Annotated in this window: 60 protein-coding genes and 1 tRNA gene (2 of these 61 only partly in view); 37 read left to right on the forward strand and 24 right to left on the reverse strand. The window is 63.7% G+C overall.

Annotated elements, in window-relative coordinates; genetic code table 11:
* From ABXS05_RS01470 to ABXS05_RS01490, 5 genes are all read left to right on the forward strand, one after another.
* On the forward strand, positions 1–244 hold the 3' portion of the coding sequence (locus ABXS05_RS01470) for an amidohydrolase family protein (RefSeq protein ID WP_367622665.1). 701 nt of this gene lie to the left of the window's left edge; the window shows 244 of its 945 coding nt (coding positions 702–945); its start codon lies off the left edge, out of view; the stop codon is at positions 242–244.
* Positions 245–247: 3 nt separating this feature from the next.
* Entirely contained in the window at positions 248–1,549 is a 1,302-nt protein-coding gene (locus ABXS05_RS01475) for an alanine racemase (RefSeq protein WP_367622666.1), read from the forward strand.
* Between the two features lie 49 nt (positions 1,550–1,598).
* Positions 1,599–1,943 (forward strand): RidA family protein, encoded by a 345-nt coding sequence (locus ABXS05_RS01480; RefSeq protein WP_367622667.1) that lies wholly within the window; start codon positions 1,599–1,601, stop codon positions 1,941–1,943.
* Positions 1,944–1,956: 13 nt separating this feature from the next.
* A complete protein-coding gene (locus tag ABXS05_RS01485) occupies positions 1,957–2,967 on the forward strand; it encodes a succinylglutamate desuccinylase/aspartoacylase family protein (protein WP_367622668.1) in 1,011 nt (336 codons plus the stop codon).
* A gap of 113 nt (positions 2,968–3,080) precedes the next feature.
* Complete coding sequence (locus ABXS05_RS01490; RefSeq protein WP_367622669.1) at positions 3,081–4,670, forward strand: N-acyl-D-amino-acid deacylase family protein; 1,590 nt, start codon at positions 3,081–3,083, stop codon at positions 4,668–4,670.
* Here the strand turns inward: ABXS05_RS01490 and ABXS05_RS01495 are convergent.
* Positions 4,667–5,869, reverse strand: coding sequence for a glycoside hydrolase family protein (locus ABXS05_RS01495; RefSeq protein ID WP_367622670.1), 1,203 nt, complete (start codon positions 5,867–5,869; stop codon positions 4,667–4,669). The two genes, ABXS05_RS01490 and ABXS05_RS01495, sit on opposite strands and share 4 nt — an antisense overlap.
* Before the next feature lie 248 nt (positions 5,870–6,117).
* On the reverse strand, positions 6,118–7,299 hold the full coding sequence (gene tet / locus ABXS05_RS01500; RefSeq protein WP_367622671.1) for a Tet(A)/Tet(B)/Tet(C) family tetracycline efflux MFS transporter: 1,182 nt from the start codon (positions 7,297–7,299) through the stop codon (positions 6,118–6,120).
* 187 nt (positions 7,300–7,486) lie between these two features.
* Between tet and tetR the strand changes: the two genes are divergently transcribed.
* From tetR to ABXS05_RS01515, 3 genes are all read left to right on the forward strand, one after another.
* Positions 7,487–8,101 (forward strand): tetracycline resistance transcriptional repressor TetR, encoded by a 615-nt coding sequence (gene tetR, locus ABXS05_RS01505; protein ID WP_367622672.1) that lies wholly within the window; start codon positions 7,487–7,489, stop codon positions 8,099–8,101.
* Positions 8,098–8,640 (forward strand): helix-turn-helix domain-containing protein, encoded by a 543-nt coding sequence (locus ABXS05_RS01510; RefSeq protein ID WP_311938322.1) that lies wholly within the window; start codon positions 8,098–8,100, stop codon positions 8,638–8,640. The genes tetR and ABXS05_RS01510 overlap by 4 nt, the downstream gene beginning before the upstream one ends.
* A gap of 84 nt (positions 8,641–8,724) precedes the next feature.
* Positions 8,725–9,711, forward strand: a complete 987-nt coding sequence (locus tag ABXS05_RS01515) for an NAD-dependent epimerase/dehydratase family protein (RefSeq protein WP_367622673.1) — start codon at positions 8,725–8,727, stop codon at positions 9,709–9,711.
* Between the two features lie 72 nt (positions 9,712–9,783).
* On the opposite strand, the gene ABXS05_RS01520 is transcribed toward ABXS05_RS01515, so the two are convergent.
* The gene (locus ABXS05_RS01520; RefSeq protein ID WP_367622674.1) at positions 9,784–10,404 is read right to left on the reverse strand and encodes an alpha/beta hydrolase; all 621 of its coding nucleotides are present in this window, start codon (positions 10,402–10,404) and stop codon (positions 9,784–9,786) included.
* Positions 10,405–10,486: 82 nt separating this feature from the next.
* Positions 10,487–11,431, reverse strand: coding sequence for a ring-cleaving dioxygenase (locus ABXS05_RS01525; protein ID WP_367622675.1), 945 nt, complete (start codon positions 11,429–11,431; stop codon positions 10,487–10,489).
* Between the two features lie 177 nt (positions 11,432–11,608).
* Here ABXS05_RS01525 and ABXS05_RS01530 point away from each other — a divergent pair, with 177 nt between their 5' ends.
* Positions 11,609–12,517 carry a LysR family transcriptional regulator gene (locus ABXS05_RS01530; protein ID WP_367622676.1) on the forward strand — a complete coding sequence of 303 codons (909 nt, stop codon included), beginning with the start codon at positions 11,609–11,611 and terminating at the stop codon, positions 12,515–12,517.
* 190 nt (positions 12,518–12,707) lie between these two features.
* Here the strand turns inward: ABXS05_RS01530 and ABXS05_RS01535 are convergent, their stop codons facing one another.
* The gene (locus tag ABXS05_RS01535) at positions 12,708–13,475 is read right to left on the reverse strand and encodes an SDR family oxidoreductase (RefSeq protein WP_367622677.1); all 768 of its coding nucleotides are present in this window, start codon (positions 13,473–13,475) and stop codon (positions 12,708–12,710) included.
* Positions 13,476–13,679: 204 nt separating this feature from the next.
* Here ABXS05_RS01535 and ABXS05_RS01540 point away from each other — a divergent pair, with 204 nt between their 5' ends.
* Positions 13,680–14,150, forward strand: a complete 471-nt coding sequence (locus ABXS05_RS01540; RefSeq protein WP_367622678.1) for a hypothetical protein — start codon at positions 13,680–13,682, stop codon at positions 14,148–14,150.
* Positions 14,151–14,202: 52 nt separating this feature from the next.
* Here ABXS05_RS01540 and ABXS05_RS01545 read toward each other — a convergent pair whose 3' ends face one another.
* Together ABXS05_RS01545 and ABXS05_RS01550 are read right to left on the reverse strand one after the other, a co-directional pair.
* On the reverse strand, positions 14,203–14,631 hold the full coding sequence (locus ABXS05_RS01545; RefSeq protein ID WP_311938330.1) for a response regulator transcription factor: 429 nt from the start codon (positions 14,629–14,631) through the stop codon (positions 14,203–14,205).
* Positions 14,632–14,838: 207 nt separating this feature from the next.
* Entirely contained in the window at positions 14,839–15,123 is a 285-nt protein-coding gene (locus tag ABXS05_RS01550) for a transcriptional regulator (protein ID WP_311938331.1), read from the reverse strand.
* Positions 15,124–15,318: 195 nt separating this feature from the next.
* Between ABXS05_RS01550 and ABXS05_RS01555 the strand changes: the two genes are divergently transcribed.
* On the forward strand, positions 15,319–15,663 hold the full coding sequence (locus tag ABXS05_RS01555; protein ID WP_311938332.1) for a RidA family protein: 345 nt from the start codon (positions 15,319–15,321) through the stop codon (positions 15,661–15,663).
* A 93-nt stretch (positions 15,664–15,756) separates the two neighbouring features.
* Here the strand turns inward: ABXS05_RS01555 and ABXS05_RS01560 are convergent, their stop codons facing one another.
* On the reverse strand, positions 15,757–16,362 hold the full coding sequence (locus ABXS05_RS01560; RefSeq protein WP_367622679.1) for a histidine phosphatase family protein: 606 nt from the start codon (positions 16,360–16,362) through the stop codon (positions 15,757–15,759).
* A 45-nt stretch (positions 16,363–16,407) separates the two neighbouring features.
* Entirely contained in the window at positions 16,408–16,713 is a 306-nt protein-coding gene (locus ABXS05_RS01565) for a hypothetical protein (RefSeq protein ID WP_311938334.1), read from the reverse strand.
* A 184-nt stretch (positions 16,714–16,897) separates the two neighbouring features.
* Here ABXS05_RS01565 and ABXS05_RS01570 point away from each other — a divergent pair, with 184 nt between their 5' ends.
* Together ABXS05_RS01570 and ABXS05_RS01575 are read left to right on the forward strand one after the other, a co-directional pair.
* The gene (locus ABXS05_RS01570) at positions 16,898–17,527 is read left to right on the forward strand and encodes a LysE family translocator (protein WP_367622680.1); all 630 of its coding nucleotides are present in this window, start codon (positions 16,898–16,900) and stop codon (positions 17,525–17,527) included.
* A 347-nt stretch (positions 17,528–17,874) separates the two neighbouring features.
* Positions 17,875–18,852 (forward strand): glutathione S-transferase family protein, encoded by a 978-nt coding sequence (locus ABXS05_RS01575; protein ID WP_367622681.1) that lies wholly within the window; start codon positions 17,875–17,877, stop codon positions 18,850–18,852.
* Between the two features lie 13 nt (positions 18,853–18,865).
* On the opposite strand, the gene ABXS05_RS01580 is transcribed toward ABXS05_RS01575, so the two are convergent.
* Positions 18,866–19,744 (reverse strand): LysR family transcriptional regulator, encoded by an 879-nt coding sequence (locus ABXS05_RS01580; protein WP_367622682.1) that lies wholly within the window; start codon positions 19,742–19,744, stop codon positions 18,866–18,868.
* Positions 19,745–20,037: 293 nt separating this feature from the next.
* Between ABXS05_RS01580 and ABXS05_RS01585 the strand changes: the two genes are divergently transcribed.
* Both ABXS05_RS01585 and ABXS05_RS01590 read left to right on the forward strand, forming a co-directional pair.
* On the forward strand, positions 20,038–20,469 hold the full coding sequence (locus tag ABXS05_RS01585) for a hypothetical protein (protein ID WP_311938339.1): 432 nt from the start codon (positions 20,038–20,040) through the stop codon (positions 20,467–20,469).
* Positions 20,470–20,649: 180 nt separating this feature from the next.
* The gene (locus ABXS05_RS01590; RefSeq protein ID WP_367622683.1) at positions 20,650–21,576 is read left to right on the forward strand and encodes a DMT family transporter; all 927 of its coding nucleotides are present in this window, start codon (positions 20,650–20,652) and stop codon (positions 21,574–21,576) included.
* On the opposite strand, the gene ABXS05_RS01595 is transcribed toward ABXS05_RS01590, so the two are convergent.
* From ABXS05_RS01595 to ABXS05_RS01615, 5 genes are all read right to left on the reverse strand, one after another.
* Positions 21,530–21,847, reverse strand: coding sequence for a hypothetical protein (locus ABXS05_RS01595; protein WP_367622684.1), 318 nt, complete (start codon positions 21,845–21,847; stop codon positions 21,530–21,532). The two genes, ABXS05_RS01590 and ABXS05_RS01595, sit on opposite strands and share 47 nt — an antisense overlap.
* 140 nt (positions 21,848–21,987) lie before the next feature.
* The gene (locus ABXS05_RS01600; RefSeq protein WP_367622685.1) at positions 21,988–22,704 is read right to left on the reverse strand and encodes a class I SAM-dependent methyltransferase; all 717 of its coding nucleotides are present in this window, start codon (positions 22,702–22,704) and stop codon (positions 21,988–21,990) included.
* A 392-nt stretch (positions 22,705–23,096) separates the two neighbouring features.
* Positions 23,097–23,888 carry a dienelactone hydrolase family protein gene (locus tag ABXS05_RS01605; RefSeq protein ID WP_367622686.1) on the reverse strand — a complete coding sequence of 264 codons (792 nt, stop codon included), beginning with the start codon at positions 23,886–23,888 and terminating at the stop codon, positions 23,097–23,099.
* Between the two features lie 65 nt (positions 23,889–23,953).
* Positions 23,954–24,865, reverse strand: a complete 912-nt coding sequence (locus ABXS05_RS01610) for an agmatinase (RefSeq protein ID WP_367622687.1) — start codon at positions 24,863–24,865, stop codon at positions 23,954–23,956.
* Positions 24,866–24,891: 26 nt separating this feature from the next.
* Complete coding sequence (locus tag ABXS05_RS01615; RefSeq protein ID WP_367623418.1) at positions 24,892–25,371, reverse strand: Lrp/AsnC family transcriptional regulator; 480 nt, start codon at positions 25,369–25,371, stop codon at positions 24,892–24,894.
* A 64-nt stretch (positions 25,372–25,435) separates the two neighbouring features.
* On the opposite strand from ABXS05_RS01615, the gene ehuR reads away from it, so the two are divergent.
* From ehuR to ABXS05_RS01670, 11 genes are all read left to right on the forward strand, one after another.
* Positions 25,436–26,896, forward strand: coding sequence for a MocR-like ectoine utilization transcription factor EhuR (gene ehuR, locus ABXS05_RS01620; protein ID WP_311938345.1), 1,461 nt, complete (start codon positions 25,436–25,438; stop codon positions 26,894–26,896).
* A gap of 86 nt (positions 26,897–26,982) precedes the next feature.
* The gene (gene eutB / locus ABXS05_RS01625) at positions 26,983–27,963 is read left to right on the forward strand and encodes a hydroxyectoine utilization dehydratase EutB (RefSeq protein ID WP_311938346.1); all 981 of its coding nucleotides are present in this window, start codon (positions 26,983–26,985) and stop codon (positions 27,961–27,963) included.
* The gene (gene eutC / locus ABXS05_RS01630; RefSeq protein WP_367622688.1) at positions 27,960–28,952 is read left to right on the forward strand and encodes an ectoine utilization protein EutC; all 993 of its coding nucleotides are present in this window, start codon (positions 27,960–27,962) and stop codon (positions 28,950–28,952) included. The genes eutB and eutC overlap by 4 nt, the downstream gene beginning before the upstream one ends.
* A 7-nt stretch (positions 28,953–28,959) precedes the next feature.
* A complete protein-coding gene (gene doeA, locus ABXS05_RS01635) occupies positions 28,960–30,138 on the forward strand; it encodes an ectoine hydrolase DoeA (protein ID WP_367623419.1) in 1,179 nt (392 codons plus the stop codon).
* Positions 30,135–31,151 carry a N(2)-acetyl-L-2,4-diaminobutanoate deacetylase DoeB gene (gene doeB / locus ABXS05_RS01640; RefSeq protein ID WP_311938348.1) on the forward strand — a complete coding sequence of 339 codons (1,017 nt, stop codon included), beginning with the start codon at positions 30,135–30,137 and terminating at the stop codon, positions 31,149–31,151. The genes doeA and doeB overlap by 4 nt, the downstream gene beginning before the upstream one ends.
* A gap of 64 nt (positions 31,152–31,215) precedes the next feature.
* Complete coding sequence (gene ehuB / locus ABXS05_RS01645; RefSeq protein WP_367623420.1) at positions 31,216–32,067, forward strand: ectoine/hydroxyectoine ABC transporter substrate-binding protein EhuB; 852 nt, start codon at positions 31,216–31,218, stop codon at positions 32,065–32,067.
* Positions 32,068–32,393: 326 nt separating this feature from the next.
* Positions 32,394–33,059, forward strand: coding sequence for an ectoine/hydroxyectoine ABC transporter permease subunit EhuC (gene ehuC / locus ABXS05_RS01650; RefSeq protein WP_311938349.1), 666 nt, complete (start codon positions 32,394–32,396; stop codon positions 33,057–33,059).
* Complete coding sequence (ehuD, locus tag ABXS05_RS01655; protein WP_311938350.1) at positions 33,056–33,748, forward strand: ectoine/hydroxyectoine ABC transporter permease subunit EhuD; 693 nt, start codon at positions 33,056–33,058, stop codon at positions 33,746–33,748. Before ehuC ends, ehuD begins: the two co-directional genes overlap by 4 nt.
* The gene (gene ehuA / locus ABXS05_RS01660) at positions 33,745–34,521 is read left to right on the forward strand and encodes an ectoine/hydroxyectoine ABC transporter ATP-binding protein EhuA (RefSeq protein WP_149255168.1); all 777 of its coding nucleotides are present in this window, start codon (positions 33,745–33,747) and stop codon (positions 34,519–34,521) included. Before ehuD ends, ehuA begins: the two co-directional genes overlap by 4 nt.
* Before the next feature lie 277 nt (positions 34,522–34,798).
* Positions 34,799–36,289, forward strand: a complete 1,491-nt coding sequence (locus ABXS05_RS01665; RefSeq protein WP_367622689.1) for an NAD-dependent succinate-semialdehyde dehydrogenase — start codon at positions 34,799–34,801, stop codon at positions 36,287–36,289.
* Between the two features lie 30 nt (positions 36,290–36,319).
* Entirely contained in the window at positions 36,320–37,702 is a 1,383-nt protein-coding gene (locus ABXS05_RS01670) for an aspartate aminotransferase family protein (RefSeq protein ID WP_311938353.1), read from the forward strand.
* A 114-nt stretch (positions 37,703–37,816) separates the two neighbouring features.
* Here ABXS05_RS01670 and ABXS05_RS01675 read toward each other — a convergent pair whose 3' ends face one another.
* The 3 genes from ABXS05_RS01675 to pdxR form a co-directional block, all read right to left on the reverse strand.
* Positions 37,817–38,902, reverse strand: coding sequence for a PLP-dependent cysteine synthase family protein (locus ABXS05_RS01675; protein ID WP_367622690.1), 1,086 nt, complete (start codon positions 38,900–38,902; stop codon positions 37,817–37,819).
* Positions 38,903–39,027: 125 nt separating this feature from the next.
* Entirely contained in the window at positions 39,028–39,756 is a 729-nt protein-coding gene (locus tag ABXS05_RS01680; RefSeq protein WP_367622691.1) for a class I SAM-dependent methyltransferase, read from the reverse strand.
* 80 nt (positions 39,757–39,836) lie between these two features.
* Positions 39,837–41,294, reverse strand: coding sequence for a MocR-like pyridoxine biosynthesis transcription factor PdxR (pdxR, locus tag ABXS05_RS01685; RefSeq protein ID WP_367622692.1), 1,458 nt, complete (start codon positions 41,292–41,294; stop codon positions 39,837–39,839).
* A 117-nt stretch (positions 41,295–41,411) separates the two neighbouring features.
* On the opposite strand from pdxR, the gene ABXS05_RS01690 reads away from it, so the two are divergent.
* The 3 genes from ABXS05_RS01690 (at position 41,412) to ABXS05_RS01700 (ending at position 43,340) form a co-directional block, all read left to right on the forward strand.
* On the forward strand, positions 41,412–42,047 hold the full coding sequence (locus ABXS05_RS01690; protein WP_367622693.1) for an FMN-binding negative transcriptional regulator: 636 nt from the start codon (positions 41,412–41,414) through the stop codon (positions 42,045–42,047).
* A gap of 44 nt (positions 42,048–42,091) precedes the next feature.
* On the forward strand, positions 42,092–42,907 hold the full coding sequence (locus ABXS05_RS01695) for a YggS family pyridoxal phosphate-dependent enzyme (RefSeq protein WP_367623421.1): 816 nt from the start codon (positions 42,092–42,094) through the stop codon (positions 42,905–42,907).
* Between the two features lie 106 nt (positions 42,908–43,013).
* Positions 43,014–43,340: a hypothetical protein gene (locus ABXS05_RS01700; RefSeq protein ID WP_367622694.1), complete on the forward strand. Its 327-nt coding sequence runs from the start codon at positions 43,014–43,016 to the stop codon at positions 43,338–43,340.
* Positions 43,341–43,525: 185 nt separating this feature from the next.
* Here ABXS05_RS01700 and ABXS05_RS01705 read toward each other — a convergent pair whose 3' ends face one another.
* The 3 genes from ABXS05_RS01705 to ABXS05_RS01715 all read right to left on the reverse strand — a co-directional run bounded on the left by ABXS05_RS01705 (position 43,526) and on the right by ABXS05_RS01715 (position 46,462).
* Positions 43,526–43,807: a hypothetical protein gene (locus ABXS05_RS01705; RefSeq protein ID WP_311938362.1), complete on the reverse strand. Its 282-nt coding sequence runs from the start codon at positions 43,805–43,807 to the stop codon at positions 43,526–43,528.
* A gap of 103 nt (positions 43,808–43,910) precedes the next feature.
* Positions 43,911–45,383: an FAD-dependent monooxygenase gene (locus ABXS05_RS01710; RefSeq protein ID WP_367622695.1), complete on the reverse strand. Its 1,473-nt coding sequence runs from the start codon at positions 45,381–45,383 to the stop codon at positions 43,911–43,913.
* Between the two features lie 239 nt (positions 45,384–45,622).
* On the reverse strand, positions 45,623–46,462 hold the full coding sequence (locus ABXS05_RS01715; protein ID WP_311938364.1) for an oxidoreductase: 840 nt from the start codon (positions 46,460–46,462) through the stop codon (positions 45,623–45,625).
* A gap of 112 nt (positions 46,463–46,574) precedes the next feature.
* On the opposite strand from ABXS05_RS01715, the gene ABXS05_RS01720 reads away from it, so the two are divergent.
* The 5 genes from ABXS05_RS01720 (at position 46,575) to ABXS05_RS01740 (ending at position 49,787) form a co-directional block, all read left to right on the forward strand.
* Complete coding sequence (locus tag ABXS05_RS01720) at positions 46,575–47,216, forward strand: TetR/AcrR family transcriptional regulator (RefSeq protein WP_367622696.1); 642 nt, start codon at positions 46,575–46,577, stop codon at positions 47,214–47,216.
* 231 nt (positions 47,217–47,447) lie between these two features.
* The gene (locus ABXS05_RS01725) at positions 47,448–47,933 is read left to right on the forward strand and encodes a hypothetical protein (RefSeq protein ID WP_068282915.1); all 486 of its coding nucleotides are present in this window, start codon (positions 47,448–47,450) and stop codon (positions 47,931–47,933) included.
* A gap of 194 nt (positions 47,934–48,127) precedes the next feature.
* Complete coding sequence (locus ABXS05_RS01730) at positions 48,128–48,328, forward strand: hypothetical protein (protein ID WP_367622697.1); 201 nt, start codon at positions 48,128–48,130, stop codon at positions 48,326–48,328.
* 270 nt (positions 48,329–48,598) lie between these two features.
* Positions 48,599–49,129 carry a dihydrofolate reductase family protein gene (locus tag ABXS05_RS01735; protein WP_367622698.1) on the forward strand — a complete coding sequence of 177 codons (531 nt, stop codon included), beginning with the start codon at positions 48,599–48,601 and terminating at the stop codon, positions 49,127–49,129.
* A 217-nt stretch (positions 49,130–49,346) separates the two neighbouring features.
* Complete coding sequence (locus ABXS05_RS01740) at positions 49,347–49,787, forward strand: lipid-binding SYLF domain-containing protein (RefSeq protein WP_311938369.1); 441 nt, start codon at positions 49,347–49,349, stop codon at positions 49,785–49,787.
* Between the two features lie 188 nt (positions 49,788–49,975).
* On the opposite strand, the gene ABXS05_RS01745 is transcribed toward ABXS05_RS01740, so the two are convergent.
* The 3 genes from ABXS05_RS01745 to ABXS05_RS01755 form a co-directional block, all read right to left on the reverse strand.
* Positions 49,976–50,428, reverse strand: a complete 453-nt coding sequence (locus ABXS05_RS01745; protein ID WP_367622699.1) for a hypothetical protein — start codon at positions 50,426–50,428, stop codon at positions 49,976–49,978.
* A 51-nt stretch (positions 50,429–50,479) separates the two neighbouring features.
* Positions 50,480–50,788: a hypothetical protein gene (locus tag ABXS05_RS01750; protein WP_367622700.1), complete on the reverse strand. Its 309-nt coding sequence runs from the start codon at positions 50,786–50,788 to the stop codon at positions 50,480–50,482.
* Positions 50,789–51,201: 413 nt separating this feature from the next.
* A tRNA-Ser gene (locus ABXS05_RS01755) sits at positions 51,202–51,291 on the reverse strand.
* Positions 51,292–51,753: 462 nt separating this feature from the next.
* On the opposite strand from ABXS05_RS01755, the gene ABXS05_RS01760 reads away from it, so the two are divergent.
* The 3 genes from ABXS05_RS01760 to ABXS05_RS01770 form a co-directional block, all read left to right on the forward strand.
* Positions 51,754–52,845, forward strand: coding sequence for a sugar ABC transporter substrate-binding protein (locus ABXS05_RS01760; RefSeq protein WP_367622701.1), 1,092 nt, complete (start codon positions 51,754–51,756; stop codon positions 52,843–52,845).
* A 123-nt stretch (positions 52,846–52,968) separates the two neighbouring features.
* Complete coding sequence (locus ABXS05_RS01765; protein ID WP_367622702.1) at positions 52,969–53,928, forward strand: ABC transporter permease; 960 nt, start codon at positions 52,969–52,971, stop codon at positions 53,926–53,928.
* A 12-nt stretch (positions 53,929–53,940) separates the two neighbouring features.
* Positions 53,941–53,983, forward strand: partial view of a sugar ABC transporter ATP-binding protein gene (locus ABXS05_RS01770; protein ID WP_367622703.1) — the start only. It continues 1,460 nt past the right edge of the window; the window shows 43 of its 1,503 coding nt (coding positions 1–43); it begins with the start codon at positions 53,941–53,943; its stop codon lies off the right edge, out of view.

Consider the following 53,983-nt stretch of genomic DNA (forward strand, 5'->3'; position numbering starts at 1 on the left):
CTGGAGCCTCGACAGCCTGAGGCCGGTGATCGAACACTGCATCGCCTGTTTCGGTCCGGGGCGTGCCATGTTCGCCAGCGATTTCCCGGTTGCCGGGCTGCATGCCAGCTTCGCGGAGGTCTACGAGGCCTTTCGAACCGTTGCCTCCGAATTCAGCGCGGATGAACAGCGGGATCTCTTCTTTGCCACCGCCGACCGGGTCTACCGCCTCGGCCTCGATAAAGCTGCTACCAGCGAAACCTGATCCATGTCCGACCTTCATCTTTCCCTCGATGCCATCGATGACCGCATGCGCGGCTTTCCCGCCGGCCATGCTCCCTTGCCGCTCGCCGAAATCGGCCGGCAGGGCTGGAAGCCTTATGACGGCACCATGTCGCTGCCGCTGATGTCGCTCGACCGCCCGGCCTTCGATGGCAATGTCGCTTTGATGATGCGCTATGTCCGCGACCATGGCGTCGCCATCGCCCCTCATGCCAAGACGCCGATGTCGACTGATATCGCCAAGGAACTGGTCGAGGCCGGAGCCTGGGGTATGACGGTCGCCGATATCCGCCAGGCTTCGGTCCTGCTCAAGGCCGGTTTCGATCGGCTGATCCTGGCCAATGAGATTGGGGGCAAGGCCGCTGCTCGGCGGCTTGCGGCCTTGCTCGCCGGGCATCCGCAGGCGCAGATGCATGTTTTCGTCGACTCGGCCGAATTGGCTGACAGCCTGCTGGAGATCTGGCAGGCGCGGGATGACCTGCCACCCCTCGGCCTGCTGCTGGAGGTCGGTGCCGGACGGGCCGGAGCAAGGACGATCGAGGCCGCACAGGCCATTCTCGATGCGATCCTCGCCGGTGAGAATGCAGGCATCAGACTGGGCGGCATCGGTGCCTATGAGGGCGCCGCGGCGACGGCGGATCCGAAGGAAAGCATCCGCCGCATCGACGAATTGATGGCCCTGACGGTCGAGACCCACCACCTCGTCCGGAATCGTGTCGGAACGGAACGGCCGCTGATCCTGACGGCCGGCGGCTCGGTGTTCTTCGACCGGGTCATCGCGGGCCTCGGGCCGGCCTATAAGGGAGATGCCGCCACGACGCTGGTCTTGCGCAGCGGCGCGATCTTCTTTCACGATCACGGCGTCTATGAGCGCGGGCTCGCCGCCCTGGATGGCCGATCCGGTTTTGAACTCTCGGGAGAAACCATCAGCGCTTCCAGGGGCTTCAAGCCGGTTCTGCGCGTATGGGCTGAGGTTCTGTCACGCCCCGAGCCTGACCTGGCGATCTGCGGCATGGGCCTGCGCGACGTCGCCATCGACCAGGGGCTGCCTCGTCCATTGGCGCTCTATCGCGAGGGACGCCGTATCGGCACCCTCGATGCGGCGGCGGTTGCCCGGCTCAACGACCAGCACGCCTTCGTCACGACCGGCGGTGGGGATCTGCGCATCGGCGATGTCATCGAGTTCGGCCTGTCGCATCCCTGCACCTGCCTCGACCGGCATGCCTTGGTCTACGGGCTCGATGTCGATGGCACGGTGATCGGCGCTTTCGCCACCTCCTTCGGCTAGAGCCTCGAAGGGTTCGTATTTTTACGATCTTACAAAGGATTATGATAAAATGATCATGCGATATCAGAAGGGCTCGCGCATGAGCCAGGCCGTCAGCTATGCCGGTCTCGTCCATATTGCCGGCCAGGTCGCAGATGACCGCAAGGCCGGCATCGAAGCCCAGACGCTGGACGTGCTTTCCAAGATCGACGCCCTGCTCAAGGAAGCCGGCACGGACCGCTCGCGCCTTCTGGCCGTCAATGTCTTCCTGCCGGCCATCGTCGACTTCGACGCCATGAACGGCGTCTATGATGCCTGGATCGACCCGGCCAATCCGCCGGCGCGCGCCTGCGTCGAGGCCCGGCTCGCCGATCCGGACCTGCGGGTCGAGATGACGGCCATCGCGGCCCTGTAGAAAGCACTCCGCCATGCATAGCGGCCTCGCCCATCCCCTCGATTTCGACGCCGATGGCCGCCAGAGCGGCTATCTGAGCATTCCCTATTCCGTCGATCGTTCGCCCTATTACCAGATCAGGATACCGATCCTGCGGGTTCGGAACGGGCCGGGGCCGAGCCTCCTCCTGATGGCCGGCAATCATGGCGATGAATATGAGGGCGAACTGCAGTTGGCGCGCCTCATGCGCCGTCTCGATCCGGCAGCGATGCGCGGCAGCGTCACCGTCCTGCCGGCGGCCAACCTGCCGGCGGTGATGGCGGCCAGGCGGTGCTCGCCCTTCGATGGCGGCAATCTCAACCGGGCCTTTCCCGGCGATCCCGTGGGAACGCCGACCGCCCGGCTCGCCCATTTCCTCGAGCATGAACTGTTCCCGCGCCACGAGGTGCTGCTCGACATTCATTCCGGCGGCACCTCCATGGCGCATCTCCACTGCGCCCTGATCGAGCGCCAGCCGGACGAGGAGCGCTCCACCCGCGCCAAGGCCCTGCTCAGGGCGATGGCGCCCAGCCATGCCTTCATCGCGGACAATGGTTCGCGCTCGCCGACATCCATGGGCGCCGCCATGCGGGCGGGCATCATCGGCCTCAGCGGCGAATTCGGCGGCGGCGGCACGGTGACGCCGGCCAGCATGGCGTTCACGGCACGAGCGATCGACAATCTGATGCTGGCGCTCGGCATCATCGACCGTCCCTTGCTGGGTGGCGATGTCACCGCCAAGCCTGGCTTGCAGCTGCTGTCGCTTTCGCGCCATAGCCAGGGCATCTATGCCACGCACCGCGGCTGGTTCGAGCCGGCCGTCGAGCTCGGGGCTCGGGTTGCGACCGGCGACCTTGCCGGCTGGTATCACGATCTCGAACGCCTGGAACAGCCCGAGGAAGCCCTCCGCTTCGCCGAGGGCGGCATCGTGATTTCACATCGGCTGCATTGCGACAGCCAGGCCGGTGACTGCCTGATGCAGGTGGCCGAACCGATCGAGGATTGAAGCGTTTTGCGATTTGGCGGAATCGCCAAGAGGCGTAAACACGTCGAGGCAAAGGGCATAGGCAAGGTAGCGTTTCTTCCCAACGCTCCTTGCTCCAGAAAGGACCAGGCGTCATGGCCGATACACTCATCCGGGGCGCGCGCATCATCGACGGCACGGGAGCTCCCTGGTATCGCGGCGACGTGCTGGTTTCCGGCGGCGCCATTACCCGCATCGGCCAGGACCTCAAGGCTGATGACGACGCCACGATCGTCGATGCGGCCGAGCGCTATCTCGCACCCGGTTTCATCGACGCCCATTGCCATGACGACCTCATCTTCCTGCGCGAGCGGAACCGGCCCGAAAAGGCGCTGCAGGGCGTCACCAGCATCGTGGTCGGCAATTGTTCCTTCTCGCTCTACCCGGCCGTGCCGGCTTCGCGCGAGAACCTGCGGCTGCATTTCTCCGGCCTGCTCGGCGAGACCCTGGACAGCGAGATCTTCGCCGACCTCGACGGCTATCGCCGGGCGCTGACCGGGGAGGGCATCGCGCTCAACCTGGTATCGCTCGTCGGCCACGCCGCGCTGCGCCTTGCGGTGATGGGGCATGAGCGCCGCCCGGCAAGCCCGGCTGAGATCGAGGCGATGTGTGCCCTGCTCGCCACCCAGCTCGACCAGGGCGCCGCAGGCCTGTCGCTCGGTCTCGTCTATCCGCCGAGCGCCTTTGCCGAAGAGGACGAACTCTTCGCGCTGGGGGACACCGTGCGCAGCCGCGGCAAGGTGCTCGCAGCCCATGTCCGTTCCTACGAGGCTGGCCTGATGGACGCCATCCGCGAGTTCGGCGGCATTCTCAGGCATTCCGGTTCGGCGGGCCTGCTGTCGCATCTGCAATCGGCCGGACGGCCGAACTGGGGCCAGATTCCCGCGGCGATCGAACTTCTCGAAGGCATGCGCTGCGAGGGCATCGACATCAGCTTCGACATGTATCCCTATCCGGCCGGCAGCACCTGGCTCCTGCAATTGCTGCCGCCCGCTGCCATGGATGGCGGGCTCGACGGCCTCAAGGCCCGGCTCGCCGATCCCGAAAAGCTCGCCACCCTCCGCGAATGGGTCGAACATGGCGGCCCGGCTTTTCATGGCCAGAGCAAGGTATCGCTGATCGGCTGGGGCAATGTCCGCCTATCCGCCGTCGGCAGCGCCGAGCTCAAGCATCTGGAAGGCCTCGACATGGAGAAAGCGGCGGGTGAGCTCGGCGTCACGCCTTTCGACCTGATGCTGCGCTTCATCGAGGAGGACGACGGCCAGACCGGCATCATCCTGTTCCAGCTCGACGAAGACGATCTGCATGCCGCCTGCTGCCATCGCCTCTACATGGCGGGCTCCGATGGCCTGCCGCGCCCGGGTTCCAAGCCGCATCCGCGCGCCTTCGGCACCTTCCCGCGCATTGCCGGGCCGCTCCGGCGCGACAAGGACTGGTTCAGCCTGGAGGATGCCGTGCGCCGCATGACCTCGGTGGCCGCGCAGCGCTTCCAGCTCGCCGATCGCGGCCTGGTCCGCCCGGGGCTCGCCGCCGATCTCGTGCTGTTCGAGGACGCCATCACCGACCGGGCGACCTTCGAGAACTCGACGCAATTGCCGACCGGCATTTCCCATGTCTGGGTGAATGGGGGGACCGTGGTTGCCGAGGGCCGCCAGACGGGCGAGCGGCCGGGCAGGGTGCTCTAAGTCGTGCCGTCTTTCGACGCGATGGCAGTGACGGCAGTGCGAACCCAATCGAGCCTTTTCGCCGGTATCAGGCCGTAATTGTAGAAATTGATGCCTTCGGCACCGGCGGCTACGGCTGCCTCAACCCGCGCGACCAGGTCGGCGGCACCGCGGTTTTCCGGATAGAACACCCGGAAACCGGCCCCCAGGAACTTGCCGGGAGGCAGGGCCCTGCGGCCTGCGGCGAGCACCTCGCCGATCTCGGCGGGCGTCATGTCGTAGCAGCACAGGATGAGGCCGTCGCATATCTCGCCCACGGCGGCATGGTCGACGCCGCCGAGCCAGCCATCCTTGAGGTCGATCAGCACGATCTTGGTGGCGGGATCGGCCGTCTGCCGGATCTCGCGGATCAGGCTGGTCACCGGTTCGCTGCGCCAGGCCAGGAAGGCACGCAGATCTGGCCAGGGTTTGAAGGCATCGATGCCGGCAGCCGGAAAATCGGGAAATTGCCGCTCCGGGATTTCGCGTTCACAGAGGTCGGCGATGAAGCGCCGCACGGTCTCGCGCGCCGCTCGCCCGTCGACGCCGGCGCGAGAGGCCCTTGCCAGGCAATGCTCGCAAAAGCACAGCGACAGCAGGAAGTCATCCTCTGCATTCAGGCCGACGCCGTCCTTCTCATGGTGGTATTCATGCGCAAACCCCATGAAGTTCGGGCTTTCGAGCTCCAGCATGTCCGGCTTGTAGTTGCGCGTGACGTCCTCGACCAAGGTCACCACATAGTCGCGCGCAGCCGGACTCGACGGGCAGAGATTGTAATAATTGGGGTTGCCGAAGGCATTGCGCGTGACATGGCCGGGATGGAGCATGCCGAGCCTGGTATTGTGCAGGCACACCGTCCAGCAGGAGACGCGTGGACCGCCAAGGGCGCGCTGCTCGACCAGGGCTGCCAGCATGTCGCCGCGCTCGGCGAGGTTTTTCGCCACCAGTGGGTGGATTTCCTTGTCCTGCCAGAGCCGTTCATCCGGCCTGAAATAGACCGCGCCGTCCTCGGGGAAGTAGGCTTTTCCAACAGGGCTGCGTGGCTGCAGGAAGCGGCCGGCGTGATAGGATGTCGCCAGCGAGATCGTATTGAGCCCGGCGCGCTCCCTCAGATCCGCGATGGTGCCAGCCAGCCCCTGGTCCTGGATGTCCCAGGGATAGGTCCACATGGATAGATGCATGGTCGCTCCGCCATAACGCTCTGCGATTTGACGAAACTATCGGAAATCGCAAAGACGTTTAAAAACAAACGGTTATGGCGTGATGCTCTTACCTTGATGCACGCCTTGTCTTGGATCGAATCGGTTCGTCTGACAATAGAATTCAGGCCTCGCGGGAACCAAGCGGAATATGCCGCCGGCAGCGAAACGCCGCAGGATTCCGAGAGCGCGGCAAGGCCGCATCGCGCCGCCCGCACGAACTCGATTGCTCAAGCCTTGGCCTGAGTCGATCGTTTCAGGAACGGGGGACACAGCAGATAGAGCAGGGCACCCACCAGCCAGGCCCAGCCGCTCCAGGACGCCAGGGAGGCGACATAGATCGCGGTGAAGAGCAAGGGGCCGATGATGGACGTCAGGCTGGTAAGGGCAGACAGCGATCCCTGCAACTGGCCTTGATGGTTCTCGCCAACCTCCCGCGACAACATCGCCTGCAGGGCGGGGGCGCCGATGCCCCCTGCCGCCAGGGGGATCATGATGGCGAAAGCCATCCAGCTTTGCGAGGCGAAGGCCAGCAGCACATAGCCGAGCGCGTCGGCGGACATGCCGAGGATGACGGCGCGATTTTCGCCGAGCCGCTGGGCCAATGGGCCGGTCACGAACCCCTGGGCGATGGCGTGGAGAATGCCGAAGGCGGCCAGGGACAGCCCCACCGTGCTCGTATCCCAATGGAAGCGGCTTTCACCGAACAGGACCCAGATCGACCCAGGCACCTGGCCGACCAGTTGCATGACGAAGAACACCGCCATCAGGGCCATCACCACCGGCAAGCCATGCACCCAACGGAAGGAGGCGATCGGATTGAAGGCAGTCCGGGAGAGGGGCCGACGCTCGCCTCGATGGGTTTCAGGCAGAAACAACAGAGCAAGCAGGCCATTCAGGCCGTTCAGGATGGCCGCGATCAGGAAGGGGGCATGCGGGGAAAAGCCCCCGAGCAGGCCGCCGAGAGCCGGGCCGCCCACCAGGCCGAGGCCGAAGAACGCGCTCATCAGGCCGAAGCGCCGTGCACGCCGATCTTCCGGCGTGATGTCGGTGATCGCAGCGCCAGCCACGGCCGCCGTCGCGCCGGTGATGCCCGCAACGGCGCGGCCGACATAGAGCACCCACAGGACGGGTGCCGTCGCCATGATGGCGTAGTCGATGGTCGCGCCCGCCAGCGAAGCAAGCAGCACCGGGCGGCGGCCGAAACGGTCCGACAGGGCCCCGAGGGCGGGCGAGCACAGGAACTGCATCAGGGCATAGATCGCCAGCAGCACACCATAATGTCCGGCTACCGCATCGGTATGGACGAGAGTGCGCAAGAGCTCGGGCAAGACCGGCATGACCAGGCCGATGCCGATGGCATCCAGGGCCACGACGCCCAGTATGAGGGGCAAGGCGAATTTGCTTGTCATGGAAACAGACAATCGGTCCGGGTTAAAATTTATCAGTGATAAGTGATGCCATCAAACTTATCACTGATAAATAGTCAAGGCCGAATTTGCGCGCCGGCTTACTGAATCGGGACCGATGGGGTAGGTATCAAGACTGCATCGCCGTGCGGGAGATGGAATCTCCCGAGATGGTGCATGGAAGGACGCCATGGCGAAACTACAGCGCGAGAAAGTCATCCGAGCTGCCCTCGATCTCCTGAACGAGGTCGGTGTCGACGGCCTGACCACCCGCAGGCTGGCCGACCATCTCGGCGTGCAGCAGCCGGCGCTCTATTGGCATTTCAAGAACAAGCGGGCGCTGCTCGATGCCCTGGCTCATGCCATGCTCGCCGAACGGCATACGCATGCGGTGCCGAGGCCCGAAGATGATTGGTGTTCCTTCATCACCGGTAACGCCCGCAGTTTCAGGCAAGCCTTGCTTTCCTATCGCGACGGTGCGCGCATCCATGCGGGTACCAGGCCCAACGGAGCGGAAACCGCAAACGCAGAGGTGCAGTTGCGTTGCCTGACCGAGGCCGGGTTCACCCCGGCCGACACCACCTATGCGCTGATGACCATCAGCTATTTCGTGGTCGGCTCGGTGATGGAGCAGCAGGCGGCGCAGGCGGACAGGACCGAGCGCGCTAACCTGCCTCCTCCGGCAGCGACGTCGCCTTTGCTGGCCGAGGCCATGGAAACGTTCGATCGGGAGGGTCCCGACACGGCCTTCGAACGGGGATTGGGCTTCATCATTGCCGGGCTGAAGGAGAAATTGCAGCGATGAATGCGATCGAGCAGGGGCGTGCCCTGCGCCGGCTTCGCCTGCTCAAGGGTATCAAGCAGAGCCACCTCGCCGAATTGCTGGGTGTCGACCAGGCCAGCATTTCGCGTTGGGAAAGAGGGAGCGCGCCATTGGGGCAGGAGCGCTGGCTGGCCGCCCTGGATCTGCTGGCGGTATCCCCGACGCCGGCCGAAGATGCCGCTTTGAAACGCCTGGTGGCCTCCTCCGGCGCCAAGGTTCACCTGATCTGCGACCGCAGTCATCGCCTGCTGGCGGCTTCCCTGCCGCGGCAGGCTGAGTGGCACGCCGATTTGACCGAACTGCTCGGCAGGTCGCTGCTCCGCTATGCCTCCGATGACATCCTGGCGGCGGAGGAGGGGCTCGCGGCCCGCGGCTGGCATGAAGGCTGCCTTTCTTCGCTGACGCTGGAGACCGGAGCCAATCACGACCCCGTCCTGCCGATCGAGCCGAGCCTGGTTCTATGGGAGCGGGTGACGCTGGCCGATGGCAGGGCCGGACGGCTGGTCACCACCATCGGCTGATATGCCCCTGCATATTTTATGCATGGCCGGGACAGCCTGCGATCACTAGTCGTAAGGCCGAATTGTTAAGGGCGGGTGGCCACGATGACGATCCTGGTAACGGGCAGTGCCGGACATCTGGGCGAGGCCCTGATGCGTACCTTGCGCATAGCGGGCCGGCCCGCCATCGGGCTCGACATCAAGGCCTCACCCTTCACCGATGCCGTGGGTTCGATCGGCGATCGCGATTTTGTTCAGCGCCTCCTGCCGGGTGTGCGCTCGGTTCTCCACGCGGCCACGCTGCACAAGCCGCATGTGGCGACCCATGCCTATCAGGATTTTCTCGGCGTCAATGTCCAGGGAACGCTCGCGCTGCTCGAGGCTGCCTCAGCCGCCAGCGTCGAATCCTTCGTCTTCACCAGCACGACCAGCACCTTCGGCTCGGCCCTGACGCCGGCAGCGGGCGAACCGGCGGCCTGGATCACCGAGGACGTTATCCCGATCCCCAAGAACATCTATGGCGCCAGCAAGGTCGCGGCGGAGACGCTGTGCGAGCTCTTTGCCCGACGTCATCGCCTGCCCGTCATCGTGCTGCGCACCTCGCGCTTCTTCCCGGAAGCCGATGACGATGCTCAGATGAGGCAGCGTTACGGCACCGACAACGCCCAGGCCAACGAATTGCTCAACCGGCGCTGCGACATCCAGGATGTGGTCGATGCCCATCTGGTGGCGGCGGAGAGGGCGTCCTCGCTGGGCTTCGGCCGCTACATCGTCTCGGCGACGACGCCTTTCGGGCCGGAGGATTGTGCGGCGCTGCGGGCGGATGCGCCGGGGCTCGTGCATCGCCTGTTTCCCGATTGCGCCGAGCTCTATGCTGCCAGGGGGTGGACACTGTTTCCGCAGGTGGATCGCATCTATGTCAATGCCCGGGCACGGGCGGAGCTCGGCTGGCATCCGCGCTACGATTTCCGGCACATGCTCGACTGCCTGCGCGAGGGCCGGGACTTCCGCAGCCCGCTCGCCAGCGAGGTCGGCAGTAAGGGCTATCACGACAGGGATTTTTCGGAAGGGCCGTATCCGGTCCATGATTGAGCGGCCGGACAGACGAGGCTCTTCCGGAGGCGCGAATGACCACGCCTCCGGAAAACGGTCTCTACCAAGCCACTACAAGCCGGCGAGCCAGGCCTTGGCCTGCTGGACATCGGCCTGCGTCAGGCCATGGCCGGCCGGAAGGACCTCGTGGCGCACGGCCGCGCCGCGCGCCTTGAGAAGTTCGGCCAACGTGCCGGCATTGGCAGACGGGACGATCGGATCGGCCGCACCGGAAAGCATCAGCACAGGCTTGCCCGCCAAATTCGCCGGCGGAGCCGACCGCAAGGGCGTCATCGGTCGGAGCAGCGCCGCCCCGGCCAGGGCCTGCGGGTGCAGCAGCAAGAGCGCCGCGGCGATATTGGCACCATTGGAAAAGCCCAATGCGACCGGCGCCCCGAGGCCGTAAGCCTCACGCGCCTCCGCAATGAAGCCAGCCAGCTCGGCTGCCCGCCGGCGCAGATCCTCTTCATCGAACACGCCTTCGCTCAGGCGCCGGAAAAACCGGGGCATGCCGGCTTCCAATACCTTGCCGCGCGGGGAGATGAGGGCGCTGCCGGGCGCGACCAGTTCGCCCAGGCCGATGAGATCGTTCTCGTCGCCGCCGGTGCCGTGCAGCAGCAGGAGAGGCGGGCGCTTCGTGTCCAGTCCCGGAACGAAGCGGTGGATATGCGACAATTGGGTTGTCGTGGTCATGGCGATTGCCTCCTCGATCGAGGGTGATGGGGACGTGCGACGCTCCTGCCCTACCGAGACAGGGCGTCGCGGGAAAAGTGCTTTAGGTCGCGCTTGGCTCGAGGCGTGGCAGGGTGGCTTCCAGGGCCGAACGACGGGCTTCGAGGAAGGAAGGCAGTTTCAGGGCTTCGCCGAGCGTCGACGCCGGCTCGTCCACGGCAAAGCCGGGGACATCGGTCGCGATCTCGAACAGGACATGGCCGGGTTCCCGGAAATAGACCGAGCGGAAATAGTTCCGGTCCTTCTGCTCCGTGGTGCGGATGCGGTGGTTCTGGGCAAGCTTGCGCACCATTGCAGCCTCCTCGGCATCATCGGCTGCACGAAAGGCGATGTGATGCACCGAGCCGCCACCGAGGCGGGCCGGCAGGTAACCGCCTGCCTCATTGATATCGACGATGCTGCCGGCTCCACCGTCTGGCACGCGATATCGCACCAGGCTGCCCTCGCGCCCGACCTCGCTGAAACCGAAGACATCGGTGAGGATGGCGCCGGTCGGAGCTGCCTGCGCCAGCAGGAGGTTGACACCATGGAATCCGCGGATGGCGGCATCGGCAGGTATGCCGGCACCGTTCCATCCAGCTTCGTTCTCGATGCCGGGCAAGGCGGCGAGCGCAAGGCGCATGCCGTCCGGGTCCTGGAAGGACAGCAGAGGTTCGCCAAAGCGACGGGTCAGCGGCTGATGGGCAACGCCGTTCTCGACGAAGCGCCGCGTCCAATAGTCGATCGAGCCTTCCGGCACCCGAAACACGGTTTCCTGCGTCTCGCCGAGGCCGATACGGCCTGGCGCGACATGTTCCCAGGGAAAGAAGGTCAGGATGCTGCCCGGCTGGCCGGCTTCGTCGCCATAATAGAGATGATAGGTGCCGAGATCATCGAAATTCACGGTCTTCTTGACCAGGCGAAGGCCAAGTATGCGGGTGTAGAAATCGAGATTGCGCTGGGCGGGGCCTGCAATGGCCGTGACGTGATGGATGCCTTTACCGCTCATGGCGAAACTCCTTTCGGTTGGGAACGCCGGTTCCCTCGCCAATGAGATAGGTCCGATAGGGCAAGAATTGCCATTGCGCTGGCGCAATGAAATGGTTGGGCGCAGCGCTATTGAATTGTCGAAGCGAAACGTAATATAGCTGGGAAATGGGTTGAAGGTGTCGCCAGGGAATTTGTGGTGGGGGACGGTTTTCCGAATTTGGCCTGGGACGATTTGCGTCTGGTGAAGGCGATCGCCGATACGAGGAATCTGCCGGCAGCAGCCGCGCGCATCGGCATCGACCATTCGACGGCCTTCCGGCGATTGCGCCAGATCGAACAGACGCTGGGCGTCACCCTGTTCGAGAAACACCGTACGGGCTACACGCTGACTTCGGCGGGCGAGGAAGTGGCGGGGCTGGCCGACCGCGTCGACGAGGACATCGTCTCGGTCCTGCGCAGGCTTGCCGGCAGCGAACTCGACCTTGCCGGCGAACTGCGCATAACCACCAACGACACCTTGCTCGTCGAATTGCTGACGCCGCTGCTCGCCCGGTTCACACAGGCCTATCCGGGCATGCGGCTCGATATGATCCTGTCGAATGCCGCGTTGAATTTGTCCAAGCGGGACGCCGATATCGCCATCCGTGCCTCCGACGCACCGCCGGACACACTGGTCGGCCGACGCGTCGCCCGCATCGGCTGGGCGCTCTATGGCAAGGTGGAGGATTTCCCCGAGCCCGGCCTGCCGGATCTGGAGACACTGCATCGCCGGCGCTGGGTGGCGCTCGGCGACAATCTCGCCACGCTCAAGGCGGTGCGCTACGTCAAGTCTCACATCGCGCCGGAGCGTATCGTCTATCGCGTCAACTCCGTGCTCGGCCTCGCGGAAGCCGTCGAGGCGGGCATCGGCATCGGTCATCTGCCCTGTTTCATCGCCGGAACCCGGCCGGGGCTGCGGCGTATTGGACTGGTCAATCCGGAGTTCGGGGCGGACCTCTGGCTGCTTACCCATCCCGATCTGCGCGATGCCCCGCGCATCCGGGCGTTCCTCGATTTCCTCGCGGCCGAGATCGTGCGGCGGCGTGCTTTCATTGAAGGCGGCTGACACCGCGGCAGTGATTTGGCCAAGACATCGGGCTGGCGTCATTGCAGCGTTAAAACGTCCTCTCGAAGGATGGGAGTGTCAGCCTCCGACTGACATCTCGAAAGCCAGGCACTTGCAGTCCGATAAGATGTCGGCCAGAGGCTGATACGCCGCATATCCTGCGCTCCCTCCTGCAACCGCAACCGTCGTGCTACGTCCTGGTAATCGAGACACCGCCGTCGGCCAGCAGGGCCGTTCCCGTCACGAAACTCGACAGGTCCGAGACCAGATAGAGCGCGGAACGGGCGATCTCCTCGGGGGTGGCCAGGCGCTTGAGGGCGTGCAATCCTTCGACGAAGGCGCGCGCTTCCGGCGTGTTGGAGACGCTCCGTCCCATTGGCGTATCGGTGCCGCCAGGCAACAGCGCATTGGCCCGAATGCCCTTGGCGCTATATTCGGCGGCGATCACCTGGGTGAGGCCGACCAGGCCGGCCTTGCTGGCGGCATAGGCGGCCATGCCGGGAAAGCCGACGGTATGGCCGACAAAGGTCGAGGTGAACACCAGGGCACCGCCACCGCGCCCCAGCATGGCGGGAATCTGATGCCGGGCTGCGAGGAAGGCGCTGGTCAGGTTGACCTCGAGCGTATCGCGCCAGCTTTCCAGGGAGATTTCAGTCAGCGGTGCCATATCGCCGGTGGTGCCGGCGTTGTTGAAAGCGATGTCGAGCCCGCCGAAACGCTGCTGGGCGGCCTCGACCAGGGCGATCTGGTGGTCCTCGTCCTGGATGTTGCCGGGCACCGCAACAGCTTTTCCGCCGGCAGCCGCGATTTCGGCCGCGACCTTGTCGAGAGCATCACGACGGCGACCCGACAGGATGACGGCGGAACCTTCGGCGGCAAACAGGCGTGCCGCCGCTTCGCCGATACCCGAGCTGGCACCAGTGATGATCGCAACCTTGTTTTCGAGTGTAGACCTCATGTCTTGAACCTCCAATTCGTTTGGGAGGTTCTTGTTGTCCGCACATGGTCCGATCGCGACCCGTTTTCTCTGGTCTGGCGGAGTTCGGCCAGTTCCTTGTTTCCTGGGAAATCGCCAAGCGAAAGAACGAGCGGCAAGAGTGGTTGCTTCCATCCACCCATCGGCATACTCCCGCCGATGCGATCAAAGCCCGAGAATGAACCCATGGCTTCTCTTCACTGCCAACTCAGACGGATCGGTGCCATCCTGCTTGCAGGTCTTGCAGGCGGATTGTCGGCCACTTCCGTCCTTGCGAGCGGACAATTGCCGCCGCGTCCGGTTCCGGCCCAACATTTCGCTGACTTCGAGACCTGCCTCGAGCATTTGAAGGCCGTTCAGAGGGCCGATATGGCGGGAGTGGCCGAGGGAGCGGTTGCCGATGGCGAAAACCGTACGCGCCAGAAACTGGTCGACGGCGACGGCATTGTGCGTGTCGGGGAGCAAAACGCACGCTACCAGGCTCGTGTCGGCAACCAGTTCCGCGTCACCGACCGCCAAAAGGGCGTCATCGAGACGACTTTCAGCTATGAAGACACCACCCTCGAATGCCGGGGCGGCGAACTCACGGGAAGTGTGATCTCGGGCTATATGTTGCCGGGCATGGAACCATTGCCCGAAGCCTCCAAGCCGCAGTGATAGGGCCCCAGGGCAAATAGCGCATCGACCGAGGCGCTATTTGCTCCTGCGGTCACTGGCGCAAGGCCGTACCTTCGGCGGCCTTGCTCGCAGCCTCCTCTCGCGAGGCAACATTGAGGACGCGCAGTAGCAGCGAGACATGGTTACGCACCGTGAAGGGGGAGATGGCCAGCGCCCGGGCGATCTCCTTGTTCGACTTGCCCTGGACGATCAGGTCCAGGATGTCCTGCTGGCGTGGGGTGAGCACCGGGTTCAGGTGCAGGGTCTGGTCCGGGCCAGCCCAGGTCTCGAGTGCCGAGACCACCTGCTCGGCCGAAACCAGCTTGCCGTCCACACCGCCCGGCTGGGCCGTCAGCAGGAAGATCGTGGCATTGGGGAAGTGTCGGCGCAATTGCGCCAGCGCATCCTCGCCATCCATTTCAATGATCGCCATGACGGCGCGGCGGATATCGACGGGCGGGGCGGAGGAGGAAGACGTCAAAGCAATGTGTCTCAATCGAAATGTCCCAGTCATCGGGGTGCGGCGATTTCGGTGAAGCGATTTCCTGACGGCTGCCGAACCTGCGACCTTGCTTGCTCTCCTTCTGTCATGCCTCCACATGGCCGTCTGTTCCGCACGTGACTCGGGAACAGACCTATCGCCCTGCCGTCTCAGCCCGGCCTTTGCGCCGAGTTGGCGATCAATGGCTCAATCGTCGTTTTCGGAAGTGAGCTCCTCCGGCCGAAGGCCGGATTGGCGCGCCCCGCGGCGCAGGCGCAGGCCCGGCCCGCTGCCATCGTCGTCGAGGAACTGGATGCCTGCTTCTTCAAAGGCAAGGCGCATGGCCGCCAGGTCCTGCCTCTGCGGTACCCGTCCGCCCTTTTCAAACTCGGCGATGATGACTTTCGGCACACCGGACCGTTTCACCAGATCGGCAATTTCGAAATCCAGGAGAGCGCGGGCGGCGCGGCTGAGGGAAGGGGTGAGGGACATCTTGAACGCCTCATGCGGATGAACAGGCCAATATTTGGCAACAAGCGGCCTTAACAGGAGATGTAGGAAACAGCGAGGCGTTCGGCCAGTTCATCCCTCAAGATCGCAGGGAAGTGTTTCCGCGGCGGATGCGATTCCTGAATCGGATTCGATGCTGTAGAGGAGGGCCCCGACTTTTCAAGGAAGGACACTCCCATGGTCAAGCGTCTCCATCCCGGCGCGCGTTTCTGCAAGGCGGTCGTCGCCAACGGCATCGTCACCACTGCCGGCATCACTGCTGCCGACACCAGCGGCGACACCAGGGCACAGACCGCCGACATCCTGGCGCAGATCGATGCCCTGCTGGCCGAGGCCGGCAGTTCCAAGGCAAACCTGCTCACGGCCAGCATCTGGCTGCGCGACATCGCTCATTTCGGCCAGATGAATGCTGTCTGGGACAAGTGGGTCGACATGAACAACCTGCCTGTCCGCGCCACTGTGGAAGCCCGCCTGGCCACGCCGGAACTGCTGGTCGAGATCCAGGTCACCGCGACGGCCTGATCGTCCTGTCCAAGGCGCGCCGTGCAATGACGAGCGCGCCTTGGCAATTTCAGGCATATCCAGTCGATAAAGCAACCGAACCGGATCGAGCTTCTAGCTCCGTGCCACGCGGGCATAGGCGTCCGCGGACATCCATTCGCCATTCTCGATGGGCAGGCCCAGGAAGGCCCTGAAATAGCGTTTCATGTCCGTCCTGTCACTCGCGTCGGGATGTTCGGCCAGCAGGCGCCAGGCCTGCATGATGTGGCCATGCGTGAAAATGGCGATGCGATCGAGCCCGAGCGCTTCAATATGGCGGGCCGTGGCCCTGACGCGCTCCAGCATCCGGGCGAAGGATTCGGCGCCCGGACCGTCGACCAGCTCGGGATCGGCGAGGCGCCAATAGGCGTCCACCAGCGGGCGGCGCTGCTCCATCGTGGTGTTCGCGCAGCGAACGGGCGACAGATAGGTGAACTCCTGCACAGGCCAGGTTTCGATCGGCACCGCCGCGAAACGTTCCGCCGTCGGCGCGGCCGTCTGGCGCGCGCGCAGATAGGGTGACACCACGATCAATTCCGGGGCACGTTCGAACCTGGCCGCCACTTCACGGGCCTGCAGCCAGCCGGTTTCGGTAAGCGGAGCCGATGAGGCGTCCTTGCTCGCAGCGCCGGCATTGGCCGTGCTTTCGCCATGGCGGATCAGCCAGAGCTCACGCGCCATGCCGCCTCCGGCCAACCGGCAAGGGGCCTCTCACTGGAATACCTCTCACTCGAACGTCTCAAACGGACGTCGAAGCCGATCTTCCCGAGTGACTTGGCGCGCGTTGAGCTTGAGCTCGCAGCCATCGCAAATATCCGGGCGAGCCGTGAAGGCCTTGGATGCCTTGTCCTGGGCATCCGGAGCCCATTGTGAGGCGGGATTTCCCAAAGCGGGCGCCTTGGCGGCCACAGGCGCCGGTTTCTTGTGTCGGGGTTGCTCCACCGTCAGATCCGGCAGTGCGAATTCCTCTGCCAGGACGGAGGTGCCCAGCAGCGGCAGGAGGAGGAGAGCGGTGCAGGCGGACAGCTTCATCGGGGAGCCCCAGCGTCAGGCATTGCCGGTACGACAAGGTCGTGCGAGTCGGTGGCAATATTCCAGCATAACACGCCTTCGACAAGGAGGAGAGAGCTCGCCGAGAGAGCAACTTCGATACGGTTCTTGCCTTGGCCCCGGCCTTGTGGCTTGCTCCGCGGCGAAAAATGACGAGGAGCGATCCATGCCTGATCCGACACTCTGGGGACTGTTCGTTCTCGCATCGGTCACGCTGCTGCTGACGCCTGGACCGGCGGTGCTGTTCATCGTGGCGCGCTCGGTCGAACGCGGCAAGGTCGCAGGCCTGGTTTCCGTCCTCGGCATTCATCTGGGCACCATCGTCCATATCGTCGCTGCCGCGGTTGGGCTTTCGGCCTTGATCGTCTCCTCGACCCTGGCCTTTTCCGTGGTCAAATATCTGGGCGCGGCCTATCTGGTCTGGATCGGCGTCCGCACGCTGATGGCGCCGGACCTGCCGCCGGAGATCTCGGCCAAGTCGAGCAAGCCGCTGCACCGACTCTTTCAGGAAGGCTTCATCGTCAACCTGTTCAACCCGAAGACGGCGATCTTCTTCCTGGCGTTCCTGCCGCAATTCGTCGATCCGGCGCGCGGCGCCCTGCACTGGCAGATCCTGGTGCTCGGCTTCACCTTTATGGGGCTCGGCATGCTGAGCGATGCCATGTTCGCGGTGGCGGCGGGCACCGCCGGGGATTTCCTGCGCCGCAGCCGCCGCTTCCTGCGCTTCCAGCGCTGGTTCGCCGGCCTGTCCTTCATCGGCCTTGGCGTGACGGCCGCACTGGTTTCACGCAAATAGGAACGCCTTGGCGATACCGTGCCTGAGAGGCGCCCCGGCGGCGCTTCTCGGATCGAATAACAAGCTGCGCCGGTCGTTGGGAAGCGAGGTCGAGGATCGCCTCCTGCAACCCGAACGGAACTGGCGAAGGCCGACGATATTGGCGTGCCGGCAATGCGAGATCGCCCGCGATCATGTTTGCCAGATGCCGCTTCAGGCCAGCTTGCGGGATCCCTCTTATCGATTTCATCGATAGATAGGTTCTACGGAACTCGACTATTCAGCTGGGTCGCCCCGTGCCAGCATTGTCTCCACCGGCGCCGCCTGCTCATTGCCAGGGGCGGATTGGACAAGCGCGAGGCTGTATCATGGGCGAGTTGATCGACGGGCAATGGCATCGTACCACCTCGGCAAAGCTGACGGCCGACGGCCGGCTGAGGCGCCCGCCCTCCGTCTATCGCAACTGGATCTCCTCCCAGGCGGACACGCCTTTCAAGCCCGAGGCCGGACGCTATCACCTCTATGTCTCGCTGGCCTGTCCCTGGGCGCATCGCACCCTGATCATGCGCAGCTTGAAGGGGCTGGAGACATTGATCGACATCTCCATCGTCAACTGGCTGATGGGAGAAGAGGGCTGGACCTTCGAGCCCGGACCGGGCGTGGTGCCGGACAGCGTGAACGGCGCAACCAGGCTTCACCAGCTCTATACACTGGGCGATCCCCGGGCCACCACGCGCGTCACCGTGCCCGTCCTGTGGGACAAGCAGACCCGGCGCATCGTTTCCAACGAATCCGCCGAGATCATCCGCATGTTCAATTCGGCCTTCGATGGCATCGGGGCGAGGGCGGGCGACTTCTATCCGGGCGAGCTCCGCACCGAGATCGACGCCCTCAACGAGCGCATCTATGAGAGCTTGAACAACGGTGTCTACAAGGCAGGCTTCGCCACCACGCAGGCCGCCTATGAGGAGGCCGCACGGGGCGTCTTCGAGACCCTGGATTGGCTCGAGCATCGGCTCGAAGGCCAGGCCTTCCTGCTGGGCGGGCGCATGACGGAGGCCGACATCCGGCTGTTCACGACATTGCTGCGCTTCGACCCGGTCTATCATGGCCACTTCAAATGCAATCGGCGCATGATCGCCGGCTACCCGGCGCTTTGGGACTATACGCGGATGCTTCATCAGCATCCGCTGATCCGGCCGACCATCGCCATGGATCATATCAAGGGGCATTATTATGCCAGCCATCCCTGGATCAATCCGAGCCGCATCGTGCCTCTCGGTCCCGACATCGACTATGATGCGCCACTGTCGGGCCTGCGTGCCTCGGCGGCCCGCGCAGCGTAAAATCTCAAGGAGCCTAGAGGTTGACCGCCGGTTCATCCGGCATCGCAGCGAAGGCTTCACGCAGGTGATCTGCCAGCATGATGCCCGCCCGCGTTGGATCCGGCGCGACGTGAAGCCGGATCTCGGCGCCGGGCAAGGCTGGCAACCTGTCCCTCGGGGACAGGCCACGCAAGCTGCGCGGCAGAAAACTCGATTTCACCACCGTGACCGCCAGCCCCTGGGTCGCAATGGCTTCCACCGTCGCCAGATTATGCGACACGAAGGCCAGTCGCCATGGCCGCTCCGCAGCGTCGAGGCCCTCGATCGCCCATTTGCGGAAAAGGCAGCCCGGCGGATAGAGCGCCACGGGGAGAGGATCGAGCAGCCAGGCCCGGTGCTCCGCACTGCCTGCCCATATCGGTCGTTCGAACCGCAGCAATTCCCCGCTCTCGCAACCCTCGCCATGCATGGCGATGACAAGCTCATAGCTCTCGCCGATACGGCTGAGCATGGGGCCGGTCAGGCCGGTTTCCATCTCGACGTGAATGCGGGGATAGAGCGCGAGAAAACGTGCCAGCACGGCGGGCAGAACGTGGCTCCCGTAATCATCCATTACGCCAAGGCGCACACGGCCCTCCAGTCGATGCTCGCGAAGCTTGCCGACCGCCTCCTCGTTCAAGGCGAGGATACGCCGTGCATAGGTGACCAGGCTTTCGCCGGCCACGGTCAGCTCGACCGTGGTGGTGTTGCGGCGGAACAACTCGGCGGCCACCCGCATTTCCAGGCGCCTGATCTGCATGCTCACAGCCGACTGGGTACGATTGAGCCGATTGGCCGCGCGCGTGAAGGAGCGGTGATCGGCCACGGCCAGGAAGGCTCGCAGGAGATCAGGGTCGAGCATCGGCAATGTCATCACACATCATGATGACGTTCCTGGCTGAAATGCAATTTCCTTATGAGCCTCCTCTGCCTATCGAGGTACATGGCCCTTTGTGCCGGCAGTGCGTGGGAGGTCGTGTCTCAAAGATCCGTTCCACCGGGCCTCTACGCCTGCACGACAGCAATGAGCAGAGGAGGCCTCCTTGTGCCCCGGACAGCTGGGATTTCCTCATTCCACCTTCCATAGGGTAAGGAAGCCGCCTTGATAATTCGTTCGGAACTCGGGATAAACTCGTCGAGACGGCTGAATTTCTGGAAAGGAAAGCCATGGACGGAGCATATTTATCGGCTTTGGCGGCTCTTGCCGGATCGAGCATCGGAGCGTTCGCCTCCTTTGCCACCACTTGGCTCAATCAGAGCTATCAGCAAAGGGTTCAGCGTCTATCCAATGAAATGTCACGGCGCGAAAGAATATTCGGAGAATTCATTGACGAGGCATCGAAAGTATACGGTGACGCCATGGAAAGCAATTTAACCGACACAGCGAAATTGGTTAAGCTCTATTCCATTAAAAATCGAATGAAACTGTTTTCGGGAGATGAGGTCATCGCGAGGGCCGAAGAGGTCCTGCAACTGATCGTCAAGAGATATTCGTCGGAAAAAGTGGACTTTTCTCACTTCGACGCCAACTCTCTTCGAGAATCCGATCTCTTGTATGGTTTTACGGAAGCCTGCCGGAAGGAAATCATTCGGTACTGAGTGTCGAACGGGCAGGCGGCGGCTGACTCACCCAATCCCCTTGGATCGACCCCTGGATCAAGCCGCTGCTGCCAATCGTTCATCACGCATCGTGATAGCGTTCATCAACAAAATGCAATTCCCTCCAGAACCTAGCCTCCGCTAGCCTGTTCCGGCGAAGATCGAGATGGGGCAGGGGCGATGTGGGGTGTTCTGGCGGCTGTCCTTTCGAGCGGTATCGGAGGCACTGCCGTGGTCGCCACACGCTCGCTCTCGAAGGCGATCGACCCGATCACGTTGGGCGCATTGCGCTTCGGCCTTGGCTTCGTGTTCCTGCTGCCGGTGGCATGCCTGCGCCGCGAAGCCTGGCCGACGCGCCGCGACTGGCCGGGCGTGGCCGGGCTGGGCCTGCTGTTCTTCGGGCTGTTTCCGATCCTGTTCAATGCCGCGCTCTATTTCACCACGGCGGCACGTGGCGCCATTGCGCTTTCAGCCCTGCCGGTGCTGACCATGCTGGCGGCCTCGGCCTTGCGCGCCGAGACTATGACGGGACGCAAGGTCCTCGGCGTGCTGGTCACCATGACCGGTGTGGCGCTGGCGCTGCTCTCGGGCCTCTCCACGGCACCGCCGGGCGCCTGGCGCGGAGACCTCCTGATGCTCGGGGCGGCTCTGGTGATGGCACTCTACACGATCTGGTCCCGGCCTTTTGTCGCCCGGTCAGGGCCTGTTCGCTTCACTCTGACGGCGATGGGAATCGGGGCGCTTTGCCTCGTTTCGGTGGCGGCGATCGGCGGAGGATTGGCGAATGTGCGCGGGCTTGCGCCGGAAGCCTGGTTGGCTGCCGCCTATCTCGGCATCATCGGCAGCGCGCTGGTCTTCTTCCTGTGGTCTTTCGCGGTCTCCCATACCACGCCGACGCTGGTGGCGATCGCAGTGGCCGTCAATCCGATCACAGCCAGCCTGGCGGGGGAGGTGTTTCTCGGAGAAAGGCTGGGCTGGAACTTTGCGGCGGGTCTCGGCCTGGTCTGCCTCGGCATCGTCGTCGCGGCAACCAGGCCCGGTTTGCGTTCCGAACAGCCGTTCAGCGAGAAACGTCGGTTTCGCCTCCGAATACGACCCCGCGGTTGAACTGGTAATTATAGCCCGCATGCGCCCCGAAGGTGGAGCCGAGGTCCGAAGACGACCGGCTGGCACCGTCCGTGCTCCATTTCGACCGCCCCTGGGACAGGCCGGCGTGGCCGCCGACATAGAACCCCGTCCAGTCGTGGGGACCGGATGCTTTCTTGGAATCCAGGGGCGGCGGCGCGAATTTGTTCTGCTTGGGAGGAGCAAGCCCGTCGGCAAAAGCGGCACCGGTCAGCAGGAGCAGTGCGCCGGCGGCGATGGCGAGGATCTTCATGGTCGACTCCGGCAATTTCCGCAGATTGACCGCCGAATCTACAGAAAAATGCGACCGAATGAAGATCACGCGGCATGCCCCTCGCAATGTTCCGCCGCCACGGTTTCCGAAGAAGGCAGGCTAGTTCCCCACGCATCGCCTCAGGCGCGTCGATGCGTGATCCAGCCGCCCCAGAACAGGCTCGAGAAAAACAAGGTCGGCTCCTCGAAACCGGCCTGGGTCAACAATCGAGCGACCTCCTGGTCGGAAGCGGGCGGATCGGCGCCCTGCCGGATCTTGCCGAGCTTTGCAGCGATCTCGTTGGACGAAGCGCCCTGCATGCGCCAGCGCTCGCCCCAGGCGGCGAGAAAGAGCGGCTTGCTGGCATAGGCATGCCGGTTGCCGGCCAGGATGAGCGGCGCCCCAGCCTTGAGGCGGGCTGCCAATGCCGCGAGAACGGCCTGTTTGGCGGGGAGGCCGGGCAGGTGATGCAACACGCCGATCAAGGTCGCGGCATCGTAGATCGGCTCTTCCGGCAGATCCGCAACCTCGCCCAGCATGGGCGTCGTTCGTGCCGCCAGGCCTGCTTCGCCAACCGCCGCCATGGCGAGTTCGAGCATGGGGGCGGATGGATCCACGGCGGAAAAGTGCCAAAGCGGCTCGAGGCGGGCCGCTGAGAGGATTTCCTGGGCGGTACCGCCCGCTCCCGCCACGAGAATCCGCGCGGCGCGGCCCGGGCCGAGGTCGGCGGCGAGCAGGCAGGCGGCGAGTTCGTGGCAGGCGTCATAGCCCGCCAGGGCGATACGGCTCTGGACCGCATATTCGGCGGCCCTGCCGGCGTCGAATTTTCCGGCCGCCCTGTTCTCAGTCTCGGTCATGGTCTTCTCCTGAACACCGCTCCTTTGCTGGCAAGAAACGATGTCGGGAAGGCCGGTTCTTATGCTGGTATAAAAATTATCTCTTAAAGATGCGCGCACCGCTTGAAATCTTGCCAAATTACGCCGGGTCGCGCTGCCTCTCCCCGTAAGAACGGGGAGAGGGGGCACAGACGTTGCAATTTGCCCGTCGATCCTTTCATCTCGCCCGACCGTTAAGCGAGGTAAGAGGTCCTCAGCATGAAACGCGACGTCAAAGTCTCCTCGCCCCGTTCTTACGGGGAGAGGTACGGTGAGGGGCAGCGCGACCTCAACGATGTGCGGAGGAACGACAGCCAAACAATGCCAAACGCCCGAAGTGATCGAGCCTGAAAGCTGACCGCCGCCGGTTTACTTCAGTTCTTGGCAAAGCTCTCGGCCAGCCAGGAGCGCATCATCGCATAGGATCTCGCCGCAGCCTTGGCATCATAGCGGCAATTGCCGGTCTTGCCGGTGGCCTCGGTTTCCGTGAAGCAATGCACGGCGTGGCCGATCTCGACGAATTGCCAATCAGCCGGGCTGCCGCGCATCTCCTCGGTGAATTTGGGCACGTCCGGGATGGTGGCGGTATCGTCGGCCCCGTTGATGGCGAGTACGCGTGCCTTGATCGACTTGGCCAGGGCCGGATCGTCGGTGCCGAGGCCGCCATGGAAGGAGATCACGGCCTTGGCGTCCGAACCGCTGCGGGCCAGGTCGAGCACGGCGTTGCCGCCAAAGCAGAACCCGATCGCCGCCAGCCGCGACTGGTCGATCGGCGCGTTGGCGGTGTAGACCTTCAACTGCTCGAAGGCCTTGTCGATGCGCTGGCGCATCAAGGCGCGATTGCCATAGAGCGGCCCGATGGCAGCCTTGGCCTCATCGTCGTTCTTGGGGCGGACACCCTCGCCATACATGTCCGTTAGCAGGATGACGTAATCCTTGCCGGCGATCTTCTTGGCCTTTTCGACGGCGGTGTCGCCCACGCCATACCAGTTGGGCACCATGACCAGGCCGGGGCGCTTTGCCTTGGCGGCATCGTCATAGATCAGCAGGCTCTTGAAGGTCGTGCCGTCCAAGGTCCAGTCGACCGGCTTGACCACCATCTTGGCAAAGGCGGGCGTGACAGCGAAAAGCGCGAGCAAAGGCAGGATGAGGCGGGCGAGGCGCATGGGATTTCCTCTCGACGGCGGATGAAACCTGGTCAGGCCCTCATGCTACCAGACAAAAGCAGCTTTCAAACCTGACGAGCGATGGTACCGATCACATTGACGAGAAGCCGTGCGGCTGTCAGCGCCGAAAGGCCGCTTTCATCGGCGGGAGGATAGAGCTCGACGAGATCGAAGCCCGCGATCCTCGCCCGCTTGCCGAGGCCCGCGATCAGGTCGATCACCTGGGTATAGCTGAGGCCGCCCGGCGTGCGGGCTGCCACGCCGGGCAGGACGCCGGGGTCGAGGCCATCGCAATCGAGGGTGACGACGACCTGCGCTCCAGCAGGAATGTGCCGAAGCGCCGCCTCGATACCCCCGGCGTGGATCTCGCGGGCAGTCACCAGATGGCTGCCATAGGTTCGGGCCGCCTCGATTTCCGCCAGGCGCGCGCTGCCGACGCCGCGCATGCCGACCTGCACGATGCCGGCCACATGCGCCATTTCGCTCGCGCGGCGCATCGGGCTGGAATAGCCCTGGCGCTCGCCATGCAATTCGTCGCGCCAGTCGATATGGGCATCGATCTGCAGGATCCAGACGGGGCCATGATCGGCAAAGCCGGCAAGGAAGGGAATGGGGACGGAATCATCGCCGCCGAGCAGGAGGGGGACGGCGCCCGCCGCCAGGATCTCGCGCGTCTTCGCCTCGATCCCATGCCGATTCCCGGCATTGTCACGCATGACGGTCTCGATGTCGCCGATGTCGATGCAGGAAGCAGGCCTGCCGTCGAAGAGCGGACCGCCGAGGTCGAAATCCCAATGCTCGACCAGGCCGGCATCCTCCTGGCTGGCGGCACGGATGGCATTCGGTGCCAGGGCGTAGGGGCTGCTGTCCTTGGCGGGATAGGTGCTGCCATGACCGGCCCCGAAGATCACCATGCGAGGCTTGCTGTCGCCGGCAAGGCGGGTGGGAAAATCCAGAAAGGTGGGCAGGGCGGTCATGGGGATTCAATCCTGTCGGCGACAACTCAGGAGACGGAGGCCTCGACGATTTCGAGCGGGAACCCGGTCTGCTTGATGGTCTTGGTGACGATATAGGTGAAATAGCGGTCGATGCCGATCTCGGCCTCGAGCAGGCCGTCCATCAGCCGCTGGTAGGAATCGATGTCGGTGGTCACCACGCGCAGCAGATAATCGATGCCGCCTCCCACGGCGTCGCAGGCGACGATGGCCGGCTCACGCATGATGGCGGCTTCGAAGCGCTGGAAATCCGCCTGGCGGTGGCTCTTGAGGGTGATCTCCACCAGGACCGTGGCAAAGCGCCCCAAGCGGGCGGCGTCGATGACGGCGCCATAGCGGGCGATCGCACCGGCCTTTTCCAGGCGGCGCAGCCGCTCCCAGCATGCAGCGGCCGACAGGCCGGCCTCGGTGGCGAGGTTCAGCTTGGTGATGCGGCCATCGCGCTGCAGGGCAGCGAGGATCTTCAAATCGATCTTGTCGAGTTTCAACATGGCGCCGACGAATGGATTGGTATAATACGGATAGGCTTCGGTATTGTATCAGGACAATTACATGCCACTCTCCAATTCTGATCGTTTCGGGCGATTTGTCGAATCGCGGGCGCCTCTCGCGGCGGCGGCAGAATGGCGGCCAGTCCTACCGCGCCGCAAGGGCGTGACCAAGCACAAGCTCCTGACCGACCTGATCATCGCCGATGTCGAGGCCGAGATCCTGAAGCCCGGCACGCGCATGCCGACCCATCGCGACCTCGCCCACGCCCTCAAGGTTTCGGTGCAGACGGTCAGCATCAGCTACAAGGAAGCGGAAAGGCGGGGGTTCCTGCGCGGCGAAGTCGGGCGGGGCACCTTCGTGCGCGACCGGGTGACCGAGCGCGCCGAGCGTTTCATGCTCGACCGCTCCCCCGGCCAGACGGCCGACCTGTCCATCATCCGCGCCGTCTATACCGAAGCGCATGAGCGCGCCTCGCGGCAGGCGATGGCGCGCCTGGGCGACGGCGACAACAGCGCCTTCATGCGCCCTTGCCGCCCGATCGCCGGCCTCGACCGGCACCGGACGGCCGCCAGATCCTGGCTGCGCGGGCTCGGCGTTGAGGCGGAGGCCGAGCGCGTCCTGATCACCAATGGCGCAGCCCATGGCCTCTTCCTGGCCGTGGCCTCGGTGGTCCATCCCGGCGACCTGGTGTTGACCGAGAACCTGACGGATCACGGCATCATCGGCCTGGCCTCGTTGCTGGGCTTCACCCTGCGCGGCTTGCCGACGGACACGCAAGGCATCCTGCCCGAAGCGTTTGAAGCCGCCTGTGCGGCCGGGGGCGTCAAGGCGCTCGTCCTCATTCCCTCGCTCGGAAACCCGACCAGCCACGTCGCCGGCGCCGAACGCCGGCGGGAGATTGCCGACATCGCTGCCCGGTATGGCATCTTCGTGATCGAGGACGAGGTCTACAAACCCCTGCTCGACGAGCCCTTGCCTTCGATCGCCCAGATGCTGCCCGAACTCGGATTCTTCGCCACCTCGATGACCAAGTCGGTGATGACGGGTTTGCGCGTCGGCTATCTCGTGGTGCCGCCGGCCTATTCGATCCGCGTCGGCAGCATCATGCGGGTCACGAGCTGGAGCGCCACCAACCTGCCGGCGGAGATCGCCTCGCTGTGGATCGAGGACGGCACGGCGCAGGCCCTCGTCGACCTGCAGCGCCAGGAAGCGCGCGCCCGCCAGGCCATCGTCGCGCAGGTGCTCGGCGACATCGTCGCGTCCAGCCATCCCCTGTCGCTCTGCGCCTGGCTGAAAGTGCCGCCACGCTGGACGGAGGAGGGGCTGGTGCGCGCACTTGCCCAGCGCGCCATCGCGGTGACGCCCTCCGATCCCTTCGTAGCCGGAGAAGTCCGCCCGGGGGGAATCCGCATCTGCCTGGGCGGACGGCTGTCGCATGCCGCCCTGGCGGAGACGCTCGCATCGGTGCGCGCCACCTTCGAGCAGTTGCCGCCGGTGTTCGACGCCCGTCTCATCGCATGACCGTGCTCTGTATCATTACAATATAATAATTGACATGATTTTTGTATCGTAACACCATCCCTCCCAAGCCAGGAGGGATGGGTTCGATGCCGGTCGCGGTCACCATCGACGAGATCAGGGCCGCCCATGCGCGGATCGCAGGGCACGTGGTCCGAACGCCGCTGCGTCCAGCACTCTCCCTGTCGCGGGATGGTTCGCCGGTTCATCTCAAGCTGGAGACGCGCCAGACCACCGGCTCGTTCAAGCTGCGCGGCGCCACCAATGCCGTTCTGTCACTGGATGCATCGGCCCAAGGGGGCGCCGCGGGGGTCGTCACCGCCTCGACGGGAAACCACGGCCGCGCGGTCGCGCACGCCGCCAAGGCCCGCGGCATCCGGGCGGTGGTCTGCATGTCGCAACTGGTTCCGGCAAACAAGGTCGAGGCCGTCCGCGCGCTCGGCGCCGAGGTGCGCATCGTCGGCTGCTCCCAGGATGACGCGCAGAACGAGGTCGACCGGCTGGTGGCCGAGGGAGGCCTTGCCGAAATCCCGCCTTTCGACCACCCAGCCGTGATCGCCGGGCAGGGAACGATCGGGCTCGAAATCATCGCCGACCTCCCGGACGTCGAACTCGTGCTGGTGCCACTCTCCGGCGGCGGACTGGCAGGCGGGATCGCAGCAGCCGTCAAGGCGCTCCGCCCCCAGGCCAAGGTCGTCGGCATCTCGATGGCCCGGGGCGCTGCCATGCATGCCAGCCTGTTGGCCGGCAAGCCGGTCGAGGTCGAGGAATTGCCGACGCTGGCAGATTCGCTCGGCGGCGGTATCGGCCTCGCCAATCGCTACAGCTTCGCCCTGTGCCGCGACTTCCTCGACGAGGTCATCCTGCTGAGCGAGGAGGAAGTGGCGGCCGGGATCCGGCATGCCTTCAGAGCAGAGGACGAAATCGTCGAAGGCGCCGCAGGCGTCGGCATCGCCGCCTTGCTGGCCGGCAAGCTCAGGCCGTCGGGACCGACGGCGATCGTGGTGTCCGGCCGCAACATCGATCCGGAGCTGCATCGCCGCATCGTGGAAGAGGGAGTGGCGGCATGATCGTGCTGACAGAAGCCGAATTGCGCCGTTGCGTGGCGCTCGACGCAGATGCCGTCGATTGTGTCGAGCAAGCCTTCCTGGCCCTCGCAACCGAAGCGGTGGCCATGCCGCCGATCCTCCGGCTCGACATTCCCGAGCATCGCGGCGAGGTGGACGTCAAGACCGCCTATATTCCCGGTGTCGAGGGCTTCGCCATCAAGATCAGCCCGGGCTTCTTCGACAATCCCAAGCTCGGCCTGCCCAGCCTCAACGGCCTGATGGTGCTGCTGAGCAGCCGGACGGGCCTGGTCGAAGCCCTGCTGCTCGACAATGGCTATCTCACGCAGATCCGCACCGCCGCAGCGGGCGCCGTCGCCGCCCGCCACCTGGCCCGGGCCGATGCACGCATCGCTGCCATCATCGGCGGCGGCGAACAGGCCCGTCTGCAGCTCGAGGCCTTGCGCTTGGTCCGCCCGATCGACCGGGCCCGGCTCTGGGCTCGTGATGCCGCCAAGGCCGTGACGACGGCAGAGGACCTGTCGCAACGCCTGGGCATTCCGGTCGCGCCGGCCGCCAGCGTCGAGGCGGCCTGCGCCGGGGCCGACATCATCGTCACCACCACGCCGGCCGAACGCCCGGTTCTCAAAGCCGAATGGTTGGCACCCGGGCAGCATGTCACGGCAATGGGCTCGGATTCCGAGCACAAGAACGAAGTGGATCCGGCCGTGTTCGGCAAGACGGTCTATGTCGCCGACAGCCTTGCCCAGACAAGGCGGCTCGGCGAACTCGCCCACGCCATCAAGGCGGGAACCGCAGCGGCCGATGCGGTGTTTGCCGAACTGGGACAGGTGATCGCCGGCAAGGCCGAGGGGCGCCGGAGCGATGCCGACATCACCCTTTGCGACCTGACCGGCACCGGCGTGCAGGATACCGCCATCGCCACGCTCGCTTTTCGCCGGGCCGCCGCCACCGGGGCGGGCCAGACTTTCGAGACAATCAAGGGAAAGTGACGCAATGATTGCGCCCACGCTCAATTTCAGCCGCGAGGAATATGCCGAGCGCCTGGCCAAGACGCGAGCCGCCATGTCCAAGGCGGGCATCGATCTGCTCGTCGTCACCGACCCCTCGAACATGCACTGGCTCACCGGCTATGATGGCTGGTCCTTCTATGTCCATCAATGCGTTCTCGTCGCGGGCGAGGGAGAACCGGTCTGGTTCGGCCGGGGACAGGATGCCAACGGTGCCAAGCGCACCGCCTGGCTCGCTCACGACAACATCGTCGGCTACCCCGATCACTATGTGCAGTCTACCGAACGCCATCCGATGGATTACCTCTCGGGCATCATCGAGCAGCGCGGCTGGGCCAAGGGCACGATCGGCGTCGAGATGGACAATTACTGGTTCAGCGCTGCGGCCTATGCCTCGCTGGTCCGGCATCTGCCCAATGCCCGCTTCAAGGACTGCCTGTCGCTGGTCAACTGGCAGCGGGCGATCAAGAGCCCGACCGAGATCGACTATATGCGCAAGGCAGGCCGCATCGTCGAGGCGATGCACCGGCGCATCCTCGACAAGGTCGAGCCCGGCATGCGCAAGAGCGATCTCGTCGCCGAGATCTACGATGCCGCCATTCGGGGCGTCGACGGCTTTGGTGGCGACTATGCCGCCATCGTGCCGTTGCTGCCGTCGGGCGAGGAGGCCTCCGCCCCGCATCTGACCTGGAACGACCTGCCGATGAAAACCGGGGAGGGCACGTTCTTCGAGATCGCCGGCTGTTACAGGCGCTATCATTGTCCCCTGTCGCGCACCGTCTTCCTCGGCAAGCCGACCCAAGCCTTCGTCGACGCCGAGAAGGCCACAGTGGAAGGAATGGAGGCCGGCCTCGCGGCGGCCAGGCCCGGCAACACCTGCGAGGACATCGCCAACGCCTTCTTCGCCGTGCTGAAGAAGTACGGCATCGTCAAGGACAACCGCACCGGCTATCCGATCGGCCTGAGCTATCCGCCGGACTGGGGCGAGCGCACCATGAGCCTGCGGCCGGGCGATCGCACCGAGCTGCGGCCCGGCATGACCTTCCATTTCATGACAGGCCTCTGGCTTGAAAACATGGGCCTAGAGATCACCGAGAGCATCCTGATCACCGAAAACGGCGTGGATTGCCTCGCCAATGTGCCGCGCCAACTCTTCGTGAAAGCATGAACGCCGCTCCGAACCCGCGCCCGTCGCCGATCAGCGCCAGCGTCGATTTCGACGCCGACGGCATTCAGCACGGCCATCTGCGCCTGCCCTGGAGCCGGGATGACTCCGCCTGGGGATCGGTGATGATCCCCGTCACCGTGGTGAAGCAGGGCGAGGGGCCGACGGCCCTGTTGACCGGCGCCAATCACGGCGACGAATATGAAGGGCCGATCGCCCTGTTCGACCTCGCCCGCACGCTGCGGGCGGAGGCGGTGAGCGGGCGCGTCATCATCGTGCCTGCCTTGAACTACCCCGCCTTTCGGGCCGCCAGGCGCACCTCGCCGATCGACAAGGGCAATCTCAACCGCAGCTTTCCCGGGCGCCCCGACGGCAGCGTCACCGAGAAGATCGCCGACTATGTCACGCGCTGCCTGCTGCCTCTGGCCGACATCGTACTCGACTTTCATTCGGGCGGGCGGACGCTCGATTTCCTTCCCTATGCCGCGGCCCATGAACTGCCTGACAAGGTGCAGGAAGATCGCTGCTTTGCCGCCGTGGCGGCTTTCTCGGCACCCTGGTCGATGCGCATGATCGAGATCGACGCCGTCGGCATGTTCGACACCATCGCCGAGGCGGCGGGCAAGGTCTTCGTCACCACCGAGCTTGGCGGCGGCGGCACCGCGACGGCACGCTCGGCCGGCATCGCCAAGCGCGGGGTCGCCAATCTGCTCAAACATGCCGGCATCCTGGCCGGGCAGCCCGAGATCGGCGAGACACGCTGGCTCGACATGCCCTCGTCGGATTGTTTCGGCTTCAGCCCGGAAGAGGGACTGGTCGAGTTCCTCAAGGATCTCGGCGAACCCGTCGCCAGGAACGAAGTTATCGCCCGTATATATCCAATCGGCCGTACCGGTTCCTCGCCCTATGAACATCGGGCAGCACTGGATGGCCTGCTGGCGGCCCGCCATTTCCCCGGCCTGATCAAGGCCGGCGACTGCCTCTCGGTGATCGCAACCATCGAGGACCACGCCTGACAATCGACAAGGACCTGCCGGAACCAACCGGGCAGGCAATCACACCAGACAGGAGAATGAGATGATGAAACTGCCCCGACTCGCCGGCCTCGCCGGATTGGCTCTCGCCATGAGCGTGGCCAGCGTCCAGGCCACCACCCTCGAAGAGGTCAAGAGCAACGGCTTCGTTCGCGCCGTTACGGCCAACGAGGTTCCCTACGGCTTCACCAAGGAAGACGGCACGGCCGCCGGCATCGGTCCGGAAGTGGCCATTGCCGTCCTGAAGAAGATGGGCGTCAGCGAGATCGCCTGGACGGTCGCGCCCTTCGGCACCCTGATCCCCGGCCTCAAGGCACGGCGCTATGATTTCGTGGCAGCCGAGCAGAACATCTCCCCCGATCGCTGCAAGCAGGTCGCCTTCACCGAACCCAATTCCAGCTATGGCGAAGGCCTGCTGGTCAAGGCCGGCAATCCCAAGAAGCTGACCACCTATGCCGACATCGCCAAGGATCCTTCGCTGAAGGTCGCGGTGGTGTCGGGCGCCAACAATATCGACTTCCTTCGTGCCGTCGGGGTCAAGGACAGCCAGGTCGTCTTCATCCAGGCCAATGCCGATGCCATCGCCACCGTGAAGAGCCGGGCCGATGCCTATGCGGCCACCGAGCTGACGGTCGCCAGCCTCGCCAAGGGGCAGACGGAGGTGGAACAGGTCAAGCCCTTCACCGACCCGGTCGTCAACGGCAAGCCGGTGCGCAACTATGGCGGCTTTGCCTTCCGCCCGGAGGACAAGGATCTGCGCGAGGCTTACAACGCCGCGCTCGTGGAGTTCCGCAAGAGCGACGAATACAAGGCGATCCTCACCAATTACGGGCTGAGCGAGGCCAGCATCAAGGCCGCGGCCGAGAAGAAGGTCGCGGATCTCTGCGCGGGTAAATGACGACTGAACCGTCCAGCCCATCTCCGAGAGTTCGCTAATACACGTAGAACGATCGCCAAATGAGGTGCGTAATCCTTCCCCGGTTTCGAGGAAGGTGTCGCTGCACAGCAGCGACGGAAGGGGGAGAGTGGCACTGAGAGGGCCATAGACCCGTAAGGCCGCACCACCCACCCCATCCGGCCCGGCTTTGCCGGTCCACCTTCCCCGAAGTCGGGGAAGGATTCTCGTGCTCTATCTTGAGAGCTGAGCCTTCGCGCGCACGCTGGCCCGTGGAGGCAATGGCAAGGCCCATGAGTCCGGGCGTACAAAACCGACGAGGGAGCCTCATGCACTGGATCTCCTATCTGCCTGCCCTGGGCCGGGGTGCGCTGATCACCGCCGAGATTACCCTGGCCTCGCTGGCGATCGGCGCCTTCCTGGCCTTCCTGGCCGGGATCGTCAGGGTCGAGGGCGGCCGCATCCTGTCCATCATCGCGCTTTGCTATACCGAGCTGTTCCGCGGCACCTCGCTCTTGGTGCAGTTGTTCTGGTTCTATTACGCCCTGCCTCTCGTCGGTTTTTCCTTCTCCCCGGTGTCCACGGGCATTCTCGTGCTCTCGATGCATGTCGGCGCCTATGGCTCGGAAATCGTGCGGGCCGGCCTCAAATCGGTGCCGCAACAGCAGCATGAGGCAGCGCGGGCCCTGAATTTCGGTCCGGTGCACAAATTGCTGCACATCACGCTGCCCCAGGCCATCGTCGAGATGATGCCGGCCTTCGGCAACCTCGCCATCGAGACGCTGAAGCTCTCCTCGCTGGTCTCCTTCATCTCGATCGCGGACATGACCTTCCGCGCCCAGACCCTGCGCAACCTGACCCAGGACAGCACGACGATCTACACCCTCACTCTCGTCGGCTACTTCCTGATGTCGCTGGTAATCATGGTTGCCATGCGCTTCCTGGAACGCCTGGTGCGCCGCGGCGGCGCCTTTCCGAAGGCGGTGCACTCATGATGTACGGTTTCGAATGGGATCCCTCGACGCCGCTGACCTATGCGCAGTCGATCCTGCCGATCCTGCTCATCGGCCTCACCGTGACCCTGCAGGCCGCAGCCGCAGGCTTTGCCATCGCGCTGGTGCTCGGCCTCGTCTTCGCCCTGATGCGGCGCAGCCGCTTTGCCGTGGTGAGCTGGGGGACCGCTTTTGTCGTCGAGTTCCTGCGCGATACGCCCCTCCTGGTGCAGCTCTTCTTCCTCTATTACGTCCTGCCCGACTACGGCATCGCCTTGCCGGCCTTCCTGACGGGCGCCATCGCGCTCGGCCTGCAATATTCGGCCTATACGTCGGAGGTCTATCGCGGCGGCATCGAAGCGGTGCCGAGGGGCCAGTGGGAGGCCGCCACCGCCCTCAACATGTCGCGCTGGCAGCTCTACCGGAACGTGATCATCCCCCAGATGGTGCCGCGCATCCTGCCCACCATGGGCAATTACCTGATCGCCATGCTGAAGGAAACGCCGGTGCTCTCGGTGGTGACCGTGCTGGAAATGCTCGGCCTCGCCAACATGATCGGCGAGAATACCTTCGAATATCTGGTGCCGCTGAGCATGGTCGGCATCCTCTTCCTCATCCTTACCCTGGTCTGTTCCGCCGGCGTCCATCGGCTGGAAAGGGCCTTGCCGAAAGCAGGGATACCGATGCGATGACCGCAAATGCCCAATCCGACATCATCCGCTTTTCCAATGTCAGCAAGCGCTTCGGCACGCTGACGGTCCTGCAGGATTTCGACTTCACCGTCGCGCCGGGCGAGAAGGTCTCGCTGATCGGCCCCTCGGGATCGGGCAAGACCACGGTGCTGCGCATCCTGATGACGCTTGAGCCCTTTCAGGACGGCACGCTGGAGCTTGGCGGCATCGGCTATCACGAGCCCGGCGGCCACGGCCCCTTCAAGGCCAGCGAGCGGCATCTGCGCCAGATCCGCACGCAGGTCGGCATGGTGTTCCAGAGCTTCAACCTGTTCCCGCATATGACCGTGCTGCGCAATGTGGTGGAGGCGCCCATCGCCGTGCTAGGCCTGAAGCGGGAGGAAGCGGAATGCCGGGCCCTCGATCTGCTCGGCATGGTCGGCATGGCGGACAAGAAGGATCATTTCCCCAGCCAGCTTTCCGGTGGCCAGCAGCAACGCGTGGCCATCGCCCGGGCCCTTGCCATGCGCCCCCGCGTCCTGCTGTTCGACGAGCCGACATCGGCCCTCGATCCCCAGCTCGTCGGCGAGGTCCTCGGCGTGATCCGTTCGCTGGCCAGCGAGCACGATCTCACCATGCTGCTGGTGACCCACGAAATGCGCTTTGCGCGCGAGGTTTCCGATCGCGTCTGCTTCTTCGACAAGGGACGCATCGTCGAGCAGGGCGAGCCCGAGCGCATCTTTTCCAATCCCGAACAGGCGCGGACGCGCGAGTTCCTGCAGTCGGTGTTGTGAGCGGTTTTCGCCTAAGGCGTTTCCTACGTCATTGCGAGCGAAGCGAAGCAATCCAGGCGGGAGGAGGGCATCGTGTTTTGGGCTCCTGGATTGCTTCGCTTCGCTCGCAATGACGATGGCAGATCGATTGAACGAAACGCCCCTGACCAATGCCGACGATCTATCGGCGCGCGCCGGCAAATACCGAGGCTTTGACGGTGAGGGAGGGGGCGAAGCGAGACATTCTCACGGCGGCTCGGGCTAGCCTTGCAGACATGACGCCACCGGAGTTTCTTCGATGATCGCCACCGCTCTGAAACAAATCGGCCATCCTGCGCTCGGCCGGCTGAACGACCGACGACTACTGAGGGAACTCGCCTATATCGACGGCCGCTGGGTCGGGGGACGGCAAGCCGCGAGCTTCGAGCTGAAGGATCCCGGGTCGGGTGCCATTCTTGCCCATATCGCCAGCCTGGGGGCTGAAGAGACGGGCAGGGCTGTTGATGCCGCCGCCCGAGCCTTCCCGGCCTGGAAGGCCTTGCCACCTCAGGAACGAGCCGCCCGCCTGCGCGCCTGGCACCAGCTCATCCTCGCCGCCCGTGAGGACCTGGCTTTGCTGATGACGCTGGAGCAGGGCAAGCCCCTGGCCGAAAGCCGCGGCGAGATCGACTATGGCGCTTCCTTCGTCGAATGGTATGCGGAAGAAGCCAAGCGCGTGAATGCCGAGAGCGTGACCAGCCACCTTCCCGGGGCGCATATGCAGGTTTCCCGCGAGCCGCTCGGCGTGGCGGCCCTCATGACGCCCTGGAACTTTCCCTCGGCCATGGTGACGCGCAAGGCCGCGGCGGCCTTGGCGGCCGGCTGCACGGTCGTGCTCCATCCCTCCTCCTATACGCCGCTCTCCGCACTGGCGCTCGCCGAGCTCGCCGAACGGGCCGGCTTGCCCGCAGGCGTCTTCAACGTCGTCACCGGCGAGGCAGCTCCGATCGCCAGGCGCCTGTGCGAGGATACCCGCGTGCGGGTGGTGAGCTTCACAGGCTCGACCGAAATCGGGCGCCTGATCGCGGCGCAATGTGCGCCCAGCGTCAAGCGCCTGGTGATGGAACTCGGCGGCAATGCGCCTCTCATCGTCTTCGGTGACGCCGATCTGGATCGTGCAGTCAAAATTGCCGTCGATGCGAAATTCGCGACCTCCGGCCAGGATTGCCTGGCGGCCAATCGCATCTTCGTGCAGCGCTCGCTCTATCCGGCCTTCTGCGAGGCGTTCAGCCACCGCGTCGCCGCGCTCAAGCTCGGGCATGGCCTCGAAGAGGAAACCGACATAGGTCCGCTCATGCATGAACGGGCCGTCGCCCGCACCAAAGAGCGCATTGCCGATGCCTTGCAGCGAGGTGCTCGCAAGTTGACGGGTGGTGACATTGAGGCCGGATCACTCTTCGTGTCACCGACCGTCCTCGCCGACGTCCCCGATGACGCCCTGATCATGCGCGAAGAGGTCTTTGCGCCGGTTGCCAGCATCACGCCCTTCGACGACGAGGACGAAGTGGTGGCGCGCGCCAATGCCACGGAGTACGGCCTCGTCGCCTATGTCGTTACCGAAAATGCCGGCCGGGCGCTGCGCCTCAGCCGCGTGCTGGAATACGGCATGGTGGCCGTCAACCGCGTGAAACTGACCGGTGCGCCCATCCCCTTCGGCGGCGTCAAGCAGTCCGGCATGGGGCGCGAAGGCTCACGCCATGGCCTCGAAGCTTTCACCGATCTCAAATATACCTGTCTCGACCTCGCCTGACTGTTTCGACCTCGCCTGAAAGGAGCCGACATGCTCGACCGCGCCGTTTCCGACAATGAACTCACCGCCTGGGATCGCGATCACTTCTTCCATCCCTCGACCCATATGGCCCAGCATGCCCGCGGCGAAACGCCGAACCGCATCATCACCGGTGCCGAGGGGGTCTACATCACCGATCGCAACGGCAAGAGCAGCCTCGACGCCTTTGCCGGTCTTTATTGCGTCAATGTCGGCTACGGCCGCACCAAGATCGCCGAGGCGATCGCCGAGCAGGCGGCGCAACTGCCCTATTACCATGCCTATGTCGGCCATGGCTCCCAACCCTCGATCACCCTGGCCAAGATGATCATCGACCGGGCACCCAAAGGCATGAGCCGGGTCTTCTTCGGCCTGTCGGGCTCGGATGCCAACGAGACCAACATCAAGCTGGTCTGGTACATCAACAATGTACTGGGCCGCCCCGAGAAGAAGAAGATCATCTCGCGCTGGCGCGGTTATCACGGCTCGGGTTTGATGTCGGGCAGCCTGACCGGCCTGGCCGCCTTCCACAATCTGTTCGACCTGCCCAAGCCGCCGATCCTGCACACGGAAGCGCCGTATTATTTCCGCCGGGAGGACCGTTCGCAGAGCGAGGAGCAATTCGCCGATCATTGCGCCGCCAAGCTCGAGGAACTGATCCTCGCCGAGGGGCCGGATACGATTGCCGCTTTCATCGGCGAACCGGTGCTCGGCACCGGCGGCATCGTGCCGCCACCGCGCACCTATTGGGAGAAGATCCAGGCCGTCCTCACCAAATACGACATCCTCCTGATCGCTGACGAGGTCATCACCGGCTTCGGCCGGCTCGGCTCGATGTTCGGCTCGGATCATTACGGCATCAAGCCCGACCTGATCACCATCGCCAAGGGGCTGACGTCGGCCTATGCACCTCTTTCCGGCGTGATTGTGTCGGAGAAGGTCTGGCGCATCCTCGAAAAGGGCTCGGACGAGTTCGGCCCGATCGGCCATGGCTGGACCTATTCTTCCCACCCGCTCTGCGCTGCGGCGGGCGTCGCCAATCTCGAACTCGTCGACGAGCTCGACCTGGTCGCCAATGCCGGCAGCGTCGGCGCCTATTTCAAGCAGGCTCTCACCGACGCGCTTGGCGCGCATGCCCATGTCGGCGAGATCCGGGGTGAGGGGTTGATGGCGGCCGTCGAATTGGTCAGGGATCGCGACGACCGCGTCTTCTTCGACGTGTCCGAGAAGGTCGGCCCCCGCGTGGTCGCTGCCATGCTGGAGAACGGCGTGATCGGCCGCGCCATGCCGCAGGGCGACATCATGGGCTTTGCGCCGCCGCTCTGCCTCACGCGCGAGGAGGCCGACGTCGTGGTGTCGGCGGCGGCCAAGGCCGTGAAGTCGGTGCTGGGCTGAACACGCCTGAAACCGGAGGACGTTTCCTGGGACCGCAGGCGTCTCGCCTGCATCCTGGAAACGTCGCACTTGTGGGGGAGGGAGATGCAGGCTGGAAGCCTGCGATCCCAGGGATCATTCCGGGAACTGATAGCCCGGCGTCGACTTCGACAGCGCGATCTCCTCGGCATCCATTTCTGCCTCGATGCCATCGAACAAGGGCGTCGTCATATAGCGCTCGCCCGTATCGGGCAGCATGCAGAGGATGACGGAGCCGGCGGGCGCCTTCTCGGCAATCTGGCGGGCGACGCCGAAAGTGGCGCCGGCGGAAATGCCGACAAAGATGCCTTCCTTCTGGGCCAGGGCCTTGGCCCATTTCACGCCTTCGGCACCGGCAATCGGAACGAGCTCGTCATAGAGCTTGTTGTCGATCCCTTCCTGCAGCACCTTGGGGATGAAGTCCGGCGTCCAGCCCTGGATCGGATGCGGCTCGAATGCAGGATGGCCAACGGCCGGCGAACCATCGGCATCGCGTTCCTGCTTCTGGCCGCTGCCGACCAATTGGGCATTGGCGGGTTCGCACAGCACGATACGGGTATCGGGGCGTTCCCGGCGCAGCACGCGCCCGACGCCAACGGCGGTGCCGCCGGTGCCATAGCCGGTGACGAAGACGTCGAGCCGCTTGCCGGCGAAATCATTGATGATCTCGCGTGCCGTGGTCGCCTCATGGATGGCGGCATTGGCCTCGGTCTCGAACTGATGGGCCAGGAACCAGCCATTGGCCTCGGCCAGTTCCACCGCCTTGCGATACATGCCGAAGCCCTTCTGGGCGCGCGGCGTCAGCACCACCTTGGCCCCGAGCATGCGCATGAGCTTGCGGCGTTCGATCGAGAAGCTGTCCGCCATGGTGACGACCAGCGGGTAGCCCTTCTGCGCGCAGACCATGGCAAGGCCGATGCCGGTATTGCCGCTGGTCGCCTCGACCACGGTCATGCCCGGCTTGAGCGCGCCGGTGCGTTCGCCATGCTCGATGATGCTCAGCGCCAGCCTGTCCTTCACCGAAGCGGCCGGGTTGAAGAACTCCGCCTTGACGTAGATCGTGGCATGATCAGGGGCGATGTTGTTGATCTTGATGACGGGTGTGTCGCCCACCGTCTCCAGGATGCTGTCGAAAAGGCGGCCGCGGCCGGATGTCGTTCTGGACTGGGACTGTTGGGTCATCTCACCTGCTCCTTGGCTTTCGGTTCGTCGCTTTTTGCAACCGCGTGATAGCATCGAGGCGTGAGCCGCTCGTGAAGAGGTCGAGAAAGCTCCGGAAAAGTGCTGATGTTTTCTCCGGTACCGGCTCAGCGCCCAGCGGATATGATCACCATCATCGGCCGATCGAGCTCTTCCGCAAGCGCGGAGTGCTGTGCCACCTGTTCTTCCGTCGGGCTCCATTCCACCACGCGCCTGATCGCGAAGCCGACGTCGATCAGGGTGTTCAGCGTCGTCCCGAGGGTGCGATGATATTTGACGACGCCCTTGGCCAGCCAGTCGGTGGTGCGCTCGCCCTCCACGGAATAGCGATCGAGCGGCCAGATCCTCCGGCCCTCCTCATCGTGCTGCCAGCCCGGATGGCTCGGAGCCATGTAGATCGGGTGTTCGATGGAAAAGACGAAGCCGGAGCCTGGCCGCAAGCTGTCATAGATAGTTTTGGCCAGGCGGCCGAAATCCACGACATAGTGGAAAGCCAGCGAGCTATAGGCGAAATCGAAATCGGCCGCCGGCAGTTCGAGGGTTTCGAGGTCGGCAATCCGGTATTCAGCCCTGGAACTCGCCGTCATCTCCCGGGCTCGCGCGAGCATTTTCTCGGAGAGGTCGAAGCCAAGCGTGCTCGCCGCCCCGTGATCGAGGGCCCATCGGCTGAACCAGCCGAATCCGCAGCCGAGATCGACCACGCGCTCGCCGGCGAGATCGGGGATCAGGGCTCGAATGTCCGGCCATTCCGGCGCTCCCGACAGGCCGTGGACCGAGCGAGGCAATTGGCTGTATCCGTCGAAAAATTCCTGACGGTCGTAAATGTTCTGCGCCATCCCAATCTCTTCCTTCAATATTCCTTGCAGGTGGCCGCTGCTCCATGCGCGTCGGAAAAGAAAGCGATGCCAGGACGGCTTCAGTTGCCGCTTTCGACCTCTGCCACGCAATTGGCCAGCAATTCGACGCCCCTCCTGATCTGGCGCACATCCAGGCTGCCATAGCCCATCACCAGGCCGGCTTGATCCGGCCTCGTCGCGCTGCCCGCGGCATAGAGTGGCGTCAGGGGGTGGAGACCGAGCCCGACCTGGCCGGCTTTCCGGATCAGTTCCCCCTCCAGGGCCGCCGGAATATGGCGGAACCATGCGATGATGTGAAGGCCCGCCTTGGCTCCCTCGACGGCAAGCCTGTCGCCGAAACACTGCCGCAGCCCTTCGAGCAGGGTATCGCGGCGTTCGGCCATGCGCCGGCGAATGCGCCGGATATGGCGTTCATAGGCCCCGGTCTCCAGGAGAGTGGCGAGGGCTTCCTGCTCCAAGGCCGGGCTGTGCCTATCCATGATCTGCTTGGCGTGCGTGAAAATGGCAGCGAGGCCGGAAGGGACCACCAGATAGCCGATGCGCAGGGTTGGGGACATGGTCTTCGAAACCGTGCCGAGATAGAGGACGTTCCGGCCGTGGCCCAGGCCATGAAGCGGCGGCACCGGATTGATGTCGTAGCGATACTCGCTGTCGTAATCGTCCTCGATCAGATAGGCGTCGCGCTCCTCGGCCCAGGCGAGCAAGCGGTGACGCCTGGCGATCGACAGCACGCTGCCGAGCGGAAACTGATGCGAGGGCGTGACATAGGCGAGCCGTGCCGCGGCGTTGTCGAGCCGCGAGGTGTCCAGTCCGTCCTGATCGGCCGGAATTGGAATGACCCTGGCACCGGCCGCGGCGAAAATGTCCCGAGCCATCCGATAGCAGGGATCTTCCACGATCGCACCATCACCGGGATCGAGCAGGAGGCGGCTGCACAGATCCAACCCCTGCTGGGATCCGTTGACGATGATGATCTGCTCGGCCTCGCAACGCAGCGCACGTGCCCGCCAGAGATAACCCTGCAGGGCCCGCCGCAATCGGAGCGAGCCGGCCGGATGGCCATAGGAAAGGCGATCCGGCCTTTGCGCCAGCGCCCCCAATATGGCGCGTCGCCAGATCGGCGTGGGAAAGTCCGACGCGGCAAGGTCGCCATAACGGAAATCGACGGCAGGCCGCGCTGCTGACGGAGGAGAGGCCGGTTGCTGGGCGAGGCGCGCGCCATAGCTCGACAGCGGCGGGGGCGCAGAGCTCGTCAACGCCGGCGATGACGGCGGCGTGCGGTCGAGAAGGGCGGCTACTTTCGGCCTGGCGCCCTGGCGGCTGCGAATGAAACCTTCTGCCGACAACTGCTCATAGGCCGAGGTGACGGTCGCGCGGGCCACGCCGAGTTCGGATGCCAAGGCGCGCGAAGAGGGCAGGGCACCCGCATCCCCATAGGTTCCAGCCAGGATCTGAGCCCGCAGCGCGTCATAGATTTGACTGGCTCGCGGACCTCGCGCCTGTCGGTTTTGCGGCATGATAACTGGCCTAGTAAAAAACACACAAACTGGACATTCTTGTTGAGCCAGTTTGCTCCTATCCTGGCGGGAAACCAAGTCGAGTTTTCACGAACCGAGTTCCTGCGAGTTCTTGCGATGTACATACCGCCCGCCTTCCGCGAAGACGATCCGGCCATCCTGCTGCAACTGATGCGGGATACGCGGCTGAGCACTCTGGTGACAGCAACCGCGGCCGGCCCGATCGGCACACCCTTGCCCTTGTTCTTCGATCCGGACGAGGGAGAGCACGGCACCCTCTACGGCCACCTTGCTCGGGCCAATCCGCAATGGCAGGCCGAGCCGATCGGCGACGCCATGGCCATCTTCATGGGGGCCGACGCCTATGTCTCGCCCAGCTGGTATGCCGCCAAGCAGGAGCATCACAAGGTCGTGCCGACCTGGAACTACGAAGCCGTCCACGCCTATGGACCGGTGGAGTTTTTCGAAGATCCCGCGCGCCTGCTCGATGCCGTCACCCGCCTCACCAATCTGCATGAGGGGGCGATGGCCACGCCTTGGCAGGTCGACGACGCGCCACCGGCGTTCGTCCAAGCTCAATTGCGCGGCATCGTTGGGGTGCGCCTGGCCATCCGTCGCCTGGAGGGCAAGCGCAAGCTGAGCCAGAACAGGTCGGCCGCCGACCGGGTCGGCGTAGCACGTGCACTCGCCGACAGCCCCGATCCCGTCGATCGCCGGATCGCTTCGCTCATCCCCCTCGATTCCATCCGATAGGCGGCTTGATACCAGGCCGGATGCTTGAAATGAACGAACACCACATGGAAGCCACCGACAGTCATGAGCCGGTTGTCACAGCCGCAGAGACGACCGCTCTCGACGAGCAGGACGTTGCCCGTTTCGGCCCCGATCCGCAGACGAGTTTCGCCGCCAATCTTGCTGCCGTGCAATACAGGATCGAGGCGACCAGCCAGCGCGCCGCCCGGCAACCGGCCGCCGTGCGCCTTCTTCCCATCACCAAGACCGTGCCGGCCCACATTTTGCGGCTCGCCTTTGCAGCCGGCATTCGCGACTTCGGGGAAAACAAGATCCAGGAGGCGCAGGGCAAACGCGATGACCTCGCCGACCTGCCGATCGCCTGGAGCATCGTCGGGCATCTGCAGACCAACAAGGTGAAATATCTCGCCCGCTTTGCCCGCGAGTTTCACGCCCTCGACAGCCTGCGGGTCGCCGAGATGCTGGACAGGCGCCTGGCCATCGAGGATCGCTTCCTCGACGTCTATGTCCAGGTCAACACCTCGGGAGAGGAGAGCAAATTCGGCCTGCATCCCGATGCGCTGCTCGATTTCGTCGATCGGCTCGACGGCTTTGCGCGCCTGCGTCCCCGCGGGCTGATGACATTGGCCCTGTTCAGCGACGACATGGCCCGCGTGCGCCCCTGCTTTCGCCTGCTGCGCGCCCTGCGCGACCGGGCGGTGAAGCGCAATGCCACCTTGACCGAGCTCTCCATGGGCATGTCCGGCGATTTCGAAGCCGCGATCGAGGAGGGGGCCGACGTGGTTCGCGTCGGCCAGGCCATCTTCGGCAAGCGCCCGACGCCAGACGGGCATTATTGGCCCGGCTTCGCGCCAGGCTAAGGCGTCGCGTCGAAAAGTGAGCGCCGGTTTTCGGCGGGAATGATCAGGCAACCGAATCTACACCGTTCGGAGCGTGAATCTGTCTATCTCAAGACGGAGTTCGAACATGCCTGCAGCGCTCGCCATCGCCCAAACCTATGTGGGACCCTTTGCTGAAGAATTGGCCAAGCTCCAGAAAACCAACCCGATTGCCGACGCCAAGCGCTGGCAGCAGGCCAAACATGACGCGATCGAGTTCCTGACCGATTGGGGCGACCAGGTGGCCGAACTCGGCTGGAGCGCCGATGACCTCTTCGGTCTGCACCCGACAGCGCCGCTTGCACGTTATGACGTGATGGGGCTGATCTGGTTGCTGCAGGGACAGGCCGTGAGCGAGGTCACCGACCGGAGCGCCAGCCTCGGTGCGACGACCTTTTACAGGGCGGTACGATAGAACAGAGGACCTCTGGAATCACGCCGAAGTCACAGGCCGTCGACACACTCGCGCCAGTCAACGGCCACGACGATGAGGAGAGGTCAGCTGACGATAGTACCCCAATAGAACTCGCCCGGCGCATGAAGCGTCGGGCTTTTTTGTCGGGTGAGTTGATTGGCGACATTGCTGCCGCGCGCAGACGATCACCAACGGTGATGCCGGCCACCATGCCTGCGCCAGCCGTCATGCCCGTGCCGTCCGCCATGCCGGCGCCAGCCTTCATGGCGACCGCGCCTCCAGCCCCGATGCAGGCCATTGTCGTGGTGCCGGCGCCAGCCATGCTTCCCCCAGCCATGCCAGCCGACCTGCTCGGCCTGCGTTGCGGCGGGAGTGCCCAGATGAACCGGAGCAAGGGCGGATGACGGTGCAACGCTGGCAGACAACGCGCCGACGGCAATCAGGGCAGCAAGAAGAAGCTTTTTCATTGAAAATCTCCAGTCGGATTTGACGACACTGACATTCCGTTACGTAACATGAATGGATGCTGAATGAATTTCATCATCCGTATCCAATCGCCTCGCCCAAATCCTATCGCGTCGCTGGTTTCCCGAACCAGGTTCCGAGGGCAGCCTCGAGGCCCCGTGCGTCTCCATTCCCGACCCAGGCGACGTGGCCGTCGGGCCGGATCAACACGGCGATTGGCGATGAGACCGGGCCGATCACGGGAAGCTCGCATATCCCTTCGAATCTCGCCTCGACCAGCGCGATGCGATCCGCCCATCCCCGAATGTCGAGGCTGCCGGACACTCCGAGATCGAGCAGCACGGGCCGGGCATCGCGCAGGAGATCGAAAACCCGAACTGGCCCTTTGGCGCCGACAAGGTCGAGATCGGGCATGCGGCGGCCGAGCAATGGGTGTCCCTCACCGAGGTCGTAGTGAATGTCGAGGCCAGACATCATGGCGCCATACCAGATGCGTGGAGCATCCATTTGCATCACCGGCGCCATCATCTCGCGCAAGGCCTTCGTTCGTTCATCGCCGCGATTGAGCGCCGTGAGCGCCAGGGTGTGTTTCAACAGGGCTGCTCCCACCGGATGCCGTTCGGCATGATAGGTGTCGAGCAGGTCGTCCGGTGAGACGCCCTTGACCACCTGTGCCAGCTTCCATCCCAGATTGACGGCATCCTGCAGGCCGATATTGAGGCCCTGTCCGCCGACCGGAGAATGCACATGGGCGGCGTCACCGGCGAGCAGCACGCGTCCCTGCCGGTAGGAGGCCGCCTGTCGGGCGGCATCGGTAAATCTCGACAACCAGGTGACGTCGTGGACGCCGAAATCCGAGCCGTAGGCGACGGCGAGCGTCCCGCGAAGTTCATGGACGGTTGGTTTGTCACCCCGTTCGAGACGCTGCTCCGTCACGACGCCGCGGACGCGCCTGCCGTCCTCCAGCCGGCCAAGGGCATAGACACCTCTTGCGCCATGGCGCATGCCGATGGGCGGTTCGTCCGCCATGTCGGCTTCGAAAATCAGATAGCTGATGTCGGGATCCCATCCGGGGAATTCGATCCCCGCCGTCTTACGGACAAGGCTGCGACCGCCGTCGCAGCCGGCAAGATATTGCGCCCGCATCGTCCGGCCATCGTCCAATCCGATATTTACACCGGTGTCGTCCTGCGTGAAGCCCGTCACCTCACAGCCCCGATAGACCGGCACCGCCAATTCGGAAACCCAATCGGCGAGAAGGCGCTCGATCTTGGCCTGCCACAGCGCGAGCGTGTAGTTGTGGCGGGTTGCACGGTCGCCGGCGTCCAGAACCGTTCCGGCAAACGGCACGACCCGATGCTTTTCGCCCTGTGCGACAAAGCGATCGGCGATGCCGCGCTGGTCCAGCACCTCGATCGATCGCGGATGCAACCCGCTTGCGCGCGAACCCTCGACGTCCTGATTCAAGCGCCGTTCGACGATGGCGACGTCGACACCCGCCAGGGCCAGTTCACCCGCCAGCATCAACCCGGTCGGGCCACCTCCAGCGATGACCACGTCATGTCCGGACGAATACATCTGCCACCTCACGAAATCACGGTCGGGGCCCGTTTTCTACGCGATGACCGACATCTTGAAGCAAGAGGGGGCGGCGCCCTATATCAGAGTGGAAGGAGCGGCATTCGCCGAACACCGACAGGACGCCTGCGGATCCAGGCAGTTTCACCGCCCCCGATAGCGAACAGGACAGGGAAGCCAAGCGGCGCCGGGTAGGAATCTTCGTCCCGTCAGCGCAGCAACGGCCTCTCCGATCAGGCTCACTCGATGAAGTCGGTCGAACGGGAGACTTCTTCCCAAGCCACCATTTCCGCCTTCATCGCATCGATCTTGTCGCGGACGAGCTTGAGCGCATCGGCCCCGAGATAGAGCCGGACTGGCGGGTTCTCGGCCGAGACGAGTTTGAGCAGCGCCTGTGCGGCCTTGGCGGGATCACCCGGCTGATTGCCGCTTTTTGCCTGCCGGGCGGCGCGGATCGGGTCCATGACCGCATCATAGGCGGCAAGACTGCGCTCGGAGCGAACCATCGAGCGCCCGGCCCAGTCGGTGCGGAATTGGCCCGGCGCCAACGCCGTCACATGGATGCCAAGAGGCTTCACTTCCTTGCCGAGTGCTTCGGAGATGCCTTCGAGGGCGAACTTGCTGCCGCAGTAATAGCTGATGCCCGGCATGGTGATGAAGCCTCCCATGGAGGTGACGTTGACGATATGGCCGGAACGCCGCGCCCGCATGCCCGGCAACACCGCCTTGATCATCGCGACCGCGCCGAACACATTGGCGTCGAACTGGCGACGCATCTCGTCCAGCGACGATTCCTCCAGGATACCCTCATGGCCGTAGCCGGCATTGTTGACGAGGACGTCGATGGGACCAGCCTCGTCCTGCGCTTGGGCAACGGCCTTCGGAACGGCATCAAAATTCGTCACGTCGAGCAGCATGGCATGCGCACGCCCCGGTGCAAGCACCATGAATGCCTGTGCCGCCTCCGCATTGCGGACCGTGCCGATCACCTGGTGCCCGGCTGCGAGTGCGCCTTCGGCAAAGGCTTTGCCCAGCCCCGAACTGACACCCGTAATGAGAAAGGTCTTGTTGTTGCTCATGGGAGCTCCTTTTGCAGCGCGCCATCTGGCTCGCCATATTATATCGTGACCTTAATTATATATCATGATATACTTTTTCAAGTGATGTTCGAAACAGGGAGTTGAAGCGGTCATGGCCGGAACGGAGCGACAGCCCCTCAGGGAAAGGAACAGGCAGCTTGCCCGCGAGGTCGTGCTCGATGCGGCCGAGCGGCTGCTCGAGAGGGGCGAAACAGCCGACTTCTCGATGCGGGCACTGGCGGCCGAGGCGGGCGTGGGGTTCGCGACGCCGTTCAATCATTTCGGCAGCAAGAATGCGATCATGCAGGCGCTCTCGGCCCGCCTGATCCAGCGGATGGCGGCGCAATTCCGCGACGAGGCCCCCGCCGGTGACGCGATCGACCATGTGTTGGCAATGGGGCGGATCAGCGTCGCTCTCCTGCTGGAGAAGCCGGACGTCCACAAGGCGGTGGTGGGATCGCTCGGCATCGCCACTTCCGAGCCCGGTCCGGTGCGGCAGAACTCGCGGGGGCTTTGGTCGCTGGCATTGGGGGACTTCGCTGGCATTGCCGTCGAGACGAAGACGTTCGCCGAGGCTGTGCTGGCAGACCAGCTTGCCTTCAATTTCCGGGGTTGCGTCTCGTTCTGGATCGCGGGCGAACTTCAAGATGAGGATCTTGATAGCGCTTTCCGGATTGGCGCTTCCACGCTTCTTCTCGGCTTCGCCAGCCCGTCGCGTCGCACCGACCTGATCGAGCAGATCAAGCGCTCCTAGGGGCCGTGGGACGATGCCCGGCCCATCAGGCGAGTGACTTGACAGCCACCCTACCAGAAGGTAGATGGAGAGTGCCTCACTTAGCGGACGGAATGAGTCATTTTTCATCCCCGTAAAGATCGGAAAATCGGCTGAGGGCTCCCCCTCGATCGGTCCGGCTCAACTTTGAAGGTGTGTGTTGAGTTTGCCTGCTCGACTACCTTCTAGTTGGAAGAACAATAGGAGACTGAGATGTTTGGAATCTCTCCGATCGGCTGGGTGCATACACTCGGCAGCTTGCCCGCCATTCCGCTGGCACTTTACATGCTTATTCGCCACGGGCGGATTGTACCTGGCTCGACATCCGGCATCATCTATTTCATCTCGATGGTCATCGGCGCGGCAACGGCATTTCTCGTTGCGCATCAGCCGGTGAGCTATGTCATCGGTGCGGCGACCATCATGTTGCTGGTCGCAGGCTATGGCGTTGGGCGGCTTCCGGGGCTGGAACGCACCAAGCGCTTCATCGAGACGATCTGCCTGAGCCTGACCGTCTTTCTGCTGATGGTGCCGACGGTCACCGAGACCCTGCGCCGTGTGCCGGACGGCCATCCCCTCGTCACCGACTTGAAGTCGCCACTCCTCCTCGGGGCTCAGGGCAGCCTTCTCGTCCTGCTCATCGTCGGCCTGACGGCCCAGATCGTCTATCTCCGCCGGCAGGGGAGGGTTGTGGCATGACAGCCTCGCTGGCGTGACGGCCATCGCTGACATGCAGCCCGGCAGGGCTAGGGCTTGCAGTCGACGCACCCATTAACCATCATTCCACAGCGCTCATCATGCCGTGACTGATACTATCATTTTTCAGAAACCGTTCATTTTTGTCTCGCTAGTTTGCTCCCCATAGCTGGGGGCGGCTTTTCTAGGAGAATATTATGAAAAAGCTTATTTGCGCCGTCGTCCTTTCCATTGCGGCACTTGGCGGAACAACTCTTGCGGCCTCGGCGGCCCCCCGGCATGACTGGCGGCATCCGGGTTTTGATCGCCACCACCATCGCCCGATGTGCAAGGTCGTCAAGACCAAGACCTTCAAGCATGGCCGGCCGGTGTGGGTGACGCGGCGCGTTTGCCGATAAGGGCGCCTGCGAAGCGCGGGACGCAAACAAGACCCCTCCAGCCTCACGGGCCGGAGGGGCGGCAACCGGGATTACGAAACCCGGATACACGAGCGAAGTTTCTCACCGTTTCGCGACAGGGCTCAGTGCCGACTGCCTTAGCCTGGCTGATCACCGTCGCTCACCTTGCAGGTCTATCCCAGGCTTGGCCCCGGCAATCTGCGAATTTGATTGCCATATCCGGCAGCCCGTCAAAATATTCCAGGAGATTTGGGCTGGAGGCTTGGCGGTATGGCGAGGATCATCTTCGGAATGAATCTGTCCCTGGATGGCTATGTCGACCACCAGGACTTCGCGCCGGATCCCACGCTCTTCCGTCACTGGATAGAGCATGTGCGTAATCTGGCGGGCAGTGTCTATGGCCGCCGCATGTACGAGGTCATGCGCTATTGGGATGAAGACCATCCTGAGTGGACCTCGGATCTCCGCGCTTTCGCGGCGGCGTGGCGTGGCCAGCCGAAATGGGTCGCGTCGCGCTCGTTGAAATCAGTCGGCCCCAACGCCACGCTTGTCGAGGAGGACATTGCGGCTCTGATAGGCCGGTTGAAGAGCGAGCTCGATGGGGAGATTTCGGTTTCAGGACCAGACCTGGCTCAAAGCCTGACCGATCTTGGCCTCATCGATGAATATCGCCTCTACTTCCACCCCGTCGTGCTCGGTCGCGGCAAGCCGTTCTTTGCCGGCCCCCGGCCGCCGCTGCGCCTTGTGGCCAGCGACTTGATCGGCACGGATGTGATCCGGTTGACCTATGTGCCGGCCTGATCGCGCAACGCACCCGGGGGATCGCGCCAGCGCATCGGGGCGATACTGTCCGCAAGTGGCGATGGTCGCGTTGAAGGCCGTTCGATGAAGCCAGGGGGCGGCCATTCGAACCGGCATGCCTGGAACCAACGACGGGCGAGACTGTTTAGCTCTAGCTTTGGCATGACGCTCACATGCCCTTCAGCCGGGTCACCGGCAATTTTGAAAGATGTGCATCATGAATATTTCGCCCAGATTTCGCACAATCGTCGCTGCGGTTGTCGCTACGGCCGGCATCGGCCTCGCCAGTTCCGCCCAAGCCGACAGCGGTACGATCCGCTTTTACGTCTACAAGGCCGCCTTCTTCGTGGGAGGCTCCGGAGGTGAGGGCACCTTGACCTTCCATGGTCGCCGCTATCCCATCTCCATCGGCGGCATCTCGGGCGGCCTCGCTTTCGGCGCGTCCAAGACTTATTTCCAGGGCAGGGTGCGCAATATTTACCGCGTCCGAGACGCGACAGGGGTCTATGGCGCGGCAGGCGGCGGCGGCGCCGTCGGCAAGGGCGCGCAGGTGATCGTCATGACCAACGGAAAGGGTGCCCAGCTCGAACTCCAGGGCAGGCAGGTCGGCCTGCAGGTCAACGCCGATGTCACCGGCCTGGCGATCTCAATGAAGTAAGGGCGATTGCAATGGCGGCCGTATCGGAAGATGGCGGGTATCTTTCGCTTTGCGTTCTATGACGGCCGCCAACTTTGTTCACCATGGCCCGCGAGCATATTGCGGCCCGAACGTCGCAGTTCGCCGTCTCATTCAGCCGTTCGTGTAGCCGGACTTGGATAAGAGGTACGCGCGCCTATGCGTACTATCTATGGGGAAGCGGGCTGTTGCGTCCGTTTCCAAAGATAGAGAGCACCGGCCGCCAAAATGACGAAGCTCAGTTCCCAGGCGTAGAAGGCTGAACCTGCGCGCTCGAACGGAACCCAATTACCCGCTTCATCGATCTCAAACCGTTCAAGGCGAAAGGTATCCAATCCGACTAGGGCGGCTACGATGGCCGACAGCGCTGATATTTTATACTCCGCAGCAAGGAAGAATATGAGCGACATCGCGAAGATCGGATTTGCCAGCCAAGCCTCACATTCGAGAGTCATAGCTTTAACCCACCCTAACAATAACAAAAACAAACCATATAAGCTTGATCCATGGCCATGAATGGCGGGCAAACACAGGGCGAATGCATAGAAGGAAAATGAAAGAATAGTTATAGAAAGTCGGATAATCATGCAGCCATTTTTGGCATATTTCAGATCTTCATGCATATGATACCTTGATGATTTGGCCGCAGATGCGCTTCCAAGTGGAAAAAGCACTCAATTATTGTTGCTCGATTTCCATGTATTTTTGACCAATTTTACAATAAATATGCTTACCGCGGAGCCTATGATGCCACCGATGAGAGGGAAATAAGCGTGCATTCTCGTGCTCTCGATAACGAAGTCTTCGAAACCCCTTGTGCGTAAATTATTGACGTTCCATTCTGTAACCGCGATCTGCCAGCCAATTCCCGCGATGCCCGCGGCGATAAATGCAATTTTAAGAGGGCGCAAACCAAACATATTTTTGCACTTTTCTTCCGCCTTCGGTGGCGGGGAGGTCGGGATGCTGCCGTTGTCTGACATGCTTCATTCTTAGCGGGTGCAACCGGTAGGCAAGATACCTGAAGGGCATTTGTGAGATTGCACTATGGGTGTTCTTAGCCATGTAAACGTTGGAAACTCACCAGACTTATAAAAAACTGAACTGTGTGGAAAGTACCAGCGGAAACAGGAAGTGCCTGCCGGCGCTTTCTTGCGGTGCCAATCGGCGGCGTGGCCGCTCCGAGAGCGGAAATGGTTTTAATCGGACAGCAGCCAGGGGCGCCCCTCGCGCGGACCGAAGGGGCGCGCCCAGATAGGTATCCCTTCAGGACATTGTGGCCTGCTCAACTTTGGCCAATCGCTCATACAGCAACGATTGCTGCGACAAGCCTGGGCTAGGCGAGTGCGCCAGAGCAAGAAATGGCGGCATTTGACGTGGTCAGAAGGGATTGAAATGGCGGAAGGGGTGGGATTCGAACCCACGGTAGACTTGCGCCTACGACGGTTTTCAAGACCGTTGCCTTAAACCACTCGGCCACCCTTCCGCATATTCGCGCGCTCGCAACGAGGTCGCGCGAATAGGGGCGGTCTAGCAGAGTAGGGGGCTTCGTCAAGACCTTCTGCATCGAGAAAGGTCTTAGATCGCTCATGCCGGCGGCGATGGACGCTCGAATGCCGCGATCCGGCCTTTGCCGCCGGCCCTGTAGACGGGCGTCGACATCGGCGGACGAGCCAACGCCATCCCGAGGCAACCCGCAGCGATTGCGCGGTTTGAGCGCCCGCGGCTTCGCCAGCGTGGTTCGAACACACCCACGGTTCCGGGATCAAGGTTCGGCAACGTCCCATCCCAATTCCCTGCGCCATCCGACAGGCGCACCCTCGTCTCATCCACGTAGGAAACGCGCTTGACTCACTTAAATTCATCAATTTAATTAAAGATCGACGGCGCGAACCATAAGCATGAAAAGCCGTCTCTCGAACAACGAGATCCGAGGAGGAATAGTCCAATGGCTTCTGGCCTTGATTTCATCGAGGCGGCGCTGATCGAACGCCGTCGCTTTCTGATCGGTTCGGCCCTCGCGGCCGGGTCTTTGTTGCTGCCTGCCGGTGCAAGGCGTGCCTTCGCGGCATCCGACCTGCAATTTGCCAGCTCGATCCGTTCGCTCTCGAACGCCTTTCACGTCGCCTGGGACAAGGGCTCGAAGGCCTATGCCGATACGGTGGGTGCGTCCTATGCGGCCCTGGTGACGGAGGGCAACAGCGAAAAGGGGATCGCCGACATCAAGGCCATGCTGGCCAAGGTCGGCAACAAGCTGGTGCTGGGCGTCGATCCCAACGATGTTCCCGATGCCCGGCCGATCGTGGAAGCCGTCGCCAAGGCCGGTGCTCATGTCGTCACGGTGTGGAACAAGCCCGACGATCTGCATCCCTGGGATTTCGGCGACAACTACGTTGCCCACATGTCGTTCAACGGCGTGCCGGCCGGCGAGCAGACGGCCAAGGCCCTGTTCGACAGTTTCGGTGGTGAGGGCGGCATCGTGGCGCTTGGCGGCATTGCCTCCAATGCCCCCGCCATCCAGCGCAAGCAGGGCCTGATGAATGCGATCAAGGCCAATGGCAAGGTCGAACTCCTCGATTTCCAGGATGCCGACTGGGATTCCACCAAGGCCAACAATGTCGTGGCCGCCTGGATCACGCGCTTCGGCGACAAGATCAAGGGCATCTGGGCCGCCAATGACGGCATGGCCGTCGGTGCGCTCGAGGCGCTACGCGCCGAAGGCCTGGCCGGCAAGGTCCAGGTCACCGGCATCGACGGCACCAAGGATGCGGTCACGGCGATCCGCAACAAGGAAATGGCCGCAACCGTCGACTGGAATCCCTACTGGATCGGCGGCATCGCCCTTTCCCTGGGCTATCATGCGGCGACCGGCGCTTTCTCTCCCTCCAAGGAACCCAAGGAACACCGCGAGTTCTACGGTACCGGTGTCATGATCACGCAGGCGGATGTCGAGGCCTATTGGAAGGCCAATATCGACGAGACACCCAAGGTCGACTGGAACGATCTGTGGGGCAAGGTTACGGGCCAGATCACCTACTGAGATCGCGCCCGTCGGCGATGCGCGACACGCGGGGCAAGGTCTCTCCCAGCCTTTCCCCACCGGCGTTCGCGCATCGCCCCTCTCGCAAGGATTGTACGGAACTCTCGAGCCGAGACAGTCGAAATGGTGATCTCCAGACAATCCCTCGCGCGTGCTGCGCCGGTCCTGGTCCTGCTCGGCCTGTGCCTCGGCATTTCGCTGCTGGACGCGCATTTTCTTTCGCTCGGCAATCTCATCCGCGTGGCCGCGTCGGCGGCAGCGCCGCTGACCCTGGCCCTGGGCGTGACCTTCATCATCCTGATGGGATCCATCGATCTGTCCATCGAGGGATCGATGGCGGTGACGGCGGCGGCGCTCTGCGCCTTCGTGGCCAATTCCGCCGGCACGGGCTTCGATCTCGGCCTGCTCGCACTGCCTTTGGCGCTTGCGACGGCGGCTGCCTTCGGTTGCATCGTCGGCACCATCCATGTGGCCATGAAGGTGCCGTCCTTCATGGTCAGCCTCGGCATGGGTTTCGTCGGCACCGGCCTCGCCACGGTCCTGCTCGGTGGTGAAAGGGTGCAGATCCTCGATCCGTCGATCCGCGCTTTGGCGCTCTCTCGCCTGGCCGGCGTCCCCCTGGCCGTCTATGTCGCGGCCTTCATGCTGCTCATCGCCTGGTATGTGCAGGATCATACCCGCCTCGGCCGCCACATCATGGCGCTGGGTGGCGGCGAGGATCTTGCCAGGGCTTCCGGCGTCGCAGCCGGGCGCGTCCGCATCCTCGCCTTCACCTTGGCGGGGGTCTTCTTCGGGGTAGGGGCCATCCTCGCCTGCGCGCGATTGGGCGCCGGCAGCGCCTTGATCGGCAGCGGACAACTGTTCACCGCGATCAGTGCCGTCGTGGTGGGGGGAACTGCGCTGACCGGCGGCAAGGGCGGGGTGTTCAACACGCTCGTCGGCGTGCTGATCGTGATGGTGCTCAACAACGGCATGATCATCATCGGCCTGCCGACCTTCGTGCAGCAGGGCGTGCTCGGCGTGGTGATCATCGGGGCGGTGCTCTTGAATACGCCCCTGCGCACGCTCTCCGTGGTGAAGTGAGGGGCCGGCACCATGCTCGAACTTCTCGACATCACCAAGCGCTTCGGCAAGGTCG

Origin of the sequence: Labrys neptuniae (genome assembly GCF_040797145.1) — a bacterium.
Taxonomy (GTDB): Bacteria; Pseudomonadota; Alphaproteobacteria; order Rhizobiales; family Labraceae; genus Labrys; species Labrys neptuniae.

Excerpts from the sequence above, each read along its gene's own strand:
- ABXS05_RS01540 (WP_367622678.1), top strand. The coding sequence starts at position 13,680 with ATGGCTTCTCTTCACTGCCAACTCAGACGGATCGGTGCCATCCTGCTT.
- ABXS05_RS01490 (WP_367622669.1), top strand. The coding sequence starts at position 3,081 with ATGGCCGATACACTCATCCGGGGCGCGCGCATCATCGACGGCACGGGA.
- ABXS05_RS01670 (WP_311938353.1), top strand. The coding sequence starts at position 36,320 with ATGCTCGACCGCGCCGTTTCCGACAATGAACTCACCGCCTGGGATCGC.
- ABXS05_RS01745 (WP_367622699.1), bottom strand. The coding sequence starts at position 50,428 with ATGCATGAAGATCTGAAATATGCCAAAAATGGCTGCATGATTATCCGA.
- ABXS05_RS01590 (WP_367622683.1), top strand. The coding sequence starts at position 20,650 with ATGTGGGGTGTTCTGGCGGCTGTCCTTTCGAGCGGTATCGGAGGCACT.
- ABXS05_RS01680 (WP_367622691.1), bottom strand. The coding sequence starts at position 39,756 with ATGGCGCAGAACATTTACGACCGTCAGGAATTTTTCGACGGATACAGC.
- ABXS05_RS01510 (WP_311938322.1), top strand. The coding sequence starts at position 8,098 with ATGAATGCGATCGAGCAGGGGCGTGCCCTGCGCCGGCTTCGCCTGCTC.
- ABXS05_RS01690 (WP_367622693.1), top strand. The coding sequence starts at position 41,412 with ATGTACATACCGCCCGCCTTCCGCGAAGACGATCCGGCCATCCTGCTG.
- ABXS05_RS01495 (WP_367622670.1), bottom strand. The coding sequence starts at position 5,869 with ATGCATCTATCCATGTGGACCTATCCCTGGGACATCCAGGACCAGGGG.
- ABXS05_RS01580 (WP_367622682.1), bottom strand. The coding sequence starts at position 19,744 with ATGACATTGCCGATGCTCGACCCTGATCTCCTGCGAGCCTTCCTGGCC.
- ABXS05_RS01585 (WP_311938339.1), top strand. The coding sequence starts at position 20,038 with ATGGACGGAGCATATTTATCGGCTTTGGCGGCTCTTGCCGGATCGAGC.
- ABXS05_RS01520 (WP_367622674.1), bottom strand. The coding sequence starts at position 10,404 with ATGACCACGACAACCCAATTGTCGCATATCCACCGCTTCGTTCCGGGA.
- ehuD (WP_311938350.1), top strand. The coding sequence starts at position 33,056 with ATGATGTACGGTTTCGAATGGGATCCCTCGACGCCGCTGACCTATGCG.
- ABXS05_RS01675 (WP_367622690.1), bottom strand. The coding sequence starts at position 38,902 with ATGACCCAACAGTCCCAGTCCAGAACGACATCCGGCCGCGGCCGCCTT.
- ABXS05_RS01475 (WP_367622666.1), top strand. The coding sequence starts at position 248 with ATGTCCGACCTTCATCTTTCCCTCGATGCCATCGATGACCGCATGCGC.
- ABXS05_RS01720 (WP_367622696.1), top strand. The coding sequence starts at position 46,575 with ATGGCCGGAACGGAGCGACAGCCCCTCAGGGAAAGGAACAGGCAGCTT.
- ABXS05_RS01725 (WP_068282915.1), top strand. The coding sequence starts at position 47,448 with ATGTTTGGAATCTCTCCGATCGGCTGGGTGCATACACTCGGCAGCTTG.
- ABXS05_RS01710 (WP_367622695.1), bottom strand. The coding sequence starts at position 45,383 with ATGTATTCGTCCGGACATGACGTGGTCATCGCTGGAGGTGGCCCGACC.
- ABXS05_RS01605 (WP_367622686.1), bottom strand. The coding sequence starts at position 23,888 with ATGCGCCTCGCCCGCCTCATCCTGCCTTTGCTCGCGCTTTTCGCTGTC.
- ABXS05_RS01760 (WP_367622701.1), top strand. The coding sequence starts at position 51,754 with ATGGCTTCTGGCCTTGATTTCATCGAGGCGGCGCTGATCGAACGCCGT.
- ABXS05_RS01705 (WP_311938362.1), bottom strand. The coding sequence starts at position 43,807 with ATGAAAAAGCTTCTTCTTGCTGCCCTGATTGCCGTCGGCGCGTTGTCT.
- ABXS05_RS01560 (WP_367622679.1), bottom strand. The coding sequence starts at position 16,362 with ATGGCGCGTGAGCTCTGGCTGATCCGCCATGGCGAAAGCACGGCCAAT.
- tet (WP_367622671.1), bottom strand. The coding sequence starts at position 7,299 with ATGACAAGCAAATTCGCCTTGCCCCTCATACTGGGCGTCGTGGCCCTG.
- ABXS05_RS01695 (WP_367623421.1), top strand. The coding sequence starts at position 42,092 with ATGGAAGCCACCGACAGTCATGAGCCGGTTGTCACAGCCGCAGAGACG.
- eutB (WP_311938346.1), top strand. The coding sequence starts at position 26,983 with ATGCCGGTCGCGGTCACCATCGACGAGATCAGGGCCGCCCATGCGCGG.
- ABXS05_RS01485 (WP_367622668.1), top strand. The coding sequence starts at position 1,957 with ATGCATAGCGGCCTCGCCCATCCCCTCGATTTCGACGCCGATGGCCGC.
- ehuC (WP_311938349.1), top strand. The coding sequence starts at position 32,394 with ATGCACTGGATCTCCTATCTGCCTGCCCTGGGCCGGGGTGCGCTGATC.
- ABXS05_RS01700 (WP_367622694.1), top strand. The coding sequence starts at position 43,014 with ATGCCTGCAGCGCTCGCCATCGCCCAAACCTATGTGGGACCCTTTGCT.
- ABXS05_RS01480 (WP_367622667.1), top strand. The coding sequence starts at position 1,599 with ATGATCATGCGATATCAGAAGGGCTCGCGCATGAGCCAGGCCGTCAGC.
- ABXS05_RS01570 (WP_367622680.1), top strand. The coding sequence starts at position 16,898 with ATGCCTGATCCGACACTCTGGGGACTGTTCGTTCTCGCATCGGTCACG.
- ABXS05_RS01750 (WP_367622700.1), bottom strand. The coding sequence starts at position 50,788 with ATGTCAGACAACGGCAGCATCCCGACCTCCCCGCCACCGAAGGCGGAA.
- ABXS05_RS01575 (WP_367622681.1), top strand. The coding sequence starts at position 17,875 with ATGGGCGAGTTGATCGACGGGCAATGGCATCGTACCACCTCGGCAAAG.
- ABXS05_RS01515 (WP_367622673.1), top strand. The coding sequence starts at position 8,725 with ATGACGATCCTGGTAACGGGCAGTGCCGGACATCTGGGCGAGGCCCTG.
- ehuR (WP_311938345.1), top strand. The coding sequence starts at position 25,436 with ATGCCACTCTCCAATTCTGATCGTTTCGGGCGATTTGTCGAATCGCGG.
- ehuB (WP_367623420.1), top strand. The coding sequence starts at position 31,216 with ATGAAACTGCCCCGACTCGCCGGCCTCGCCGGATTGGCTCTCGCCATG.
- ABXS05_RS01535 (WP_367622677.1), bottom strand. The coding sequence starts at position 13,475 with ATGAGGTCTACACTCGAAAACAAGGTTGCGATCATCACTGGTGCCAGC.
- ABXS05_RS01735 (WP_367622698.1), top strand. The coding sequence starts at position 48,599 with ATGGCGAGGATCATCTTCGGAATGAATCTGTCCCTGGATGGCTATGTC.
- ABXS05_RS01740 (WP_311938369.1), top strand. The coding sequence starts at position 49,347 with ATGAATATTTCGCCCAGATTTCGCACAATCGTCGCTGCGGTTGTCGCT.
- eutC (WP_367622688.1), top strand. The coding sequence starts at position 27,960 with ATGATCGTGCTGACAGAAGCCGAATTGCGCCGTTGCGTGGCGCTCGAC.
- tetR (WP_367622672.1), top strand. The coding sequence starts at position 7,487 with ATGGCGAAACTACAGCGCGAGAAAGTCATCCGAGCTGCCCTCGATCTC.
- ABXS05_RS01525 (WP_367622675.1), bottom strand. The coding sequence starts at position 11,431 with ATGAGCGGTAAAGGCATCCATCACGTCACGGCCATTGCAGGCCCCGCC.
- ABXS05_RS01715 (WP_311938364.1), bottom strand. The coding sequence starts at position 46,462 with ATGAGCAACAACAAGACCTTTCTCATTACGGGTGTCAGTTCGGGGCTG.
- ABXS05_RS01730 (WP_367622697.1), top strand. The coding sequence starts at position 48,128 with ATGAAAAAGCTTATTTGCGCCGTCGTCCTTTCCATTGCGGCACTTGGC.
- doeB (WP_311938348.1), top strand. The coding sequence starts at position 30,135 with ATGAACGCCGCTCCGAACCCGCGCCCGTCGCCGATCAGCGCCAGCGTC.
- ABXS05_RS01595 (WP_367622684.1), bottom strand. The coding sequence starts at position 21,847 with ATGAAGATCCTCGCCATCGCCGCCGGCGCACTGCTCCTGCTGACCGGT.
- ABXS05_RS01600 (WP_367622685.1), bottom strand. The coding sequence starts at position 22,704 with ATGACCGAGACTGAGAACAGGGCGGCCGGAAAATTCGACGCCGGCAGG.
- ABXS05_RS01555 (WP_311938332.1), top strand. The coding sequence starts at position 15,319 with ATGGTCAAGCGTCTCCATCCCGGCGCGCGTTTCTGCAAGGCGGTCGTC.
- ABXS05_RS01550 (WP_311938331.1), bottom strand. The coding sequence starts at position 15,123 with ATGTCCCTCACCCCTTCCCTCAGCCGCGCCGCCCGCGCTCTCCTGGAT.
- ABXS05_RS01765 (WP_367622702.1), top strand. The coding sequence starts at position 52,969 with ATGGTGATCTCCAGACAATCCCTCGCGCGTGCTGCGCCGGTCCTGGTC.
- ABXS05_RS01665 (WP_367622689.1), top strand. The coding sequence starts at position 34,799 with ATGATCGCCACCGCTCTGAAACAAATCGGCCATCCTGCGCTCGGCCGG.
- pdxR (WP_367622692.1), bottom strand. The coding sequence starts at position 41,294 with ATGCCGCAAAACCGACAGGCGCGAGGTCCGCGAGCCAGTCAAATCTAT.
- ehuA (WP_149255168.1), top strand. The coding sequence starts at position 33,745 with ATGACCGCAAATGCCCAATCCGACATCATCCGCTTTTCCAATGTCAGC.
- ABXS05_RS01610 (WP_367622687.1), bottom strand. The coding sequence starts at position 24,865 with ATGACCGCCCTGCCCACCTTTCTGGATTTTCCCACCCGCCTTGCCGGC.
- ABXS05_RS01565 (WP_311938334.1), bottom strand. The coding sequence starts at position 16,713 with ATGAAGCTGTCCGCCTGCACCGCTCTCCTCCTCCTGCCGCTGCTGGGC.